At 59.0% G+C, this 55914-nt stretch carries 51 protein-coding genes, 4 tRNA genes, 3 rRNA genes and 1 pseudogene (2 of these 59 cut by a window edge); 25 read left to right on the forward strand and 34 right to left on the reverse strand.

Features of this window, described 5'->3' with window-relative positions; all coding sequences use genetic code 11:
* From LT42_RS22040 to rrf, 5 genes are all read left to right on the forward strand, one after another.
* Positions 1-137 (forward strand): 16S ribosomal RNA (locus tag LT42_RS22040) (it extends 1400 nt beyond the left edge of the window).
* Between the two features lie 121 nt (positions 138-258).
* Positions 259-335 (forward strand) — tRNA-Ile (locus LT42_RS22045).
* Between the two features lie 10 nt (positions 336-345).
* A tRNA-Ala gene (locus LT42_RS22050) sits at positions 346-421 on the forward strand.
* Positions 422-653: 232 nt separating this feature from the next.
* A 23S ribosomal RNA gene (locus LT42_RS22055) occupies positions 654-3545 on the forward strand.
* A 146-nt stretch (positions 3546-3691) separates the two neighbouring features.
* A 5S ribosomal RNA gene (rrf, locus tag LT42_RS22060) occupies positions 3692-3807 on the forward strand.
* The 16S, 23S and 5S rRNA genes sit together here with 2 tRNA genes alongside, the layout of an rRNA operon.
* A 281-nt stretch (positions 3808-4088) precedes the next feature.
* Here the strand turns inward: rrf and mksF are convergent.
* From mksF to mksB, 3 genes are read right to left on the reverse strand one after another with little or no spacing between them, the layout of a single operon-like run.
* Complete coding sequence (mksF, locus tag LT42_RS22065; RefSeq protein WP_037018193.1) at positions 4089-6923, reverse strand: Mks condensin complex protein MksF; 2835 nt, start codon at positions 6921-6923, stop codon at positions 4089-4091.
* A complete protein-coding gene (gene mksE / locus LT42_RS22070; protein ID WP_037018196.1) occupies positions 6920-7627 on the reverse strand; it encodes an Mks condensin complex protein MksE in 708 nt (235 codons plus the stop codon). Before mksE ends, mksF begins: the two co-directional genes overlap by 4 nt.
* The gene (gene mksB, locus LT42_RS22075) at positions 7617-8894 is read right to left on the reverse strand and encodes an Mks condensin complex protein MksB (RefSeq protein ID WP_037018568.1); all 1278 of its coding nucleotides are present in this window, start codon (positions 8892-8894) and stop codon (positions 7617-7619) included. The genes mksE and mksB overlap by 11 nt, the downstream gene beginning before the upstream one ends.
* 144 nt (positions 8895-9038) lie before the next feature.
* Here mksB and LT42_RS22080 point away from each other — a divergent pair, with 144 nt between their 5' ends.
* Complete coding sequence (locus LT42_RS22080) at positions 9039-9848, forward strand: hypothetical protein (RefSeq protein WP_037018198.1); 810 nt, start codon at positions 9039-9041, stop codon at positions 9846-9848.
* On the forward strand, positions 9841-10293 hold the full coding sequence (gene rimI, locus LT42_RS22085; protein WP_037018200.1) for a ribosomal protein S18-alanine N-acetyltransferase: 453 nt from the start codon (positions 9841-9843) through the stop codon (positions 10291-10293). The genes LT42_RS22080 and rimI overlap by 8 nt, the downstream gene beginning before the upstream one ends.
* A gap of 61 nt (positions 10294-10354) precedes the next feature.
* On the opposite strand, the gene LT42_RS22090 is transcribed toward rimI, so the two are convergent.
* The gene (locus LT42_RS22090; protein WP_037018203.1) at positions 10355-10768 is read right to left on the reverse strand and encodes a hypothetical protein; all 414 of its coding nucleotides are present in this window, start codon (positions 10766-10768) and stop codon (positions 10355-10357) included.
* Positions 10769-10929: 161 nt separating this feature from the next.
* Here LT42_RS22090 and can point away from each other — a divergent pair, with 161 nt between their 5' ends.
* The gene (gene can / locus LT42_RS22095; protein WP_037018205.1) at positions 10930-11571 is read left to right on the forward strand and encodes a carbonate dehydratase; all 642 of its coding nucleotides are present in this window, start codon (positions 10930-10932) and stop codon (positions 11569-11571) included.
* A 127-nt stretch (positions 11572-11698) separates the two neighbouring features.
* Here can and LT42_RS22100 read toward each other — a convergent pair whose 3' ends face one another.
* The 7 genes and pseudogenes from LT42_RS22100 to aztA form a co-directional block, all read right to left on the reverse strand.
* On the reverse strand, positions 11699-12865 hold the full coding sequence (locus LT42_RS22100; RefSeq protein ID WP_037018208.1) for a hypothetical protein: 1167 nt from the start codon (positions 12863-12865) through the stop codon (positions 11699-11701).
* 198 nt (positions 12866-13063) lie between these two features.
* Complete coding sequence (locus tag LT42_RS26610; protein WP_420806916.1) at positions 13064-13927, reverse strand: methyl-accepting chemotaxis protein; 864 nt, start codon at positions 13925-13927, stop codon at positions 13064-13066.
* Positions 13919-14752 (reverse strand): annotated as a pseudogene (locus LT42_RS26615) (MCP four helix bundle domain-containing protein); the annotation flags it as partial. The gene LT42_RS26610 and the pseudogene LT42_RS26615, both read right to left, overlap by 9 nt.
* Positions 14753-14799: 47 nt before the next feature.
* Positions 14800-15456, reverse strand: coding sequence for an HD domain-containing protein (locus LT42_RS22110; protein WP_037018210.1), 657 nt, complete (start codon positions 15454-15456; stop codon positions 14800-14802).
* 175 nt (positions 15457-15631) lie between these two features.
* A complete protein-coding gene (locus LT42_RS22115; RefSeq protein ID WP_037018212.1) occupies positions 15632-16519 on the reverse strand; it encodes a metal ABC transporter substrate-binding protein in 888 nt (295 codons plus the stop codon).
* A gap of 27 nt (positions 16520-16546) precedes the next feature.
* Positions 16547-17416: a metal ABC transporter permease gene (locus tag LT42_RS22120; protein WP_037018215.1), complete on the reverse strand. Its 870-nt coding sequence runs from the start codon at positions 17414-17416 to the stop codon at positions 16547-16549.
* Positions 17413-18165: a zinc ABC transporter ATP-binding protein AztA gene (gene aztA, locus LT42_RS22125; RefSeq protein ID WP_037018572.1), complete on the reverse strand. Its 753-nt coding sequence runs from the start codon at positions 18163-18165 to the stop codon at positions 17413-17415. Before aztA ends, LT42_RS22120 begins: the two co-directional genes overlap by 4 nt.
* A 310-nt stretch (positions 18166-18475) precedes the next feature.
* On the opposite strand from aztA, the gene LT42_RS22130 reads away from it, so the two are divergent.
* Positions 18476-19084, forward strand: coding sequence for a flavin reductase family protein (locus LT42_RS22130; protein ID WP_037018218.1), 609 nt, complete (start codon positions 18476-18478; stop codon positions 19082-19084).
* 92 nt (positions 19085-19176) lie between these two features.
* Here the strand turns inward: LT42_RS22130 and LT42_RS22135 are convergent, their stop codons facing one another.
* Both LT42_RS22135 and LT42_RS22140 read right to left on the reverse strand, forming a co-directional pair.
* Complete coding sequence (locus LT42_RS22135; protein ID WP_037018220.1) at positions 19177-20757, reverse strand: aldehyde dehydrogenase (NADP(+)); 1581 nt, start codon at positions 20755-20757, stop codon at positions 19177-19179.
* 148 nt (positions 20758-20905) lie between these two features.
* Positions 20906-21613, reverse strand: a complete 708-nt coding sequence (locus LT42_RS22140) for a hypothetical protein (RefSeq protein ID WP_037018223.1) — start codon at positions 21611-21613, stop codon at positions 20906-20908.
* Between the two features lie 190 nt (positions 21614-21803).
* Here LT42_RS22140 and LT42_RS22145 point away from each other — a divergent pair, with 190 nt between their 5' ends.
* On the forward strand, positions 21804-22148 hold the full coding sequence (locus LT42_RS22145; RefSeq protein ID WP_037018225.1) for a hypothetical protein: 345 nt from the start codon (positions 21804-21806) through the stop codon (positions 22146-22148).
* 344 nt (positions 22149-22492) lie between these two features.
* On the opposite strand, the gene LT42_RS22150 is transcribed toward LT42_RS22145, so the two are convergent.
* Positions 22493-22569 (reverse strand) — tRNA-Met (locus tag LT42_RS22150).
* Positions 22570-23012: 443 nt separating this feature from the next.
* Here LT42_RS22150 and LT42_RS26655 point away from each other — a divergent pair.
* Positions 23013-25070: a methyl-accepting chemotaxis protein gene (locus LT42_RS26655; RefSeq protein WP_037018227.1), complete on the forward strand. Its 2058-nt coding sequence runs from the start codon at positions 23013-23015 to the stop codon at positions 25068-25070.
* Between the two features lie 150 nt (positions 25071-25220).
* Positions 25221-25877: a class I SAM-dependent methyltransferase gene (locus LT42_RS22160; RefSeq protein WP_037018229.1), complete on the forward strand. Its 657-nt coding sequence runs from the start codon at positions 25221-25223 to the stop codon at positions 25875-25877.
* A gap of 113 nt (positions 25878-25990) precedes the next feature.
* On the opposite strand, the gene ychF is transcribed toward LT42_RS22160, so the two are convergent.
* From ychF to LT42_RS22200, 8 genes are all read right to left on the reverse strand, one after another.
* Positions 25991-27091 carry a redox-regulated ATPase YchF gene (gene ychF, locus LT42_RS22165; protein ID WP_037018232.1) on the reverse strand — a complete coding sequence of 367 codons (1101 nt, stop codon included), beginning with the start codon at positions 27089-27091 and terminating at the stop codon, positions 25991-25993.
* Between the two features lie 21 nt (positions 27092-27112).
* Positions 27113-27697, reverse strand: coding sequence for an aminoacyl-tRNA hydrolase (pth, locus tag LT42_RS22170; RefSeq protein WP_037018235.1), 585 nt, complete (start codon positions 27695-27697; stop codon positions 27113-27115).
* A gap of 75 nt (positions 27698-27772) precedes the next feature.
* Positions 27773-28381, reverse strand: a complete 609-nt coding sequence (locus LT42_RS22175; RefSeq protein ID WP_037018238.1) for a 50S ribosomal protein L25/general stress protein Ctc — start codon at positions 28379-28381, stop codon at positions 27773-27775.
* Positions 28382-28521: 140 nt separating this feature from the next.
* Positions 28522-29463, reverse strand: coding sequence for a ribose-phosphate pyrophosphokinase (locus tag LT42_RS22180; RefSeq protein WP_037018241.1), 942 nt, complete (start codon positions 29461-29463; stop codon positions 28522-28524).
* Between the two features lie 47 nt (positions 29464-29510).
* Positions 29511-29585: transfer RNA gene (locus tag LT42_RS22185), tRNA-Gln, on the reverse strand.
* Between the two features lie 35 nt (positions 29586-29620).
* Positions 29621-30472, reverse strand: a complete 852-nt coding sequence (gene ispE / locus LT42_RS22190) for a 4-(cytidine 5'-diphospho)-2-C-methyl-D-erythritol kinase (protein ID WP_037018242.1) — start codon at positions 30470-30472, stop codon at positions 29621-29623.
* Between the two features lie 2 nt (positions 30473-30474).
* A complete protein-coding gene (gene lolB, locus LT42_RS22195; RefSeq protein WP_037018244.1) occupies positions 30475-31092 on the reverse strand; it encodes a lipoprotein insertase outer membrane protein LolB in 618 nt (205 codons plus the stop codon).
* A gap of 4 nt (positions 31093-31096) precedes the next feature.
* Entirely contained in the window at positions 31097-32824 is a 1728-nt protein-coding gene (locus tag LT42_RS22200; RefSeq protein WP_081955442.1) for a tetratricopeptide repeat protein, read from the reverse strand.
* A gap of 257 nt (positions 32825-33081) precedes the next feature.
* Here LT42_RS22200 and hemA point away from each other — a divergent pair, with 257 nt between their 5' ends.
* The 6 genes from hemA (at position 33082) to LT42_RS22230 (ending at position 38479) form a co-directional block, all read left to right on the forward strand.
* On the forward strand, positions 33082-34359 hold the full coding sequence (hemA, locus tag LT42_RS22205; RefSeq protein ID WP_037018247.1) for a glutamyl-tRNA reductase: 1278 nt from the start codon (positions 33082-33084) through the stop codon (positions 34357-34359).
* A complete protein-coding gene (gene prfA / locus LT42_RS22210; protein ID WP_037018250.1) occupies positions 34356-35438 on the forward strand; it encodes a peptide chain release factor 1 in 1083 nt (360 codons plus the stop codon). The genes hemA and prfA overlap by 4 nt, the downstream gene beginning before the upstream one ends.
* Positions 35439-36272: a peptide chain release factor N(5)-glutamine methyltransferase gene (gene prmC / locus LT42_RS22215; RefSeq protein WP_037018252.1), complete on the forward strand. Its 834-nt coding sequence runs from the start codon at positions 35439-35441 to the stop codon at positions 36270-36272.
* Positions 36266-37051, forward strand: a complete 786-nt coding sequence (locus tag LT42_RS22220) for a molybdopterin-synthase adenylyltransferase MoeB (RefSeq protein WP_052075369.1) — start codon at positions 36266-36268, stop codon at positions 37049-37051. Before prmC ends, LT42_RS22220 begins: the two co-directional genes overlap by 7 nt.
* Positions 37048-37848 carry a glutamate racemase gene (gene murI, locus LT42_RS22225; protein WP_037018256.1) on the forward strand — a complete coding sequence of 267 codons (801 nt, stop codon included), beginning with the start codon at positions 37048-37050 and terminating at the stop codon, positions 37846-37848. Before LT42_RS22220 ends, murI begins: the two co-directional genes overlap by 4 nt.
* A 112-nt stretch (positions 37849-37960) precedes the next feature.
* Positions 37961-38479 (forward strand): acyloxyacyl hydrolase, encoded by a 519-nt coding sequence (locus tag LT42_RS22230; RefSeq protein WP_037018259.1) that lies wholly within the window; start codon positions 37961-37963, stop codon positions 38477-38479.
* Positions 38480-38655: 176 nt separating this feature from the next.
* On the opposite strand, the gene LT42_RS22235 is transcribed toward LT42_RS22230, so the two are convergent.
* From LT42_RS22235 to LT42_RS22260, 6 genes are all read right to left on the reverse strand, one after another.
* Entirely contained in the window at positions 38656-38967 is a 312-nt protein-coding gene (locus LT42_RS22235; RefSeq protein WP_037018261.1) for a YkgJ family cysteine cluster protein, read from the reverse strand.
* A 131-nt stretch (positions 38968-39098) separates the two neighbouring features.
* Entirely contained in the window at positions 39099-40544 is a 1446-nt protein-coding gene (phrB, locus tag LT42_RS22240) for a deoxyribodipyrimidine photo-lyase (protein ID WP_037018264.1), read from the reverse strand.
* Between the two features lie 9 nt (positions 40545-40553).
* Positions 40554-41492 (reverse strand): MerR family transcriptional regulator, encoded by a 939-nt coding sequence (locus LT42_RS22245; protein WP_037018267.1) that lies wholly within the window; start codon positions 41490-41492, stop codon positions 40554-40556.
* A gap of 2 nt (positions 41493-41494) precedes the next feature.
* Entirely contained in the window at positions 41495-42475 is a 981-nt protein-coding gene (locus LT42_RS22250) for a 2-thiouracil desulfurase family protein (protein WP_037018269.1), read from the reverse strand.
* 204 nt (positions 42476-42679) lie between these two features.
* Positions 42680-42895, reverse strand: coding sequence for a TIGR02450 family Trp-rich protein (locus LT42_RS22255; RefSeq protein WP_037018271.1), 216 nt, complete (start codon positions 42893-42895; stop codon positions 42680-42682).
* Positions 42892-43878: an NAD(P)/FAD-dependent oxidoreductase gene (locus tag LT42_RS22260; RefSeq protein WP_037018273.1), complete on the reverse strand. Its 987-nt coding sequence runs from the start codon at positions 43876-43878 to the stop codon at positions 42892-42894. Before LT42_RS22260 ends, LT42_RS22255 begins: the two co-directional genes overlap by 4 nt.
* 296 nt (positions 43879-44174) lie before the next feature.
* Here LT42_RS22260 and LT42_RS22265 point away from each other — a divergent pair, with 296 nt between their 5' ends.
* Both LT42_RS22265 and hemH read left to right on the forward strand, forming a co-directional pair.
* Positions 44175-45077: a TIGR01777 family oxidoreductase gene (locus LT42_RS22265; RefSeq protein WP_037018276.1), complete on the forward strand. Its 903-nt coding sequence runs from the start codon at positions 44175-44177 to the stop codon at positions 45075-45077.
* A gap of 14 nt (positions 45078-45091) precedes the next feature.
* Positions 45092-46120 (forward strand): ferrochelatase, encoded by a 1029-nt coding sequence (gene hemH / locus LT42_RS22270; protein ID WP_037018279.1) that lies wholly within the window; start codon positions 45092-45094, stop codon positions 46118-46120.
* 996 nt (positions 46121-47116) lie between these two features.
* Here the strand turns inward: hemH and LT42_RS22275 are convergent.
* A complete protein-coding gene (locus LT42_RS22275; RefSeq protein WP_037018282.1) occupies positions 47117-48397 on the reverse strand; it encodes a uracil-xanthine permease family protein in 1281 nt (426 codons plus the stop codon).
* Positions 48397-49035 (reverse strand): uracil phosphoribosyltransferase, encoded by a 639-nt coding sequence (gene upp / locus LT42_RS22280; protein ID WP_037018285.1) that lies wholly within the window; start codon positions 49033-49035, stop codon positions 48397-48399. The genes LT42_RS22275 and upp overlap by 1 nt, the downstream gene beginning before the upstream one ends.
* 198 nt (positions 49036-49233) lie before the next feature.
* On the opposite strand from upp, the gene LT42_RS22285 reads away from it, so the two are divergent.
* The 3 genes from LT42_RS22285 to LT42_RS22295 all read left to right on the forward strand — a co-directional run bounded on the left by LT42_RS22285 (position 49234) and on the right by LT42_RS22295 (position 50899).
* On the forward strand, positions 49234-49791 hold the full coding sequence (locus LT42_RS22285) for a hypoxanthine-guanine phosphoribosyltransferase (RefSeq protein ID WP_037018287.1): 558 nt from the start codon (positions 49234-49236) through the stop codon (positions 49789-49791).
* 268 nt (positions 49792-50059) lie between these two features.
* Positions 50060-50545: a hypothetical protein gene (locus tag LT42_RS22290; protein WP_037018288.1), complete on the forward strand. Its 486-nt coding sequence runs from the start codon at positions 50060-50062 to the stop codon at positions 50543-50545.
* A 66-nt stretch (positions 50546-50611) separates the two neighbouring features.
* Positions 50612-50899, forward strand: a complete 288-nt coding sequence (locus tag LT42_RS22295) for a PA4642 family protein (protein ID WP_037018291.1) — start codon at positions 50612-50614, stop codon at positions 50897-50899.
* Between the two features lie 113 nt (positions 50900-51012).
* On the opposite strand, the gene mqo is transcribed toward LT42_RS22295, so the two are convergent.
* Together mqo and LT42_RS22310 are read right to left on the reverse strand one after the other, a co-directional pair.
* A complete protein-coding gene (mqo, locus tag LT42_RS22300; protein WP_037018294.1) occupies positions 51013-52518 on the reverse strand; it encodes a malate dehydrogenase (quinone) in 1506 nt (501 codons plus the stop codon).
* A gap of 727 nt (positions 52519-53245) precedes the next feature.
* On the reverse strand, positions 53246-53479 hold the full coding sequence (locus LT42_RS22310; protein WP_037018298.1) for a hypothetical protein: 234 nt from the start codon (positions 53477-53479) through the stop codon (positions 53246-53248).
* Between the two features lie 213 nt (positions 53480-53692).
* Here LT42_RS22310 and LT42_RS22315 point away from each other — a divergent pair, with 213 nt between their 5' ends.
* Positions 53693-54274 (forward strand): YajG family lipoprotein, encoded by a 582-nt coding sequence (locus LT42_RS22315; protein ID WP_037018301.1) that lies wholly within the window; start codon positions 53693-53695, stop codon positions 54272-54274.
* A 101-nt stretch (positions 54275-54375) separates the two neighbouring features.
* Here the strand turns inward: LT42_RS22315 and LT42_RS22320 are convergent, their stop codons facing one another.
* Positions 54376-54579 (reverse strand): hypothetical protein, encoded by a 204-nt coding sequence (locus LT42_RS22320; RefSeq protein ID WP_037018303.1) that lies wholly within the window; start codon positions 54577-54579, stop codon positions 54376-54378.
* Positions 54580-54719: 140 nt separating this feature from the next.
* Here LT42_RS22320 and LT42_RS22325 point away from each other — a divergent pair, with 140 nt between their 5' ends.
* Positions 54720-54989, forward strand: a complete 270-nt coding sequence (locus tag LT42_RS22325) for a hypothetical protein (RefSeq protein WP_037018305.1) — start codon at positions 54720-54722, stop codon at positions 54987-54989.
* Positions 54990-55092: 103 nt separating this feature from the next.
* Here LT42_RS22325 and LT42_RS22330 read toward each other — a convergent pair whose 3' ends face one another.
* Positions 55093-55914, reverse strand: partial view of a 1-acyl-sn-glycerol-3-phosphate acyltransferase gene (locus LT42_RS22330; RefSeq protein ID WP_037018307.1) — the 3' portion only. Its footprint extends 342 nt past the window's final position; only the last 822 of its 1164 coding nucleotides appear in the window; the start codon falls outside the window, past its right edge — the gene reads right to left on this strand; the stop codon is at positions 55093-55095.

Here is a 55914-nt window from a genome sequence, read left to right on the forward strand (position 1 = left end):
TCACACCATGGGAGTGGGTTGCACCAGAAGTAGCTAGTCTAACCTTCGGGAGGACGGTTACCACGGTGTGATTCATGACTGGGGTGAAGTCGTAACAAGGTAGCCGTAGGGGAACCTGCGGCTGGATCACCTCCTTAATCGAAGACTCAGCTTCTTCGCAAGTTCCCACACGAATTGCTTGATTCATTGAAGAAGACGATAGAAGCAGCTTTAAGCTCCAAGCTGATAGCTCACGCTAACAGTTACAAGCTCGAAATTGGGTCTGTAGCTCAGTTGGTTAGAGCGCACCCCTGATAAGGGTGAGGTCGGCAGTTCGAATCTGCCCAGACCCACCAATTTTGTTATGGGGCCATAGCTCAGCTGGGAGAGCGCCTGCCTTGCACGCAGGAGGTCAACGGTTCGATCCCGTTTGGCTCCACCATAACTGCTTCTGACTGCTGAAAGCTTAGAAATGAGCGCTCCATCCGATGGATGATGAGTGTTGATTTCTAGTCTTTTGATTAGATCGTTCTTTAAAAATTTGGGTATGTGATTGAAATATAGACTGGGCACCTCTTTCACTGGTGCGTGTCCAGGCTAAGGTAAAGTTTGTGAAATGCAAACTTTCGGCGAATGTCGTCTTCACAGTATAACCAGATTGCTTGGGGTTATATGGTCAAGTGAAGAAGCGCATACGGTGGATGCCTTGGCAGTCAGAGGCGATGAAAGACGTGGTAGCCTGCGAAAAGCTTCGGGGAGTCGGCAAACAGACTGTGATCCGGAGATGTCTGAATGGGGGAACCCAGCTGTCATAAGACAGTTACCTTACACTGAATACATAGGTGTATGGAGCGAACCAGGGGAACTGAAACATCTAAGTACCCTGAGGAAAAGAAATCAACCGAGATTCCCTTAGTAGTGGCGAGCGAACGGGGACCAGCCCTTAAGTTGATTTGAGATTAGCGGAACGCTCTGGAAAGTGCGGCCATAGTGGGTGATAGCCCTGTACGCGAAAATCTCTTGTCAATGAAATCGAGTAGGACGGGGCACGAGAAACCTTGTCTGAACATGGGGGGACCATCCTCCAAGGCTAAATACTACTGACTGACCGATAGTGAACCAGTACCGTGAGGGAAAGGCGAAAAGAACCGCGGAGAGCGGAGTGAAATAGATCCTGAAACCGTATGCGTACAAGCAGTGGGAGCCCACTTTGTTGGGTGACTGCGTACCTTTTGTATAATGGGTCAGCGACTTATTTTCAGTGGCGAGCTTAACCGAATAGGGGAGGCGTAGCGAAAGCGAGTCTTAATAGGGCGTCTAGTCGCTGGGAATAGACCCGAAACCGGGCGATCTATCCATGGGCAGGTTGAAGGTTAGGTAACACTGACTGGAGGACCGAACCGACTACCGTTGAAAAGTTAGCGGATGACCTGTGGATCGGAGTGAAAGGCTAATCAAGCTCGGAGATAGCTGGTTCTCCTCGAAAGCTATTTAGGTAGCGCCTCATGTATCACTGTAGGGGGTAGAGCACTGTTTCGGCTAGGGGGTCATCCCGACTTACCAAACCGATGCAAACTCCGAATACCTACAAGTGCCGAGCATGGGAGACACACGGCGGGTGCTAACGTCCGTCGTGAAAAGGGAAACAACCCAGACCGTCAGCTAAGGTCCCAAAGTCATGGTTAAGTGGGAAACGATGTGGGAAGGCTTAGACAGCTAGGAGGTTGGCTTAGAAGCAGCCACCCTTTAAAGAAAGCGTAATAGCTCACTAGTCGAGTCGGCCTGCGCGGAAGATGTAACGGGGCTCAAACCATGCACCGAAGCTACGGGTATCACGCAAGTGATGCGGTAGAGGAGCGTTCTGTAAGCCTGTGAAGGTGAGTTGAGAAGCTTGCTGGAGGTATCAGAAGTGCGAATGCTGACATGAGTAACGACAATGGGTGTGAAAAACACCCACGCCGAAAGACCAAGGTTTCCTGCGCAACGTTAATCGACGCAGGGTTAGTCGGTCCCTAAGGCGAGGCTGAAAAGCGTAGTCGATGGAAAACAGGTTAATATTCCTGTACTTCTGGTTATTGCGATGGAGGGACGGAGAAGGCTAGGCCAGCCTGGCGTTGGTTGTCCAGGTTTAAGGTGGTAGGCTGAAATCTTAGGTAAATCCGGGGTTTCAAGGCCGAGAGCTGATGACGAGTGTTCTTTTAGAACACGAAGTGGTTGATGCCATGCTTCCAAGAAAAGCTTCTAAGCTTCAGGTAACCAGGAACCGTACCCCAAACCGACACAGGTGGTTGGGTAGAGAATACCAAGGCGCTTGAGAGAACTCGGGTGAAGGAACTAGGCAAAATGGCACCGTAACTTCGGGAGAAGGTGCGCCGGTGAGGGTGAAGGACTTGCTCCGTAAGCTCATGCCGGTCGAAGATACCAGGCCGCTGCGACTGTTTATTAAAAACACAGCACTCTGCAAACACGAAAGTGGACGTATAGGGTGTGACGCCTGCCCGGTGCCGGAAGGTTAATTGATGGGGTTAGCTAACGCGAAGCTCTTGATCGAAGCCCCGGTAAACGGCGGCCGTAACTATAACGGTCCTAAGGTAGCGAAATTCCTTGTCGGGTAAGTTCCGACCTGCACGAATGGCGTAACGATGGCGGCGCTGTCTCCACCCGAGACTCAGTGAAATTGAAATCGCTGTGAAGATGCAGTGTATCCGCGGCTAGACGGAAAGACCCCGTGAACCTTTACTATAGCTTTGCACTGGACTTTGAATTTGCTTGTGTAGGATAGGTGGGAGGCTTTGAAGCGTGGACGCCAGTCTGCGTGGAGCCAACCTTGAAATACCACCCTGGCAACTTTGAGGTTCTAACTCAGGTCCGTTATCCGGATCGAGGACAGTGTATGGTGGGTAGTTTGACTGGGGCGGTCTCCTCCTAAAGAGTAACGGAGGAGTACGAAGGTGCGCTCAGACCGGTCGGAAATCGGTCGTAGAGTATAAAGGCAAAAGCGCGCTTGACTGCGAGACAGACACGTCGAGCAGGTACGAAAGTAGGTCTTAGTGATCCGGTGGTTCTGTATGGAAGGGCCATCGCTCAACGGATAAAAGGTACTCCGGGGATAACAGGCTGATACCGCCCAAGAGTTCATATCGACGGCGGTGTTTGGCACCTCGATGTCGGCTCATCACATCCTGGGGCTGAAGCCGGTCCCAAGGGTATGGCTGTTCGCCATTTAAAGTGGTACGCGAGCTGGGTTTAGAACGTCGTGAGACAGTTCGGTCCCTATCTGCCGTGGACGTTTGAGATTTGAGAGGGGCTGCTCCTAGTACGAGAGGACCGGAGTGGACGAACCTCTGGTGTTCCGGTTGTCACGCCAGTGGCATTGCCGGGTAGCTATGTTCGGAAAAGATAACCGCTGAAAGCATCTAAGCGGGAAACTTGCCTCAAGATGAGATCTCACTGGAACCTTGAGTTCCCTGAAGGGCCGTCGAAGACTACGACGTTGATAGGTTGGGTGTGTAAGCGCTGTGAGGCGTTGAGCTAACCAATACTAATTGCCCGTGAGGCTTGACCATATAACACCCAAGCAATCTGCAGACAGACAGCAGATTGCGGTGTGTGAAGACGCATGAAGACGAAAGTTTGCGACCACACAGACAGACACCTGATCACATACCCGATTTGCCGAAGCGTTCGAGAGGACGAGTCGGTACCCGAATTTCTTGACGACCATAGAGCGTTGGAACCACCTGATCCCATCCCGAACTCAGCAGTGAAACGATGCATCGCCGATGGTAGTGTGGGGTTTCCCCATGTGAGAGTAGGTCATCGTCAAGATTAAATTCCAGAACCCCATCTGCTTACGCAGATGGGGTTCTGTTTTTGCGCGCGATTAAAGCTTGATACGTTCAGCGCATGCACCGTCCTTGCCTGCGGGGTCTTGCTGGCAGGCCATGCCAACTCATGAAACTCCAGAAGGCTGGCTTCGCGGTCTAAGGCTGTTCAGAGGCCGGCATCAAGCGCACACTGCTGATGTCGCGGCCATGCAGAAAGGACGGCACAGCGCCCATAAAAAAGCCCCGCATCGCTGCAGGGCTTTCTTCGCTCAACATATGAGCTTAGTCGCTAACGGTTTCTACTGACTCAGTCGGCCGAGCTACGGCAGCCTCATCACGACGTTGGATGTACTTCCAGTCAGCTTCGTCGATGTAGATGCCGGCAGGACCACTGCCTCCCTCAAGATCAATCGCCACATGGGCAGAGACCTGAGGTTTCACGCTGGCCAGGATGGGAACGAAACCCAGCTGCAAGCTGGTTTCCAAGAGAGCTGCCTGATTTTTCTCATCGATGTCGGCAGCTTCGTCGAGGTAGTAGGGCAGGCGAATGCGCCCCGCCTGCTCGCGGTCCATCAAATGCAGCAACAGGTACATGTTGGTCAGGGCTTTGATGGTCATGGTGGTGCCGTTCGAGGCGGCACCGTCGATATCGGTGTGAATGACCGGCTGGCTATTTACCTTGGTGATTTCGAAGGCCAGTTCAAACAAGTCTTTAAGCCCGAGCTGGTTGTGATTCGCCGCTACCAGCCGCGCAAGGTATTCCTTGGCTTCCTCATTTTTGTTGTCTTGTTCGGCGCTCTGGCTCAGGTCAAAGACCGACAGGGTCTCGCCTTCCTCATACTGACCTGCGCTGTGGATAATTTGATCGATGTGCTTCAAGGCTTCCTTGTTGGGCGCCAGCACGATGCGGAAGCTCTCAAGGTTAGAGACCTGCCGGCGGTTGATCTCTCGGTTGAACAAGGCCAACTGGTGCTCAAGGCTGTCGTAGTCACTGCGGATGTTACGCAATGTCCGGGCGATATCGGTGACCGCAGCGCGGCGCGCCTTGCCCAAGGTGAGTGCCTCATCGGTACGATGGGCATACGCGTTGATCAGCAGCTGCAGACGACGCTCCATGTCGTCTTCGCTGTCGAATTTCGCCACGCCTTTAAGGCGGACCTGCGCGTAAAGTGCCTCGATCTGACCATCGCAGCGCAGCAAGCCCTGCCAGCTGTCTTGATAATCGTTGAGCAGCGGCAGCAAGTTTTCCAAGGAGTCATCAACCGGCTCCATGAACGGCGTGCCGAAGGGGAGATCAGCGGGGAGCAGCTGTCGACGACGCAAAGCGTCATCCAAGGTGCGCTGCTTGGATTCGAGATCGCCAATCTGCCGTCCCACCAACTGCAACTTGGCGGACAGCTGTTGTACGCGCTCGGTAAAGGCATCGCTGGAGCGTTTGAGCTCATCCTGAGCCGCCTCCATCTGCGCCAGCTGTTCTAGCTTCTCGCCTTCTTCGGCGCTCAATGTTTGAGCGCGACGGAAGTCTTCAAGGGCCTTCTGTGCATCCAGTACCTGCTGGTACAGCGCTTCAGTCTGGGTTTTGCTTGCTGCCCGATCCGCTGCCACGGCTTGCTGGATTTTCAGCTGCTTGAGTTCTTTCTCCAGCCGCTCTTTCTGATCGCGCAACGCTGCGCGATCCGCCAGGGCCTGGAGAGCAGGAGGCTCGATGTTCGACAGGTTGACACTCAGCCCCGGCACCTCAAAGCGCTCGCCCTTGAATCCATCGAGAATCGCTTCCAGGGATTTCACCCATGCATCGCCATCATCCAGCGCGATACCTTGTTCACCCAATGGAAGACTGAACAGCGCGCTGTTAAACAGGCGCATCAAGCGCTCGACATCAGGTTGTGAGAACTCCTCGCGCAGGCGTGCGTAGCTGTTGTTGTCGGCGTGATCGAGCTGTTGCTTGACTGACTTCAAGCGCTTTTCCAGATCGCGGAGGCGCTCATCCAGATCTTCGGCGCTGAACTGACGAGACTGCGCAAGTGCACCCGCCAACTCGTCATGGGCGTCCTTGGCAGCCAATAACTGCTGCTCAAGAACTTTGGCATCATTAACGAGCGCAAAACGGTTTTTCAAAACCGCGAGCTCGCCAATCCAGCGCTGGATGTTGCTGATCTCGCGCTCCAGGCGCATCAATTCCTGGGTGCCGCCGCGCTGATCGTTCTGCAGAGAATCCTGCTCGTTACGGTAATGCTCGCTCTGGATAACCAGTTCTTCCTTGCGGGCATTGGAGTAGTCCTGCCAGGTACCAAGCAGTGAGTCGAGCAGCGGCGACAGGCGATGCAACTTCCCGCGCAAGATGTCGCGCTGTCTCACGCCGTTAGCAAGAGCTTCGACGAGCGGCCCGGCGAGCACCAGAGCGTTGTAGTCCTGCTCCATGCGTCGCACATCGCGGAAGGCTTCTTCACACGCGGCGATGTAGTCCACGCTACCAGAACGCAAGCTGTGCTCGAACGCGTCGAGGAACAGCTGTTTGAGCTTGGCAGCGGTGATTTCACGCATGTGCAGCAGGTTGATGAACAGCGCGCGGAAGGTCTTCAGACTTTGCTCGCTGGTTGATCGCAGAGGGATCAGCGTCAGGTCCAGCGGAATTGACGTGTGACCCCCGACCAAGAGTCGGCGCAATTCGTCCGGCTTGAGCTCATAGGCTTTCAGGCCTTGGCTTTCAAGATTGGCAAACAACTCTTTCTGCCGTAGGCAGGTGTCGTTCTTCTGGTAGTGCTCAAGATCCAGCTTGCCTGCATAGGCGAAGAACTGGTGTCCAAAGCCGCCGCCGGGGCCGCGACCGACCACGCCAATGACGTGCGGGCCGTGCGGAAGCGAGACCTCTACCAGGATGTAGCTGGTATCGGACGCGAAATAAAAGCGGCGCGATTGATCCAGACTGTATTTGCCGAAGCTCATGTCCGACATGCGCGCCAGAATTGGAAACTGCAGGGCATTGATCGAGGCACTTTTGCCCAGGTTATTTGCGCCGTAGACCGACAGCGGATGTTCAAGCGGGAACAGTCCAAGGCTGTAACCGGCAGTGTTCAGCAGCGCAAAGCGGCGTATGCCATAGCGTTCCTGGCTCATGCTTCATGCTCCTTTTCTTCGGCGATTGCTCGGGCGAGCGCTTGCTCTTCCGTTTCGAGAGGTTCATCGAATTCGGCCAGGTCCAGCGGATCGTCGGTCTCCAGCAGGCGTTCATCGCTGTCTTCATCGATGAGCACAGGCGCCGGTAACGGCAGAGCGCTGTGCAGGCTGGCCGCCAGATCACGGTCCTGTTGTACCGAGAGGCAGACATCAAGGAAGCGGTGCATCGGCGGCAGGAACCGGTAGATACCGACTTCCTCGGCAGCAAAGCCCAACTGCGTCATACGGCGCATGATCTTTTCTTCGAGCTCTTCCTGAGTCTGCACTTCTGCTTGCAGGAACAGGTCGCGGTACTTTTCCAGCAGCGAGGGCAGTTCGTCACGGCCCAGGCTGCCGCCATCGAGCACGGCAACGGGGTCGCGGCCCTGGTCGGCAAGGTGTTCAACCAGGATGAAGGTAAACAGCGCCAGGCGTTGAGCCGTCTTGTTGACCTGCGCAGCGGCCAGATCAGGGACGAAGTAGTAGAAACCACGGGTGTCGCAGACCAATTCGAAGCCAAGCGCTTTGAACAGGCCGCGATACTGGTCCTGAAGGTTGGACAGTTGAGCGTACAGCTCGGGGTCGCGGCGGCTGACGTGATAGCCCTTGAAGAGCTCGCGGAAAATCGGCGCGAGCTGGGTCATTTCGGAAAGATCAAGATGCATGGGCGGTGCCCTCGGAATTCTCTGGGATGGCGTCTTTGCTCGAGAGCAGGGCGAAGGAGCGCAAGCTGACGCTGTGTTCCTGGGTCAGGTACTCGCGGCGCTCCAGGCGCTCACGCTTGAAGCGTTTATCGCGCGACAAGCGCGAAAACCAGTACAGCAACTCATCGGTCGCGCCGGTGGGCTCCTGCTCCAGAAGCCAGATCATCAGATCGGGCATCGGCAGGGCGTCTTCACAGCGCTCGACCATTTCCCTGACCGTACGCGGCGCACGCGCAGGCTCACCCTTGCGAGTGATATTGGCCTTGGGGAAGCGCGCTGGTTTGGGTTCAAATCGAGCCAAGGCGTACACGTAGGCTTCAACCTGATTGGCGCTGCCCAGGAAGGTGCTTTGCGGACGTGTGAACATGGGCATGGCCGCTTGCGGTACGGCATCGAGCCCCCGGCGGCGGATCGCGGAGAGTGCCAGCGCCGCTCCACGCGTCACGGCGTTATGACGACGTGCTTCCTCACGCAGCGGCAGCAGCAACTCGCGCGCATGGCGCAAGGTCAGCTGCGCGCTGGTCTGCATTTCCAGAATGCGCGCATGGGTGCGCAGGAGCATATCGTCGTCAACCAGATGGCCCAGACGCTGCTGGTCGGTGAGCATGCGCAGCAGAACGTTCTCGACCTTGCGCACGCCCTGTTCAAACGCACCATCGGCATTTACCAGCTGGATCATCGGTTCGACGTATTCATCCCACGTCGCCAGCACTTCAGCGTAGCGCTGACGCAACGGGATCTGCCGATCGCTGGTCTTGGCGCGCTCGGCCACAGCGACCAGTGCCTGTTCGTCGTTGGCGAGCTTTTTCAGGACATCGCGCACGCGCATGTCGAGCAGACGAAGCTGGCGGGCCAGGTCACTGGCATCCCTGGCGTCGAAGGCTTCCTGTATATACCCGGCCAGCCGTTCGAGGTGACGCAGATAGGCTTCGATTTCAAGACACAGACCCAGGCGATGCTCGCGGCGCAGATAAGACAGAAAGTCGTGGATCTGCGCGTTCAGCTCGAACCGGTTCGGACTCTTTGCGACGGGCACGAGGATGTCGAGGCGAATCCAGACGTCCAGCAGGCTGGTGATGTCCTGCGGGGTGCTTTCCAGTTGCTGGGCCGCCAGTTGCAGGCGCAGCTCGCTCAGGCTCAAAGTGCCTTGGTCGAAGTGCTCGCACAAGGGCTCGAGAAGCGCCCAGTGTTCGGCAAGGGCGCGCAGGACGCGCTTAGGTTCGATCATTGGATGGTCGCTGACTGGCAAATAAAAGCGGCGATTGTACTGCATCGCCGGTTCGGTTTTTCACCCTCAGTCGATCAACAGCGGCGGGAAACGTCGAAGGCCTGTAGAATCTTGCGCCTGACTTTATCCACAGGTAGCTGACCTTTGCTCAACGAGCCTCGTCGTCGCGCTTATCTGACCGCCATGCAGGTGGTCAGCTGGCTGCCGCGCACCGAACTGCCCTTCGCGGCACCGTCGCGTCCGGAGCTGCTTGCACCCATTGCTCCGATGATGGACGAGCCTGCTCCAGCGGTGCAGGCACAGGCGCCTCGTGCGCCGGAACGCGAGTCGCCGGCCGCTATGGCCACACCCGTTGCACGTACGGTCGAGCGGCCGAAGATCGACATTCCCCGCCCGTCCAGCACTCCCAAGGCAGCGCCAAAGCCAGTGCAGGAAGAAGACGCTGCGCCTGTCGTCAAGGCGCCGGTAACGCCGCCGCCGCGTTTTGCGCTGCAGTTGCTGCGCGCAGGAAATTGCCTTCTGTTGGTGGAATTGGTCACCGGCGAGCCCTTCCAAAGTCGTGACCCTTCCTATCTGTTGCTCAAAGACATGTTGCGCGCCGCCGGGCTGCCGGACAGCCCTCAAATCATCGGCGAGCCTGTGCGTTGGCCACTGTTGGTACGCGGGCAGATGGATCAGGGGCCTGACGCCGCGCGGGATTTTGTACAGGGCTTTCTGTACGCCCGTGTCGAGGAGCAGCCTTGCGTCTGTCTGTGGCTGATCGGACTTCCCGCTTTGCGCTTTGCGGCTGAAGCGGATGCCGAGGCTTACAATCGTGAACTCCAGGTGGACGGCCTGGGCCTGGCCTGGGCGCTACCGGGTCTGGAACTGTTGATGGACGAGCCGCAGCGCAAAGCCGAAGCGTGGCGCGCCATGCGTCAATTGATGGGCCGTTGGAAAACCGAAAATGAATGATGCCGTAACGTTTCGCCGCATGACCGAAGCTGATCTGGATGCCGTGTTGAAGATCGAGTATGCGGCTTTCAGCCACCCGTGGACCCGCGGCATCTATCTCGATGCGCTCAAGTCGTACGAAGTCTGGCTGATGTTCGAAGGCAGTCAGCAGGTCGGGCATGGGGTGATCAATGTGATCATTGATGAAGCCCACCTGCTCAACATCACCGTTAAACCAGAGAGTCAGGGCAGGGGGCTGGGGTTGCTGCTGCTGGAGAAGTTGATGAAACGCGCTTATGAACTTAATGGGCGAGAGTGTTTTCTCGAACTGCGGGACAGCAATCGCTCGGCCTACCGTCTGTATGAGCGGTATGGATTCAATGAAATTGGTCGGCGGCGGGATTACTACCCCGCCGTAGGTGGGCGCGAAGACGCGCTGGTCATGGCCTGCACGTTGTTCGAATAACACAAGGCCACTGTGGAAGCTTGGCATAAGCTTCCACAGGCTTGCCTTACTTGCGCAGTGATCAGATACCAGGCTTGCCGTCGAGCGGGTCGATGATCGCCATTTCTTCCTCGTCCAGGCCGTCACCACCACCCACGTCATCTTCATCGACGATGCTCAGGTCCTGATCGGCCGGACCACCCTCACCGCGCTCGTGAGGGGAGCGCGCGCCGTCATCGGGGATTAATGTCTCAGGACTCATGTCATCGTCGGTTTGATGGTGGTCGTCGGTTGATGCGCCGGTCAGACCCGCTTCACGTACGCGCTCATCAGGCAGATAGGTGTCCAGTTCCTCTGCCGGTATCTCATCGCCTATTCGGCCGCTTGGCTCATCGTTGTCTCTAAAATCGAGCTCTTCCATCGAGCCCATGCGGTCTTCGTTGTCATCAATGGGCTCAGGCTGAGTGGCATCGAATGGACGGCGTGAATCGTTCATGGCAAATCCTCAATAGGGTCGGTCTTAATGGGTGGACCGACCGGCGTGGTGAAGATTCCATCCGCTTGCAGATCACCGTGGTCAAACCATCGTGCAATCGGGCGTGACCTGAAGCGCCGAGCTCCAGTCATAGCTGAGCATCATCTCTGAGGCATCACCGCATGAACGAACTACAAGACTTGATCGACAACAACGAACGTTGGGCAGCTGCCATCAAGGAAGAAGACCCCGAGTTTTTCGCCAAGCTGGCACGCCAGCAGACACCGGAATTCTTATGGATCGGTTGTTCGGACGCCCGTGTTCCCGCCAATGAGATCGTCGGCATGCTGCCAGGCGACCTGTTTGTGCATCGCAACGTGGCGAACGTCGTGCTGCACACTGACCTGAACTGCCTGTCGGTGATTCAGTACGCCGTCGACGTTCTGAAGGTCAAACACATCCTGGTCACCGGCCACTACGGGTGCGGTGGCGTGCGAGCGTCAATGCAGGATCGCCAGTTCGGCCTGATCGACGGCTGGCTGCGGACGATCCGCGATCTGTACTACGAAAACCGTGAGCTGCTGGCCAAGCTGCCGACCGAGGAAGAGCAGGTCGACCGCTTGTGTGAGCTGAACGTGATTCAGCAGGTGGCCAACGTGGGTCATACCAGCATCGTTCAGAACGCCTGGCATCGGGGTCAGAAGCTGTCGGTTCACGGCTGCATTTACGGGATCAAGGATGGACGCTGGAAAAGTCTGAATACGACGATCAGCGGCCCGGAGCAACTGCCGCCGCAGTATCGGTTGCGTCCGCAGGGGGAGTGATCGAGTAGGGCAAGCTCCCATCAGATTGTGGAGGCGAGCGTGCCCGCGAATTCATTCTTCCAGATATCACCACGGTGCCTGGTAAATCGCGTTCGCGGGCAGGCGCGCTTCTACAGAGGTGAAGGCGTTAGAGCGCGGCCTGCTTCATCTCGGGCAGCGGCTTCTGCAGCTGCTTGATCTGGCGGGACACTTCACCTGTGCGGCATTTCGCTGCCGCTTGGTCAGGCGTCATGTTGCGCACCGTCGTGAAGAATAACGTGCAGGTCTCAACCTTGTGGGTCACCTGCCAGTTCGTGGTGCATTGTTTCAGCAGCGCTGCGGGATCATTCGTCGGCTTCTGCCCCATGCCGGCCTGCCAGCACGCTGCGCTCAGGTCCTGGCCCATGACTTTCAAACCCGCCTCATCAGCCTTGGTTTGATCACCGCCGTAATTGTTTTTGTCTGCCGCATTCCAGATGTAGCTGGGATGATTCGAGCCCAGCACGGCGACGCTTTGCCCGCTGACCGGGCTGATATTGGCCAGGCCCAACACTGGAACGCTGACGTTGTATTGCTGCTTGAGCCATGCCCGCACCGGAGCGCCGAACGCTACCATCGGCAGAGACGTGCCCGCTCCGGTTTGCGTCAGCTGCTTGACCATCGTGGTCTGGTAATCGGTGAAGTAGCTGTAGACGCCTTCAAGGTCCTTGCCAGCGTTTGCGGGCGCAGCGATGGGCGCAATGTCGATGATCGTCTGGTAAGCGGGGGTTTGCTCCTTGGGGATACCGTTATCGGTGAGCAGCGCGGCCCAGCGATCCGTGGTTGCCGAAAACAGGTAGTCCTGAGCCTGTGTCAGTGAATAGTCTGGCGGGAAGTGCAGCAGCTCGACGCTCTTGCGGTTTTCCAGCGCCATGCCCAGCGGCAAAAACAGCGACCAATTGTAGGCAAATTTCCCATCAGCATTGAGCTTGCTCGCCCCGGCATAGGCCAGATCCCCCGCGGCCAGCAAAGCGTCGAGCGGCTTGTTGTAACCGTCCGGCACACCGCTGATTGCGGCATGCATAACGTCATTGTCGTTAAGCACAGCAACCTTGGCGGCGGTGTAACCATCACGCTGCACACTTTGCGTCAGGTAATGCTCGACGGTTTGCTCCAGCGTCCAGTTGCGAAAGCAGATGACGTTGCAATTGTTGGGGTAGGCAAACAGGCGTGTGACGCGTTCCTTGCTCCCCAGGTTGACGTCGACGTCGGCTTGAGCGACGAAGCTCAACGTCAAGGCGGAGAGGGCGATGCTCAATGCAGCGGTGTGTTTCATGCTCATGTCCTTGTTGGCGTGGTCACCCAGCCGTGTGGGTGGTGTTTCGATGATGAAACACTTGCTCAGGACTGGGAATGGGCTGAATGGCTCGTTATGAAATATTTCCAGAGGAGGGTTTCTCGTACTCGGCGCGCCGGAGCCACCCCCGGCAATCGACAGACTCGGCGGGCAATGGCGCTCGCGCTTGAATCCACATCACAGCACGAACCGTTGAACCATGGTGTTCAGGTCCGTCGCCAGCATCGATAGCGCGTTACTCGCCACGGTCGTTTGTTGAGCGCCCGATGCCGATTGCGTGGACAGGTCGCGAATGCTGCTCAGGTTGCGATCCACTTCATGGGCAACTTGGGCCTGTTGCTCGGCGGCACTGGCGATCAATACATTGCGGTCGCTGATGGTCGAGGTTGAACTGATGATCACGGTCAGCGCCTGGCTGGTCGCTGCGGCCTGCTCGAGTGTGAGGTTGGCGTGTGCTGCGGTGATACGCAGGGTCTGCGCGGTGTCTTGGGTGCTCTTTTGCACACCGTTGATCAAAGTCTCGATTTCGCTCGTCGAGGCGCTGGTGCGTTGTGCGAGGGAGCGCACTTCATCAGCCACCACCGCGAAACCACGACCTGCTTCGCCCGCGCGTGCCGCTTCAATGGCGGCGTTCAGTGCAAGCAGGTTGGTCTGGTTGGCGATGGCGCGGATGACTTCGAGGATCTTGCTGATGCTCAACGTTCGTTCGGCCAGGCCGTCGGCCTGTTGAGAGGAGCTCAACACGTTATCGGTCAGCTCCCGGATCGAATCGATTGTTCCGGTGAGGCGCAAACGCCCGTGAGCAGCGGCTTCGTTGGAAGCCTTTGATTCGCTCGATGTGCTGCTGGCGTTATCAGCGACCTCGCCAGCCGCTTGACTCATCTGGTTCACCGCAACCGCCGCCTGCTCGATTTCGTCATTCTGCAGTTGCAGGTTCCTGGCACTGGCATCGGCGATTGCGCCCATTTCCTGCACCGACTGGCTCAATTGGCCAGCGGCGGCATATATCTGATTGATCGTGTCGTGCAGGTTGCTGCGCATTTGGCCCAGGGTTTTCAGCAGCTGCGCGGTTTCGTCCCGGCCTTCGGGGATCGGCTGCGGGCTCAAGTCGCCCTGCGCGATCGTGCTGGCGATATGAAGCGACTGACGCAGCGGGCGGATGATGCTCAGGCTCAGTCGCCATGCGAGCAACAACGTCAACATCAGCGCCACCGCGATGGCGCTGACGGCAATGATGCGGGTCTGCTGGAAGCGCGCGCCGGCTGCACTCACCGCCGCCGCAGCGCTTTGCTTGTTCAGCTCGCGCAGCAACTGGACCTGCATGTCCATCAAATCGCCCTGCAGGCTCAGCGTGGTGTTGAGCAGCATGCGAGCGTCGTCGACTTTGCGTTGTTCGATCATCGCGATTTCATCGTGCAACCCTGGCATGAAGGCGGCGTAGGCGTCTTGAAGCGCTTTGATCGAATCCCGCTCGGTGCTGTCGGTGGCATGGGCGAGATAGTCGGCGAAGCCTTTGTCGACTTCATTCTTGAACTGCTCGACATTGATCTTGCTGGTCACCACTGCGCCGGGATCATCGGCATTGGCGACCAGCCTGGCGCTCTCACCGCGCAGCTTGACCAGATCAATAGCGATCGCGTCCGCCATGGCGATACTGGGCAACGAGCCACTCTCAACCGCTTCGCCCTGATCGCGGATGCTCTGCATCTGCACCAGGCAGAACACCCCCAGCGCCACCAACAACAATGCCGTGATGCCGAAGCACAACACCAGGCGCTGGGTAATCTTGAACCGGCGCAGAAAAGCAGGCTTTGAAGACGGACGGACTAAACCACGCAATAACCTTTTCACTGCCATCCATCCCATCGACGAAATTACCGGAGAGATGGTTATAGAGGTGTTCCGTGATGTCTTTATGACATTGCGCCAATTTCCTCCATGAACTCCGCCAGGAATCGCTGCGCCCGCGCGTGCCTGATTTGCGCCAAGTGCCGCCCGGTGGGGGTTTTAAATCCGTCGGCGAGAGTGAAAATCTTGGTCTTGAAGTGATCAACGGCGAAGCGCTTGTCTTGCAGGTCACGTTGCTGTGCTTGCGGGTCGGCGGGGTCATAAAGGTTGCTGCCCATGCGCCCGGCCACGTAGAACAGCCGGGCCACGCCTACCATGCCGAGGGCGTCGAGACGGTCGGCGTCCTGAAGGATTTTTGCCTCCAGCGACGTTGGCGTGATATCGGCGGAATAACTATGAGCTTCGATGGCATGGGCGACAGCCTGAGTGCGCTCTTCGTCCCAGCCCATTTCTGCAAGCAACTCAGTGGCTTTTGCGGCCGCCAGACGCGAGGCGCTTGAGCGAAAGGGCGAGTTTTTTTCCACGGACACGCAATCATGAAGCAGGGTCGCGGCGAGCAGAATCTGGTGATCGCCGCCTTCAGTGTCGCGAATGGCGCAGACGTTGGTCCAGACCCGGTGCAAATGCGAAACGTCGTGGGACCCGTCCGGCCGCTCCGCAACGGTGTGGGGTAACAACCGTTCAGCGAGTGACTGAAAAGGCGCGAAGGAGAGGGCGGTCATGGGTCATCCTGTCGAGGTGGGCGGGATGTTTAGCTTACAGATTGACCGACGCCCCGGCATTCGGTTCGCTGACCCTGACCCTGACCCTGACCCTGACCCTGACCCTGACCCTGACCCTGACCTGCACCGCGCGCGTTGCGTGGCAGAGGTCAGTTCAGCCCTCGCACGCGCTTGTTCACTGGCCTTTCATCGCCGCCGTCAGCTTGTCTACGTTGTAACGAAACATCGCCACGTAGCTTGCCGCCGGCCCGTCCGCAGGTGACAGCGATTCGACGTACAGTTCGCCGCCCGGGTGCGCGCCGCTGGCTTTGGCGATTTGCTGCACCAGGCGTGGGTCGCCGGAGTTCTCGAAGAAGTAGGCGCTGACATGTTCCTTTTTGATTTGGTTGATCAGCTTGCCAACGTCGGCGGCCGAAGCTTCGGTTTCGGTTGAAAACCCGAGCGGCGAAAGGAATGTCACCCCATAAGCGTCGCCGAAATAGCCGAAGGCATCGTGGGACGTCAGCACTTTACGTTGTGCGACGGGGATGGCGCTGATCTGCGCCCGTGCGTACGCGTCCATATCCTGCAGCTGGGCAATGTATTTCTCGCCGTTCGCTTTGTAGTCGGCAGCGTTGTCAGGGTCGGCTTTCTGCAGCGCCTTGATGATGTTTCTGACGTAGACGACGCCATTCACTGCGCTGTTCCAAGCATGGGGATCGGTAATTTTCTTGCCATCCTCTTCCATGCTGCGGGTCATGATGCCGTCGGAAAGTACGACCGGCGTACCCTTGTAACCGGATGCTGTGATCAACCTATCCAGCCAGCCTTCCAGGTGCAGGCCGCTGACGAACACGACATCCGCTTTCTTCAGCGCCTGGGCATCGTTGGGGGTTGGCTCATAGACGTGAGGATCACCGTTAGGCCCGATCAACGAGGTCACGTGCACGTGATCGCCGCCAACGTTGTGCACCATGTCGGCGATCACGGTGAACGATGCGTCGGTCTCCAGAGTTTTTGCCTGGGCGAAGTTGGCCAGGCCCGACAACGCCAGTGCGGCGGTCAGAAGCGTGAAACGTTTCATGGCGAATTCCTTGCGGTAAGAGAGCGATCAGCCGGACAGATGAACCCTCGGGAACAGGCGGCGTACAAAGCCACTGCGCCCAAAGAACAGTGAGAACCCGTAAAAGGCACTCGCAGTGAGGACGATGGCCGGACCCGAAGCCACACTGGCGTGGTAAGAGACGATCAGGCCGATGAACCCGGACAGCGTGGCCACGATGGTGGAGATGACGATCATGCCGGTCAGCGAGCGGGCCCAGAATCGCGCAACGGTGGCGGGCAGCATCATCATGCCGACGGCCATCAACGTGCCTAAGGCTTGAAAACCGGCCACCAGGTTAAGCACCACCAGCAGCAGAAACAGCACGTGGTACAGCGAGCCTCGGCCGCCCACAGCGCGGAGGAAGCCCGGATCGAAGCATTCCAGAATCAGCGGGCGGTAGATCAGCGCAAGCAGAATGAGGGTGAATGACGCGATGCCTCCCACCATGAAAATGGCCTGATCGTCGATGGCCAGAATGGTGCCGAAGAGCACGTGCAGCAGATCAACGTTGGAGCCGTGCAGCGAGACGATCAGCACGCCGGCGGCCAGCGACGTCAGATAGAAACTGGCGAAGCTGGCGTCTTCGCGCAGTGTTGTGTAGCGGCTGACCAAGCCTGACAAGAGCGCCACGGCCAACCCGGCAATCAAGCCACCAAAGCCCATTGCCGGGAGCGACAAGCCGGCAAACAGAAAACCCACGGCGGCCCCCGGCAAGACCGCATGGCTCATCGCGTCTCCCACCAGACTCATGCGCCTGAGCATCAGCAGCACGCCAACGGGACCGGAGCCGATGCCCAGTGCAAGGCAAGCCACCAGCGCGCGGCGCATGAAGCCGAACTCGACAAAGGGCTGGATCAGCAAGGTATAGAGGGTCACAGGATCTGCTCCGCATTGGCGTCGCATGGCTGTGCATCAGGGTTCCAGTGCTCGGCCATGTTCTTGGCGCGGCGCAGGTTATCGTCGTTGAGGATGTCGACGGTGTGGCCCCAGGCGATGACCTCTCTGGCCAGCAGCAGCGTGCTGGGGAAATGCTGGCGCACCTGTTCGATGTCGTGCAGCACCGCAATCACGGTACGGCCTTGGCCATGCCACCTGCTGATCAATTGCAGCAAGTCTCGCGTGGTGCGTGCATCAATGGCCGTGAACGGCTCGTCGAGCAGAATCACCGAAGCGTCCTGTAACAGCAGTCTTGCAAACAGCACGCGCTGGAACTGACCCGAAGACAGCGAACTGATGCTGCGCTGATCGAATCCCGACAGGCCCACCGCCTCCAGCGCGTCTCTGGCCTGTTGCGCATGCTGTCGCGAGGCGCCGCGAAAGGCCCCGATGCTGCGCCATGCGCCCATCATTACCGTGTCGGCAACACTGAGCGGGAAGCTTCGGTCTATCTCGGCCGCCTGTGGCAGGTACCCAATGTGCCGAGTCGCCAGCTGATTGCGCTCAACGCGCCCTGCGGCCGGTTTGAGTGTGCCGGCGATGGCTTTGATCAGCGTGGATTTGCCGGCACCGTTCGGGCCGACGATCGCCGTGAGACTGCCTGCGGCGAATCGACCGTTGGCATGATGCACCGCTGGCCGTCGCTCGTAAGTGAGCGTCAGGTTGTGCAGGTCGATGGCGGCACTCATGGAATCGCCACCGCCCATGCAACGCCGATCCACAGCAGTACCAGCATGGCCAATGAAATAAGTACGCGCTTGCCGGCGGACTGGGCGAGCGCGGAAGTTGCCAGGGAAGGGGGGAGCGGAGTAGCGCGTTTCACAGAAGGACCGCCTGAAATACTTTGTTATAGTATTACATCACCTTTACGGGCGCCTGCAAAGGGTGAATTGGACAGGCTTCAGGATGGCGACAGTTTTCCATGGCAGAGGCACGTGCGTTCCCTCGCCCCGATAAACCCTGTATTTTTCGCTGATTTCAGCCAGCCAGGATGATTTCATGACCGCTTCCCATCGGCGTCCGGTACCGCTCGCCAAATGCTATCGCCTGCTCAACCATGGCCCGACGGTATTGATCAGCGCCGCCCACGACGGCCAGCGCAACATCATGGCGGCGGCCTGGGCGATGCCGCTGGATTTCCAGCCGCCAAAAGTCACCGTCGTTCTGGACAAGTCGGTATGGACGCGGCAATTGCTTGAAGGCTCCGGTACGTTCGTAATCAACGTGCCTACCCTCAGTCAGATCGATATCGTCGAAACGGTCGGCTCGACGTCCGGGCTGAATATTTCGCAGGAGCAGGGCCTGGACAAGTTCAAGGCCTACGGTCTGGAAACCTTCGCGGGATCCCACGTCGATGCGCCGCTGCTGGAAGGCTGCGCGGGCTGGCTGGAGTGCCGACTGATACCGGAGCCGCACAATCAGAATCAGCACGACCTTTTCATCGGTGAAGTGGTGGCGGCGTGGGCCGATGAGCGTGTTTTTTCGGAAGGGCACTGGCATTTTGAAGGGCACGACGACCTGCGCACCATTCACCATGTGGCGGGCGGGCATTTTCTGGTCATCGGCGATGGGGTTGATGGCAAGGTGTTGCCGCGATCGGCTGACTGACCCTTCGCTCGTCTATCAGGCCGTGCCCTCTATCAAGAGGGCACGGTGCTGCGTTTCATGTGGCGGATCGCCGGCGGAGGGTGCTGAGCGGGTCAGTCCCTGGACAGCTCACCGTTGACCAGTCGCCAGGTGCCCAGCGGATTGCTGGCTTTCAAAGCAGCTGGCAGCAGCGCATCCGGCACGTTCTGGTAGCAGACGGGGCGCAGGAAGCGATCAATGGCCGTCGCGCCCACTGAGGTACTACGGCTGTCTGACGTCGCTGGGAAAGGCCCGCCGTGCACCATCGAGTAGCTCACCTCGACACCGGTCGGGAAATCGTTGAACAGAATGCGTCCGGCCTTGCGCTCAAGAATCGGCATTAGCGCTTGAGCCGTGGCTTCGTCGCCGTCGTCATATTGCAGGGTGACGGTCAGCTGGCCGTCGAAGCTGGCGGCGACTTTCTGCAGATCGGCCACATCGGTGCAGACGATGAGCAACGCACTCGGTCCGAAATTTTCGTCTTCCAGCGCAGGGTTGGCCAGGAACGTGGCCGAGTCGGTGCGGAAGAACGCCGGGCGCGCCTGGAACGAACCTTCGGCCTCTTGACCTTCCGCCACCAGCGTAACGCCCGGAGCGCTGTGCAGGTTATTCAGGCCGTTGCAGTACGCGCCGTGGATGTTGGGCGTCAGCATGGTCGTCGGCAGCTTTTCAGACAGCGCCTTGGCCGAAGCCGACACAAACGTTTCCAGCGCATCGCTCTCCAGCGCCAGCAGAATGCCGGGGTTGGTGCAGAACTGCCCGGCGCCCAGTACCAGCGACTCGACGAAGCCCCTGGCAATGGTGTCGGCGCGGGCCAGCAGAGCGGCGGGCAGCAGGAACACAGGGTTGATGCTGCTCATTTCGGCATACACCGGAATCGGAACCGGACGTGCCTGAGCCGCTGCGACCAGCGCCAGCCCGCCGCGACGAGAACCGGTGAAGCCCACCGCCTGAATCAGCGGGTGGCTGACGAGCGCCTGACCGACGGCAATGTCCCTGTCGATCAGCAATGAGAACACGCCTTCCGGCATGCCGGTGTCGCGCGCCGCTTTTTGAATCACACGGCCCACCAACTCGCTGGTGCCGAGGTGAGCCGGGTGCGCCTTGACGATGACCGGGCAACCGGCCGCCAGTGCTGAAGCCGTATCGCCGCCAGCGACCGAAAAGGCGAGCGGGAAGTTGCTGGCGCCGAAGACGGCGACCGGGCCAAGGCCGATTCGCCGCAGACGCAGGTCGGCGCGCGGCAGCGGCTGGCGCTCCGGCAGCGCCGTATCAACCACGGCGCCGTGCCAGCGGCCGTCACGCAGCAGGCTGGCAAACAGTTTGAGCTGATTGACCGTGCGCATCCGCTCGCCTTCAAGGCGTGGTTTGGGCAGGCCGCTCTCGACATGGACGCGCTCGGTGAGCACGTCGCCCAGATCCAGCAGGCCTTGGGCGATGGCTTCAAGGAAGCTGGCGCGCTGGTCGTCACTGAGCTGCCGATAACTGTCGAAGGAAGCCTCGGCCAGTTCGCACGCAGCGTTGACGTCATCCAATGTGCTGGCACCAAAGGCGGGGGTCAGGGGGTCGCCAGAGGCGGCTGCAAGCGCAAACACCTCTCCCGCCTCGCCACGCACACAACGTTGTCCGATGATGGTTTCACCAAGAATCTGCATTGCTCAACACCTCTTGAAGGCGGTGACAGTCGGATGGCACCGCGGTGGCCAGCCCCTGAGGTTACATCATGGCGTTGCGATCGCCACCCGATCCTGTCGTTGAGCGTGTTGCTGACCTGATCCGGTTGCCAGGTGTGCTGTAAGATTCTTACTGCTGCACCGCGCTAAATCCTTCAAATGCCGTCTGCTGTTGAATGGCGCTGACGATGTTCTTGCGCGTGGCAGGCTGCTGGTTGCCGTTATTGTCGACAAACACTTCGCTCTGCAGCTCGGCCTCATCGCCCTCGCCGACAAAAGCAAAGCCGAGGAACTCGAACGCTTCACGATCGGCGCTGGCCTTTGAGCGCGGCGTGCGCAGGGGCAGGGTGACGCTGGCGCCGTCCTTGCTGATGACAAACACCTCGGCTTCCTTCTTGGGCCGCGCTGCTTTGCTTTTGCCACCGCTCGGGTTGCTGACCGCTTGATGCGTCTGGTTGAGCACCTTCAGCGCAAGGCTGTAGACCAGTTCCTGGAAGCTCGGGTCATCTTTGTAGCTGGAGAGAATCCGACTGATCGGGAATCGTGCGCTCAGGTCTTCCAGCGCAGCCATGTCGGCGGCTTCTGCGTCCTTGAGCTGTTTAAGCTGACCCATCAGCTCGTAAGCCTGATCGTCATCGAACCGGTCGTGGGCCTGGCGAATGGCGAGGCGCAAATCGCGAATCTGATCACTTTCTTTCGCGCTCTGGAAGGCATCCAGCACCATCTCACTGATGGTCTTGGCCTGAGGCACATGCTGCGAAAGGTTGATGGCTTCTTCGTAAGCTTGCTTGGAGGACACGGCGAGGATTGCAGCCGGATCGGTATGGGAATCAGACATTGAACATCCACTACTTCGTTAACTGGGGTTGAGGCGCGAAAGGCCCGGGGCGTTTCGAGGGGCGTAATCTATTGGACAAGGGCACGGTTGTCACGGATTGACGTTGCCCTCCTGATCGCTGGGGCGACATTCAGCGGGCGCTCCGGCTGCGCGCTACGCTGTAGGTTCACCGACCAACAGGCACCGGGTCATGCGGAAAATCTGGGCGCGCTATGTAGCACTGCTGGAACAGGATTTCAGCACGCAGATATTCGATAACATCAAGAATCTTCTGGTCTGTGCCTTGCTATTCGCGGCGGGCACCAGCGCATTGAGGGCGGATTATCAACAGTTCATTGGTGTACTGGTGGCCGGCGCAACTGGATGGGGGCTGATTGGGGTGTCTGCGGTCCTGATGTTCCTGAACGTCAGCGACGGCATTCGCAGGCTTGGCAAGCTGCGGTATCACGTAGCCATTCAGGTTCTCGTTTCGCTGGTGTACTTGCTGATTGCCGCCAGACTGGTGGAAGTGGTCTGGGCGTTTCGGGCTGCTTGAGAGCAAGCTCATGCAGAGCGACGCGAGGCAAGGTTGCACGTCGTCCGGAGGGGAGGCGCCGCGCTCAAAGAGGCCCGGCGCCTGACCTGCCAGTGTTAAACGCAGGTGCCGCCTTTGTGGTGAGAGCCCGTTCCGCCGGACGGGTGCGTTCCTTTAGGACAAGCCGATGCCATAAGTGAAACGATTGAGAGCAGAGCGACCAGTCCAGCGATAGCGATCTTCTTCATATTGCCTCCGTGCACTGCGAGATGCAGTACATGGCTATCGGCGATATGGGATTCGGCTTTAGTGACGAACAGCCAGAAACAACAAAGCCCGCACGAGGCGGGCTTTGTTGAGGTACTTGGTGGCTACACAGGGACTTGAACCCCGGACCCCAGCATTATGAATGCTATGCTCTAACCAACTGAGCTATGTAGCCAAGTGGCGCGCATTATTCGCTCAGATCGAAGATGTGTCAAGCGTCTCTCTAAAAAAATTTACCCGGGCTATCAACCGGTTAGCCTCGGCGTCCTCATTGACCTCGGCCTTCAGCCCCTCCAATTGCACTCCGGTGACATTTGTCGCCGGACTTGTGTGTGTTTTCGCCCCACATTCGAGCACATGAGCTGCACTGTCTTCGCCCGCGCGCCCGGTTTGGTGGCTTAGTGCTATCGGTCCGGTTCTTGCTTATGCCTGTCGGATTGCGGCCGCTATAGATACAAGCGGTTTGGGACTGAACAGGGTCCAGCTCAGCCGCCATTCGCGTCAAACCGGCGGTTATCGTTTAGAAACAGAGACATGGCATTTCGCCTGTGAGCATGTAAGGCAGCGCTGCAGTGACGACGCGTCGAGCAGCAGTTTGTCGGTGAGGAGTAGTCGGCTATGCAAAGTCTTTTGTCCCCAGGAATCCGACTGCTCGGGCGCCTCGGGTTTGCGCGCAAGTTTCAGGTGCTTTTCTTCCTGTTTATTTTGCCGCTCGCAGGCAGCATGTGGATGATCAGTCAGGACTACCGCAGCAAGTTGTCGGTAATCGCTCAAGAGCAGATCGGGGTGAGGCAACTCACGGCACTCGATGACCTCGATGTGCAACTGACAGCGCAACGCAACCGCGCGGCGCGCTGGAAAGCGGCCGATATTCTTCATGATCCAACGCCTGCGGCGAAGGCGGCCATGAATGCGCTGGATGCAGCGAACCCTGAACTGACTCGATCACTGGCGTCTTTGGGGGAGGAGCTCAAAGCGCAAAACGCCACGGCAGATATCATGACGCGGTACCAGGCATTGCAGGCCTCGGTCAACGGAATGGATTCCCAAGCGCTGCGCGCTGTGGGCTGGTGGCCGGACGGTTACGACCGGTTCACCTCCGCCCTGACCGCGCTGCAGAGCCTGCGTGAGCAGATCGCCATGGACAGCGGCTTGATTCTGGACCCGTGGCTCGAAACCTACCTGTTGATGCAAATCGCCACCCAACAAGCGCCGGACCTTGTCGAAAGGGTAGGGCGGATGGCGAGCATCGGGCAATCTTCGATCGCTTCAGGGCAATTCTCGCTGCAAAGCCGTCTGCAGATGCGGGATCTGCGCAGCCGCATTGGCGACGCCCGCGACCAGTTGGTTAAAGCGGTGGGTTCGCTGAAAGCCAAGGCCTACCCCGGAATGGAGTTCTGGACGCGGCAGTACGATGACAGTCTGCAGCGCCTTGATACCGAGTTGAAGGTACTCGACGACGGCGTGTTTGGCGGAAGCATCAAGCTTGACCCCGCCGCCTTTGAGCGCAGCGTCGACAGCGTCAGCGAAGGGCTGGCGGCCCTGCGCAAACAGTCGCTTTCTTCGCTTAACAGCCGGCTCGACTATTACCACGACCAGGCCATCCAGCAGTTCGTGCCGATTGCTGCGATTTTCAGCATCCTTGCACTGGCGGCTCTGTACCTCTTCATGTGTTTGCAAACTTCGATTCAACGCAGCGCCAAGGGCATTACCACTCTGGCTGAGTCCCTGCGGGACGGTAATCTATGCGTCGAGGTCGCCGTTGAGGGGCGCGATGAGCTCGCGGCCATTAGCAACGCGCTCAATGTTGCCGTTGTGCAGTTGCGCGCCAGTTTGTTGGGTGTGAATCATGAAACCCAGCAGCTGGGCTCCGCTGTGCTGACGCTCAACGCTCAGTCCGGCAGCACGTTGAACGAGGTTGAAGACCAGCAACAGCAGATCAGTCAGATCGCCGCAGCCGCCACCGAACTGGCCGCGACGTCCATGGGTGTCGCTCGCAGCTGTGAAGCCGCGTCGGGCAGCGCGCAGGCCACACGCAGGATCGCCGAAGACAGCAGCCGCGACAGCCAGCGCACTACCGCGAGCATCCAGCAGTTGAATCAAAAGCTCACCGATACCGCTAACGCGTTGGGCAAGGTCAGCGAGCAGGGGCAGCAAATCCAGTCAGTGGTCGATACCATTCGCGGCATTGCCGAGCAGACCAACCTGCTGGCGCTTAATGCGGCCATCGAGGCCGCGCGAGCAGGCGAGCAGGGCCGCGGATTTGCTGTAGTGGCAGACGAAGTGCGCAGCCTGTCGCAACGAACCCAGGCATCGACGGCGCAAATTGCGGGGACCGTGGACAGTTTGCGAACCACCGTTAGCCAGGCGGTCACGCTGATGGAAGCGGCATGCGGACAGGCCATCAGTGACGCGCAGTCGGTAACCGGTCTGGGCGAGCGGCTTGAGGAGATCGCCAGCGCGGTGCAGATCGTTACCGACACGCTGGCTCAGATCGCCACCGCTGTGGAAGAACAGGCAGCAACGGCCGACGAGGTGAGTGGCAATATCCAGCAGGTGGATCAGGCAGCAGGCCGGTTGCTGGATGGCGCCCGAGCGGTCAATCAAGCCGCTGACACCTTGAGCAAGGGAAGCCGGGCGTTGAGCGACAATACGGCGAGGTTCCAGCTCGGCTAAGCCGGCCAGGCGCATTCCAGGAGCCGCTACGGCGTGCAATTCTTCATGCGCCGGAATGCAATGTGTGTTGAAAGACGAAAGGTTGGCGACGTATAAGAGTCGTCGTTTTTTCATCGTCTTTTGATAACCCGTCGCCGTAGGGGATTCTCCATGACTGACAGCAGTGCCGCAGGTGCGGCGGTTTATTCGCCCCTGACATTAGCGTTGTACGACGCCTGGGTACTGGGTATCTCCAATCGGTATGCCTGGCGTTGCCCGACGGATGAAGTGCTGCTGCCGTTCTTTCGCGCCAATATGCGGGCGAATCATCTGGATATCGGTGTGGGGACCGGCTATTACCTGGCCAAGGCAAATCTGAGCCCGGGCACGCAGATCACCCTCATGGACCTTAACCCGAGCAGCCTTGCCGCGGCCAAACGCAGGATTGGGCGTCCAGACACACGAACCCTTCAGCATGACGTGATGGCGCCAATCCCGAATGGTGAGCGCTTCGACTCAATATCGCTGTTCTACCTGCTGCATTGCTTGCCTGGCCCGCTAGACGCCAAAGCTGCCATTTTCGCTCACCTCAAGCACAACCTTGCCGCGGGCGGTGTGGTGTTCGGCGCGACGATTTTAGGCGATGAAGCGGGTCACAACGGCTTCGGACGCAAGCTGATGGCGGTTTATAACAAGAAGGGGATTTTCGGCAACAGTCATGACACGCAGGCTGGGTTCGAGGCGCATCTGCGCACGCACTTTAGCGATGTAACACTTAAGCGCGAAGGTGTCGTTTTGCTGTTTCGCGCAGCACAGCCGATCCTCTAAGCCGCACAGGTAGATCGGCGCCCAGGCAGAGGCAAACCGCTGAAAGCACAAAGCCCGCGAATCATCGACTGACGCGCGGGCTTTGTTGTTTAACGTGGAGGTCCACGAGCGCGTTAGACGTTGAAGCGGAAGTGCAGAACGTCACCGTCCTTGACGATGTAATCCTTGCCTTCAAGGCGCCATTTGCCCGCTTCCTTGGCCCCGGTTTCGCCCTTGTACTGGATGAAGTCGTTGTAGGCGACGCACTCGGCGCGAATAAAGCCTTTTTCGAAATCGGTATGGATAACGCCAGCGGCCTGTGGCGCGGTGGCGCCGACACGGACGGTCCATGCCCGCACTTCTTCGACGCCGGCCGTGAAGTAGGTCTGCAGATGGAGCATTTCGTAGCCGGCACGAATGACGCGGTTCAGGCCAGGTTCTTCCAGACCCAAAGCTTCCAGGAACATGTCCTTTTCTTCGCCGTCTTCAAGCTCGGCGATCTCTGCTTCGATCTTGTTGCAGACCGGCACCAGCATTGCGCCTTCTTCTTCGGCGATGGCACGTACCACGTCCAGGTGCGGATTGTTCTCGAAACCGTCCTCGGCGACGTTGGCAATGTACATGACGGGCTTGGTGGTCAGCAGGTGGAAGCCCTTGATCACGGCCTTCTCGTCGGCACTCATGCTCTTCATCAGGCTGCGTGCAGGCTTGCCCAGCGTGAAGTGAGCGATGAGTTGCTCAAGCAGGCCTTTCTGGACCACTGCGTCCTTGTCGCCGCCCTTGGCGTTGCGCGTGACCTTCTGCAATTGCTTTTCGCAGCTGTCGAGGTCCGCAAAAATCAATTCCAGGTCGATGATCTCGATGTCGCGTTTCGGGTCGACGCTGTTGGAAACGTGGATCACGTTCTCGTCTTCGAAGCAGCGCACAACGTGAGCGATGGCGTCGGTCTCGCGAATGTTGGCGAGGAACTTGTTGCCCAGCCCTTCACCTTTGGATGCGCCGGCAACCAGCCCGGCGATGTCGACGAACTCCATGGTGGTCGGCAGGATGCGCTTGGGATTGACGATGTCGGCCAGGGCCTGCAGGCGCGGGTCGGGCATCGGCACGATGCCGGTGTTCGGTTCGATGGTGCAGAAGGGAAAGTTCTCCGCCGCGATACCGGATTTGGTCAGGGCGTTGAACAGGGTGGACTTGCCGACGTTGGGCAGGCCGACGATGCCGCAGTTGAATCCCATGGTGTTTCCCCTCGAGTGATGTCAGGCCTTCTGGCTGTGCAGGACGCGCATCGCCTTGGCGAAGTCGCCAGCGAGTACATCCGGCAGCACGCCGAGGGCAAAGTCGATGCTGGCGTCCAGTTTCTCCTGCTCGGCGCGTGGCGCACGACCCAGTACGAAGTTGGACACCAGACTGGCGTCGCCCGGGTGGCCGATGCCAAGCCGCAGACGATGGAAGCCGTTCTGGTTGCCGAGCTGCGCGATGATGTCGCGTAGCCCGTTGTGCCCGCCGTGCCCGCCACCCAGTTTGAGTTTGGCGACGCCCGGAGGCAGGTCGAGTTCGTCGTGGGCCACCAGAATGGCCTGCGGAGGAATCCGGAAGAAACCCGCCAGAGCCGCGACGGACTGGCCGCTGCGGTTCATGTATGTGGTGGGAATCAGCAGACGAACGTCATGGCCCTGATGACTGAATTTAGCCGTCAGGCCGAAATATTTGCGGTCAGCGGTCAGGTTGACGCGCTGGGCGCTGGCAATACGCTCAACGAAAAGAGCCCCTGCGTTATGCCGGGTCTGTTCGTATTCGGGGCCTGGATTTCCCAGGCCGACGATCAGTTGGATGGCGGTCACGTCAGGGGCTCTTCCTTGGGTCGAGTGTGATGATGGCAGGCATCATCACGGGTTCAACCGGCTAGCGAGTAATAATTACTCTGCTTCGCCTTCTGCGGTGCCTTCTTCTTCGTCCTGGACGATGCGAGGCGCGTGGACGTTAGCGATGTCCAGGTCTTTGCCGTGCGCCAGTGCAACGAATTCAACACCGTTGGGTGCCTTGACGTCGGACAGGTGAACGTTGTCGCCGATTTCCAGAGCGCCCAGGTCAACTTCGATGAACTCAGGCAGGTCTTTTGGCAGGCAGGTCACTTCCAGTTCAGTGGTAGTGTGCGAGATCTCGCCGCCTTTCTTGACCGGTGCTTCTTCGTTGATGAAGTGCACTGGAACGGTTGCAGTCAGCTTCTGGCCAGCGATAACGCGGATGAAGTCGGCGTGCATGATGAACTGCTTGGCAGGGTGACGTTGCATCGCTTTAACGATGACGTTCTGCTTGGCGCCGGCAACGTTCAGCTCGATAACGTGGCTGTAAGCAGCTTCGTTTTCGAACAGCTTGGCGATTTCCTTGGCTTCGATGGTGATCGAAACGGCTTCTTCGTTACCACCGTAGATTACGGCAGGTACTTTTTGCGCGTGACGCAGGCGGCGGCTCGCACCTTTCCCCAGGTCAGTACGCGCTTGGGCGTTCAGAATAAAATCAGTCATTTTGTATCTCCAAAATAGCCATGACCGAGCGGCGTTTGCGACCAGCGCCAGACACGGTATGGGCAAAAAAGCCCCGCCCCGGCATTGTGTGTCGGGGCGGGGCGCTTTTCGTCAACGGATGGTTCGGCAGGGCAGGGCCCTTAACGGAACATCGCGCTGATCGATTCTTCATTGCTGATGCGACGCATCGCTTCAGCGACTACCGGTGCAATATCCAGTTGACGGATACGATCACAGGCCTGTGCTGCAGCGGACAGCGGGATGGTATTTGTTACCACCAGTTCGTCCAGCACGGAATTTTCAATGTTCTCAATCGCGCGGCCCGAGAGGACAGGATGCGTGCAATAGGCAAATACCTTCGCAGCGCCGTGTTCTTTCAAGGCTTTGGCCGCATGGCACAAGGTGCCGGCGGTATCGACCATGTCGTCAACGAGAATACAGGTACGGCCTTCAACGTCACCGATGATGTGCATCACCTCGGAGTGGTTGGCCTTCTCGCGGCGTTTGTCGATGATGCCCAGATCAACGCCCAGGGATTTGGCAACAGCACGTGCACGCACGACGCCGCCGATATCCGGGGAAACGATCATCAGGTTTTCAAAGCGTTGGTCTTCGATGTCATCCACCAGAACGGGGGAGCCGTAGATGTTATCTACCGGGATATCGAAGAAACCCTGAATCTGGTCAGCGTGCAGGTCGACAGTCAGCACCCGGTCGATACCGACAACGGTGAGCATGTCCGCAACCACTTTAGCGCTGATAGCCACACGTGCGGAGCGCGGACGGCGATCCTGACGGGCATAACCAAAGTAGGGAATTACAGCTGTGATACGAGTGGCCGAGGAGCGACGGAAGGCATCAGCCATCACTACCAGTTCCATCAGGTTATCGTTGGTCGGAGCGCAGGTCGGCTGGATAATGAAGACGTCTTTACCGCGAACGTTTTCATTGATTTCAGCGGTAATCTCACCGTCGGAAAACTTTCCAACAGAGATGTCACCGAGAGGGATATGCAGCTGACGTACGACACGCCGAGCCAGATCGGGGTTGGCGTTCCCCGTAAAGACCATCATCTTGGACACGCGCAGTACCTGGAGGCTTAGGGTATGCCTGGATGACTATAGGAAAATGGCAGGGGCGGCTGGATTCGAACCAACGCATGGCAGGATCAAAACCTGCTGCCTTACCGCTTGGCGACGCCCCTGTATCTGGTGCACGAGTGCCTGGCACTCGGTTCTCTTAGAGCAGTGTCTGTAACTTTCGGTGCAACATCGAGATGTTTGCGCCTTTTGCTACAAACCCTGTAAGGGTCTCTGTAAGAAGGGCCGAGACTTTATCAGCTTCAGCTTTGCTTGGGAAGGCCCCAAACACACAACTTCCAGTTCCGGTTAATTTTGCCTCGGTAAATTTACCTAGCAAATTCAAAGCGTTACCAACATCTGGATATCGCCTCGTTACAACCGGTAAGCAGTCGTTTCGACTGTTTCCCTTGGGAACGGGGCGCACTTTAATGGGAGGAGTGTCACGTGTCAACAGTGGATCTGAAAAAATTTCTGCTGTACTTACAGATACTTGCGGCACAAGCACCAGATACCACGGTTCTTCGGGATCTACAGGGATCAGAAGCTCGCCGATGCCCTCGGCAAAAGCGGCGTGCCCGCGTACGAAAACCGGCACGTCGGCCCCCAGCGTGAGCCCGAGCGCTGCCAGGCGATCTTCATCCCAGCCGAGTTCCCAGAGGTGGTTCAACCCGAGAAGCGTGGTCGCAGCATCCGAGCTTCCGCCGCCAATGCCACCACCCATGGGCAGGATTTTTTTCAGCCAGATATCTACGCCGAGCGGGCAGCCGGACTGCGCTTTCAATGCCCGGGCAGCTTTCACGATCAGATTGCTGTCGTGCGCAACGTTGGCAACTTCTGTCTGGAGGCGGATTTCGCCGTCTTCACGTGGCGCGAAGCTGAGCTCGTCACCGTAATCCAGGAACTGAAAAAGCGTCTGCAGCTCGTGGTAGCCGTCCGCGCGCCGCCCGGTGATATGCAGCATCAGGTTCAGTTTGGCAGGCGCGGGCAGCGTCAATCGTGCTTGCGACATGCTTATTGCCCCAGTTTACGAGGCTGCCAGTCCTTGATCACCAGCGTCACGTCGAGATCCTGCCCGTGCAGCTTCATGCGTTCGGGCAGCCAGAAACCGTTTTGCTGGGTGTAACTCATGTACTCGATTTGCCAGCCGTCCTGTTCCAGGGCCGACAAACGGCTGTCGCCATCCAGCGTCAGGCTGCTCTTGCTGTCCGGCGCGGGCAGGCCTCGGACCCACCAGACCAGGTGCGACACGGGCAGCTTCCAGCCCAGCTGATCCTTGAGCAGGGTTTCGGGGTCTGGTGCGTCGTAACGACCTTGATTCGCGACTTCCAGGGATACGGCGCCAGGCCGGCCTGTGAGCCGTGCCGCGCCACGACCCAGCGGGCCGGACAGGCGGATATCGTAATAATCCTGGCGTTGCAGCCAGAACAGCGTACCGCTGCCGGAGTCCTTGGGGGCGCGGATCCCGACCTTGCCGTTTATCTGCCAGCCATCAAGGCTGCTCAGCTGTTCTTTGTTGGCCCGCCACTGGTTGGCGTCGCCCTGGCCTTTTACGGCTTCACGGGAGGACATGCCGGCACAACCGGCGAGCAGGGCGATCAGACTAAAAACGATGACGTGGCGCAATTGCATAAATTCAGAGGGTCTCGGCGCCGGTCAGGCGTTTGATGGTGCTGCGCAGGACCGGGCTGTCAGGTTGTTGTTCAAGGGCCTTGCCCCATATTTTGCGCGCTTCCCGCTGTTCGCCCTTGGCCCAGAGAACTTCGCCCAGATGCGCGGCGACTTCGTGGTCGGGGAAGCGCTCGAGCGCCTGTCGAAGCAGCCGTTCGGCTTCATCGAGGTTGCCCAGTCGGTAATTGACCCAGCCGAGGCTGTCGAGTACCGCAGGGTCTTCCGGGTTGAGCTGATGGGCATGTTCAATCAAAGCCTTGGCTTCAGCGTAGCGCGTGGTGCGGTCCGAAAGGGTATAACCCAGAGCGTTCAGCGCCATGGCGTTGTCCGGCTCGCGCTTGAGAATGGCGCGCAGGTCGCTTTCCATCTGCTTCAGATCGTTGCGCTTCTCGGCCAGCATCGCCCGGGTGTACAGCAGATTCAGGTCGTCGGGATACTGCTTCAGCGCCTGACTGAGCACTTGCCAGCCGCGCTCGCCCTGATTGTTGTTGGTGAGCGTTTCGGCTTCGATGAGGTACAGCTGAATCGCGTAGTCGGGCTGATCGACACGTGCCTGAGCCAGTCGCCTGGAGGCCTCGGCGGTGTTGCCATTGCCCATCAGGATATCGGCCTGACGCAATTGTGCAGGCAGGAAATCGTTGCCTGGGCCGACTTGAGCGTATTCGCCCAGCGCGGCCTGCGGATCATCGCGTTCCTCGTATATGCGGCCAAGGTTTACGTGGGCCGCATCGACATGGCTGCCGCGCGTGATCAAGTCTTCGAGATAACCCGCTGCTTCGTCCCAGGCTTTGTTTTCCAGGCAGACAAGGGCCAGCGAATAGCGCAGCTCGTCATCGTCGGGATACTGCTGAACGAGGCTGGAAAACTGCACTTTGGCGTCTTCCATGCGGTTCTGTTCGACCAGCATGCGCGCATAGGTCAGGCGCAGACGCTTGTCGTCCGGGTACTTCTTGATGCTTTTTTCAAGCAGCGGGATCGCTTCCTTGCCACGGTTCATGCTTTGCAACAGGCGAGCGCGCAGCAGAATCGGCGCCACTTCGCCTTCACCTGGCGGGTTGTCCTCAAGCAATTTGAGTGACGCGGCGCTGTCGCCTTCCTGCTGCAGCAGGAGCGCCTTGCCGAATATCAACTGGCCATTCTTCGGGTACTTCATCAACAGCCGATCAAAGCTGGTGATCAGGCCTTTGCGCGTATTGGAGTCGGTTTCCGACGCCGAGAGTGCGAGGAAATCAAAGTGCGTGTCGCCTTGTCCCTGCAGCACCTTCTCCATATAGCGCATGGAGTCGTCGTAGCGCCCGGCTCGCGCCAACTGGATAGCGGCCGCGCGCTGCGCCTCAAGATTGCCAGCGTCGTTCTTCGCCCAGATCAGGGAGGTGTCGAGCGCTGCCTGATCGGCGCCCAGGTATTCGGCGATGCGAAACGCGCGCTCCGAGATGCCCGGGTCCTGAGTCTGGATGGCCTGGGTCACGTAATTGTCCAGCGCGATGTCGAAACGGTTGCGCTGTCCGGCAAGCTCGGCGGTCAGCAGGCTGACGACCGTCTCCTGGGAAAACGAGCCGTACACCTGAGGTTTTGGCTCAGGTGCGGGCGGCGCTTCTTTAGCCGGTGCGGAGGGCTCCGTGGAAACAGAGGCCGTAGACTGGCAGCCACTCAGAGCGACAAGGGCAAGGAACAGCGCGGAGGATTTATTCATAGAGAAGAGGGGCGGCTTACCTGCGGTTTGGAAGCATCATGACACAAGGCCGGGAGCAAACCCACAGCCCGCGCGAAATCTGGACACGCTCAATCTACAGCCTGCGCATGGACATTTTGTCGCAGGCCAGACGCTGTAATACGCACCTGTATAGGGACAATCGCCTGTTGCGGACGTTCTGAATGTATTGCGGTGGTTGTCCTGAATCTATTGAAGTAGGACAATTGCCGGCTTCACGTCACCATCAGCGACCTTGAATGGCCTTTCTTGCTCTGGGTATCAACCATAAGACTGCATCAGTGGATGTCCGCGAGCGCGTGGCATTTACCCCTGAGCAGCTGGTCGACGCGCTGCAGCAGCTTTGCCGACTGACCCGCAGCCGCGAAGCCGCCATTCTCTCCACCTGCAACCGCAGCGAACTCTATATAGAACAGGACCAACTCACTGCGGACGTCGTTCTGCGATGGCTGGCGGACTATCATCACCTGAATGTCGACGAGCTGCGTGCCAGCGCTTATGTGCATGAAGACGATGCCGCCGTGCGTCATATGATGCGCGTGGCATCCGGGCTGGACTCGCTGGTGCTTGGTGAACCCCAGATTCTCGGCCAGATGAAATCCGCCTACGCCGTTGCACGCGAGGCCGGCACTGTCGGTCCGCTGCTGGGTCGGCTGTTTCAGGCTACCTTCAGCGCTGCCAAGCAGGTCAGGACCGACACTGCCATTGGCGAAAACCCGGTCTCCGTTGCTTTCGCGGCCGTCAGCCTGGCCAAGCAAATCTTCAGTGACCTGCAGCGCAGCCAGGCACTGCTGATCGGGGCGGGCGAAACCATCACGCTGGTCGCCCGGCATTTGCATGACTTGGGGGTCAAGCGCATCGTCGTCGCCAACCGCACCCTTGAGCGCGCCAATACGCTGGCCGAACAGTTTGGCGCCCATGCAGTGCTGCTCGCCGACATCCCGGCAGAGCTGGTGAACAGCGACATCGTTATCAGCTCGACGGCCAGTCAACTGCCGATTCTGGGCAAGGGCGCCGTTGAAAGTGCGCTGAAGCTGCGCAAGCACAAGCCTATATTCATGGTCGACATCGCCGTCCCGCGCGACATCGAGCCTGAAGTGGGTGAGCTTGAAGACGTTTACCTCTACACCGTGGACGACCTCCACGAAGTCGTAGCTGAAAATCTCAAGAGTCGTCAGGGCGCTGCCCAGGCGGCGGAAGAACTGGTCAGTGTGGGCGTCGACGATTTCATGTCCCGCCTGCGTGAACTGGCAGCAGTTGATGTGCTCAAGGCCTATCGTCAGCAAAGTGAGCGCCTGCGCGATGAAGAGTTGCAAAAAGCCCAGCGCATGCTCGCCAACGGTAGCAACGCCGAAGATGTATTGATGGCCCTTGCACGTGGCCTGACCAACAAGTTGATGCACGCTCCCAGCGTGCAACTCAAAAAGCTGTCCGCCGAAGGCCGCGTCGATGCGCTGGCCATGGCCCAGGAACTCTTTGCCCTCAATGAGGGCTCCACGGATAAATCCCCGCAATGAAAGCTTCACTGCTTAACAAGCTGGACGTGCTCAGCGACCGTTTCGAGGAATTGACCGCGCTGCTCGGTGATGGCGAAGTCATCGCGGATCAGACCAGATTTCGCGCGTACTCCCGTGAGTACGCCGAAGTCGAGCCGGTGTTCCAGGCCTACCGCAAACTGCAGAAAGTGCAAAGCGATCTGGAGGGCGCGCAGGCGCTCCTCAAGGACAGCGACCCCGACATGCGTGAAATGGCAGTCGAGGAAGTGCGCGAAGCCAAAGAGCAGTTAGTGGTGCTCGAAGCCGATCTGCAAAAAATGTTGCTGCCTAAAGACCCGAACGATGGCCGTAACGTCTTTCTGGAAATTCGCGCCGGCACCGGTGGCGATGAGGCGGCCATATTTTCCGGCGACCTCTTCCGCATGTACTCGCGCTATGCCGAGCGACGCGGCTGGCGGGTCGAGATCCTTTCGGAGAACGAAGGCGAGCATGGCGGCTACAAGGAAGTCATTGCGCGGGTCGAGGGCGAAAACGTCTACGGCAAGCTCAAGTTCGAGTCGGGTGCGCACCGTGTGCAGCGGGTGCCCGAGACCGAATCCCAAGGGCGCATCCACACGTCAGCGTGCACGGTGGCCGTCCTGCCCGAGCCTGATGAGCAGCAGACCATCGAGATCAACCCGGCCGACCTGCGTGTCGATACGTATCGGTCATCGGGCGCCGGTGGCCAGCACGTCAACAAGACCGACTCCGCCATCCGCATCACCCACTTGCCGTCCGGTATCGTGGTGGAGTGCCAGGAAGAACGTTCCCAGCACAAGAACCGTGCCCGGGCCATGTCCTGGCTGTCAGCCAAGCTCAACGACCAGCAGACCGCTGCAGCGGCCAATGCCATCGCCAGCGAGCGTAAATTGCTGGTAGGTTCCGGGGACCGCTCCGAGCGTATTCGCACCTACAATTTTCCACAGGGGCGGGTCACCGACCACCGCGTCAACCTGACCCTCTACTCCCTTGATGAAGTTATGGCCGGTGGGGTCGATGCAGTGATAGAACCGTTACTTGCCGAGTATCAGGCAGATCAACTTGCGGCACTGGGTGATTAAATGACCATCATCGCCAGCTTGTTACGAAGCGCCGAGTTGCCGGACTCTCCGACAGCGCGTCTGGATGCCGAACTGTTGCTCGCCGCTGCCCTGGGCAAGCCTCGCAGCTTTCTGCACACCTGGCCCGAGCGTATTGTCAGCACCGAAGCGGCTCAAGCCTTCGACGGCTTTCTGAAACGCCGCCGTACGGGCGAGCCGGTCGCTTACATCCTGGGCCTGCAAGGGTTCTGGAATATCGACCTCGAAGTTGCACCCCATACGCTTATTCCGCGGCCGGAAACCGAGATGCTGGTTGAGACCGCGCTGGAGCTTTTGCCGGGGGCAATCCCTCATCGGTTGCTTGATCTGGGCACCGGAACCGGCGCGATCGCACTGTCACTGGCCAAGGATCGTCCGCAATGGGACGTTACCGCTGTTGACCGTGTCGAAGAGGCTGTAGAACTTGCCGAACGCAATCGTCAACGCTTGCATCTGGATAACGCGCGGGTTGTGCACAGCCACTGGTTCAGTGCGGTGGAGGGGCAACGTTTTGACCTGATCCTCAGCAACCCGCCTTACATTGCCGCCAGCGACCCGCATCTGGTCGAGGGTGATGTGCGTTTTGAGCCTTCCAGCGCTCTGGTTTCCGGGGACGATGGCCTGGATGACCTGCGCCTGATTGTGTCCCAGGCGCCCGCGCACCTTGAAGCGGGTGGCTGGCTGTTGCTGGAGCATGGCTATGATCAGGGCGCCGCAGTGCGCGAACTGTTGCTCGTACATGGCTTCGAGCAGATCCAGACCCGCCGTGATCTGGGTGACCATGAACGCATTACTTTCGGGCGCGTGCCGTGCTGACTGACGAGGAACTGCTGCGCTATAGCCGGCAGATCCTGCTGCAGCAGGTGGATATCGAAGGCCAGCTGCGGATCAAACAAGCGAGCGTCTTGATCGTGGGCCTGGGCGGGCTGGGCTCGCCCGTCGCCATGTACCTCGCGGCGGCGGGTGTGGGCGAGATGCATCTGGCGGATTTCGACACCGTCGACCTGACAAACCTGCAGCGTCAGATCATTCATGACACTTCAAGCGTCGGCATGAGCAAGGTTGATTCGGCGATGACCCGACTGACCGCCATCAATCCGCAGGTCACGCTGGTGCCCCATCGCACGGCGCTTGATGCCGACACCCTGGCGGCGGTCGTTGCACGGGTCGATCTTGTGCTGGACTGTTCGGATAACTTTTCGACCCGTGAAGCGGTTAATGCGGCCTGCGTCAATGCCGGCAAACCACTGGTGAGCGGCGCTGCCATTCGACTGGAAGCTCAGTTGTCGGTGTTCGATCCGCGTCGGGCCGACAGTCCTTGCTATCACTGTCTGTACGGACATGGCAGCGAAACCGAGCTGACGTGCAGCGAAGCTGGGGTTATCGGGCCGCTGGTCGGACTGGTTGGCAGCCTGCAGGCCCTTGAAGCGCTAAAACTGTTGGCCGGGTTTGGCGATCCGCTGGTCGGGCGCCTTTTGCTGATCGACGCGCTGGGCACTCGCTTCCGTGAATTGAAGGTCAAGCGTGACCCGGGCTGCAGCGTATGCGGTGCCCGGCATCTGACCCGCGACGCGTCTGATTCCAACGAAGCATGAGGCGAGACAGCGACGCGCCTGTGGCGGTGTTTGATTCCGGCGTCGGCGGGCTGTCGGTACTGGCAGAGATACAGCAACTGCTGCCGCGTGAATCACTGCTCTACGTGGCTGACTGCGGCCACATACCTTATGGCGAAAAAAGTCCCGAGTTCATCCGTGAGCGCTGCGCGACGATTGCCGAATTCTTCCATCGTCAACACGCCAAAGCGCTGGTCGTGGCCTGCAATACCGCGACAGTGGCGGGCATTGCCGACCTGCGCGCCCGTTATCCCGATTGGCCGCTGGTAGGCATGGAGCCTGCAGTCAAACCTGCCGCAGCAGCCACGCGAACCGGTATCGTCGGTGTATTGGCAACCACGGGCACTCTGCAAAGCGCGAAATTTGCCGCGTTGCTCGATCGCTTTGCCGCTGACGTGAAGGTCATTACTCAGCCCTGCCCGGGGCTGGTTGAATTGATTGAAACCGGTGACCTCGTCAGCCCGGCCATTCGCCAACTGCTGCAGGGCTACGTTCAGCCGCTGCTTGACGCCGGATGCGACACCATCATTCTTGGTTGTACGCATTACCCCTTTCTGAAGCCATTGCTGCGCGACATGATTGCGCCTTCGATCACGCTCATCGACACCGGCGCTGCTGTAGCCCGGCAATTGCAGCGGCTTTTGGGAGAGCGGGACATGCTGGCGGGCGGTCATCCTCGGACCGCTCAGTTCTGGACGACCGGCGATCCAGAAGATTTCAGAAACGTCCTACGCTTGCTTTGTAACAACTCCGACAATGTGCGAAGCTTCGTTTCGTGAAAAAAACGTGAATTGCTTCGTTTTTGGCTGAACTAAATATCAGCCTCCGGCTTCTACAGCACTTCTGTCGATACAAAATTATTTTTAATCCTTTTGAAATAGGATGTTTCAGATGAAGCGACTGTTTTGTTTGGCTGCGATTGCGGCTGCGTTGTTGGGGCAAAGCGCAATTGCCCAAGCTGATGGGGTGGAGTTTTCGGTAGGGCAAACGGGCGAGTCGACAATGACGTACCGCCTGGGTGCGCAGTTCGACTGGGACAAGAGCTGGTGGCAGACCGGTGTCGGCCGTTTGACCGGTTACTGGAGCGGCGCCTACACCTATTGGGAAGGCGACAAGAACTCCAGCAACAACAGCCTGTCGTTTTCACCAGTATTTGTTTATGAGTTCTCGGGTGAGAGCGTCAAGCCTTACATCGAAGCCGGCATCGGCGCCGCTGTATTCCAGCGCACCGAAGTTGAAGGCAACAAGCTGGGCAGCGCGTTCCAGTTTGAAGACCGCATCGGTTTCGGTCTGCGCTTCGCGGGTGGTCATGAAGTGGGCCTGCGTGCCACTCACTACTCCAATGGCGGCATGACCACCAACAACGACGGTATCGAGAGTTACGCTATCCACTACACGATGCCGTTCTGATAACACCCTGCTTTATTGCAGCGGCGGTTTAGCCGCAACTGCAACGCGTCACGCGGTTCCTCCCGGCTGAAGCCGGTCCTGCTGCAGCAATCGTTGAGCAGGACCGGCCTTAGCCTGGAATGTGTCTAAACTCCAGCCATCGCAGCGCTGATCTCCCTCCGCAACTGCTGCAAAGATCACAGATACGCCGTCGCAATTCCCTCCCGCTCGGCAATGCACTCCGGCGCACCCATTTCGAATTCCCTGCAAATCAACGGCCTGCGGTCGTAGATCGTGCACATCATCGTGTCGCGATCCAGCGCCGCGCACCAGCCATCGTCCAGGCGCAACATGACCTCGCCGCCCCAGTCATCGGTGTCGATAAAGCGCTCGGGCACACCTGTGTCCGTGATCAACATGACCTCTAGCTGACAGCAACACGCTGCACAGGTAGAACACGTGATCTCCGGTTCGGTGGGGAGTTGGAGCGAAGGGATAACAGTCGTCATGGTCGGCAGTCTAAATCACCGCGCGGCGCACGGCGAACCCGATTGACCGACGCCACGACAGGCACTTCATGATGGGCTTTTTCAACAGCCTGACGGAAAGCACGGGGCATCACGAAGAGGCTCATTGAACCTCAGCCGGCCTCCTGTGTCTCAGGCTGACGCTGGGGCAGCGATTTGAACGCTTGCAACGCGCGCTCGCGGCTGGCTTTAAGGTCAACGATGGGCGCTGGATACTCCTTGACCCCGAAGAGCCCTTTCAGCGCAGCGGGATTGTGGATATCGCGCTTGTTCAGTTCAGCCAGTTCCGGAACCCACTTCTTGATGAACACACCTTCGGGATCAAATCGTTCCGATTGGCTCTGCGGGTTGAATATCCGGAAGTAGGGCGAGGCGTCGGTCCCGGTCGATGAGCTCCATTGCCAGCCCCCGTTATTGGAAGCCAGATCACCGTCGATCAAATGCTGCATGAAAAACCGCTCACCCTCACGCCAGTCGATCAGCAGATTCTTGGTCAGGAACATCGCTGTGATCATCCGCAGCCGGTTATGCATCCAGCCGGTTTCCAGCATCTGGCGAATGGCCGCATCGACAATCGGGAGCCCGGTTCGGCCTTCCTGCCAAGCTTGCAGATCTGTTGGGGAGTGGCGCCACTGGAGCGCTTCCGTTTCGGGGCGGAAGGCGCGGTGACGGGACACCCTCGGAAAGCCGACCAGCACGTGCTTGTAGAACTCCCGCCAGAGCAGCTCGTTTAGCCAGGTCACCGACCCCGAGTTGCCGGTTTCGAACTCGCCGTTGTTGCTGCGCAGCGCTGCATGCAGGCACTGGCGTGGCGAAATAACCCCGGCAGCCAGGTAGGCGGACAGCTGGCTGGTGCCGGGCTTGGCCGGGAAATCGCGTTCTTGATCGTAGTAATGAACCTGCTCATCGGTGAACGTATTCAACCGCTCGCGTGCCTCATCTTCGCCCGCCGGCCAGAGTGAGCGCAGCGTCTCGCTAGGCTCGGGGAAACCCTTGACCGTGTCGGGGATGACGTCGCTTTTGATTGCAAGCTTCCCCTGAGCCTTGGGCAACGCAACCAACGCGGGCATCGAGTAGTGCAAGCGGGCGTAACAAACCCTGCAAAACTGGGTGAAGACCTTGAAATAGCCACCGCTTTTGGTCAGCACGCTGCCGGGCTGGAAGAACAACTGGTCGAGGTGGCGGCTAAACAGGATGCCGACGGCATCAAGCGCGTCCTCTGCTTCACGGTCACGCTTGGCTTCATTGAAGCCGTATTCGTCGTTTACGTGGACGTTTTCAACGGCGTGCTGCTGACAGATATCAAGCAATGCCTTGGGCGCCTGAGCCCATGTTTCCGCGTGGACGATGAGCAACGGCACGTTGAGCGCCTCCAGTGCCTTGCTCAGGTGGCTAAGGTTGCGCAGCCAGAAATCAACTTTGCATGCGGCATCGTCATGGCTTAACCACTGGCCGGGGCTGATCATGTACACGGCGATGGTTGGGCCCTGCTCCATGGCAGCGCTCAGCGCAGTGTTGTCGTGCACGCGCAGGTCGCTGCGCAGCCATATCAATTGCATGGTCATTCCTTAGATGAGCCCCAGCCGCTGCAACGCCAACTGCGCGGTCAAAGGGTCTTCGGCGAGCGTCAGACCAGTGACCTCACGCTCTGCTGCGGACAGGTCCGTCGAATGGATGCGTACCGCCGGCCCGACGATCAGCTTCGGGCACTCAATGTTGTGCAGCAGGCGAGGCAGCTGCCCGACGTTGAGTGATTTGCTGGAATACAGCAGCACGGCGCGGGGCTTGAGGTATTCGCAGGCCAGAGCCAGTTCGCCTGTTGGCAGCGGCCAGTCGAAGACTTCGACCGGGCAATCGGCGCTGCTGATCAACCAGGCGGTCAGCCACAAATGGGGCTCAAGCGGCAGGTCAGACTGATTGATCAGCAGCAACGGTGCGCCGCTGACCTGACGGTTGTTGTGGTACAGCCGCGCCCCGAACTTGCTGCGCAGCCAGGAGTAGAAGAACACTCGTTCCAGCTGGGCGCCAAACTGGCCTTGCCAGCGTTGTTCAAGAGAGGCCAACAAAGGGATCAATAGCTGTTCGCAGAGCGTGCGCGGTGGGTACAACGACATCGCTCGGTTCAGCGTGTCGTCCAGGCGGCGCTCAGCCAGTGCGGCGATGGCTTCATGCAGCGTCTGGCGCAGAATGTCCCAATCGTTTTCAACACTCGGTGCAGGCGCCTGGTGATCGTCGATCAGCTGCCTGACCTGGCTGACGGACACGCCACGGTTCAGCCAGGTCAGGATGATCAGTACGCGCTCTACGTGCTCATTGCTGTAAAGACGATGCCCCTTGGGCGTTCGGTGCGGGACGATAAGGCCGTAACGACGTTCCCAGGCACGAAGCGTCACAGCGTTTACACCGGTCAGGCGGGCGATTTCGCGAATGGGCAGCCATCCATTTTCAAACGGGCTCGCGGAGTCTTGCGGGTCGCCTTCCGGCGGTTCTTGCTCGGTAGTGGTCATGGTTAAATCGCGTTGCGCAAACTGAGATTTTCCGGATGCGGCTGCAGGTACACCTGCAGCGCAATGTACGGATCGGGGTGTAGGCGAAAATGATGTTTGAGCAGCGTCAGTGGCACGACCAAGGGCACGATGCCTTGGTGGTACTGATTGATGAGGCCCTGAATTTCTTTCTTGTCGGAAGCACTGAGCGTCTGACGCAGGTAGCCGCACAGGTGCTGAAGCACATTGGTGTGCGTGCGACGTGTGGCCGGTTTCTTCAGCGCGCTCATCAGCTGGCTGAAATAGCGCGGTGCGACTTCGGCTGGGTCATTACGCCCCATGGTTCCCAACAGATTTCCGAGCGACTTGTACTGGATGGGGTCGTTGGCCATCAACTGGTATTTGTAGCGTGCGTGAAAATCAGTCAGTGCACGGCGAGTGATGCCGCTTTTCATCAGGGTCTGCCAGGCTGCGTAGGCAAACACCCGAGTGATAAAGTTTTCGCGCAAAACCGGGTCGTTGAGGCGGCCGTCTTCCTCGACCGGCAGATCTGGGTGACGTGCGCAGAATGCTTGAGCATAGATACCGCGTCCGCCGGTTTCGAAGGGTAAGCCGTTGTCGCGATACACCTTGACGCGCTCCAGCCCGCACGATGGTGACTTCTGCATGAAGATATAGCCGCAGATGTCATCCATTTCGCCGGCCATGTGCTCGCCATAGTCGGCCAATTGCTGCGTCACGTTCATCGCGGGGTGAACGCTGCCAACCGCCTGCGGATGCTCCGGATCACCGACTAAACGGATGGCTTCGCGAGGAATGCCCATGCCGATGGCAACCTCCGGGCAAGCCGGAACGAAATCGAAATACTCGTTGAGGGCACGGGTGAGCAGGTGCGATTCCTTGTGGCCGCCATTAAACCTGACTTCCACGCCCATCAGGCAGGCACTGACGCCCAGCTTGGGTTTGGCGACTTGCGCGGCTGATTGCTCGAGTACAGCAGACATGACAACCCCTCGATGGATTTCTTGTACAGGATTATTGTTCTGTACAACATTGGCTCATCATAGGTTCGTAGCTCTACAAGTCAAACAGTTTGTACAAGATTTCCGGTTGACACGACAGGTTGCTCCGGTTGGGCGCGGGAACATCACAAGCCGACTGTTCCAGGCACTACCCGTTCTGCTTGGCCGTTCCCTCTCTCGGCCGTGTTATCTCCAGCCCATCTGCCAGCTCTGATCGTTTTGCAAAACCTGCCACGCGAGCTTTTGGCTGCGCTTGGTCATGACGGCTTGCAGTTCGATTTCCAGCACCGTGCCTTCTTCGTCACAGAACAGCTCGGTCACAAGGAAGTGCTTTTCACGGTTTTGAGGGGCTGCTGCTGTCCACTTGGACAGCAGCAATTTACGCGGGTTAAGACGGTTCATTCGAGGTGCTCCAGCAACCGCCGCGCCGCCTCCTGCCCGCTCAGCCACGCGCCTTCGACACGGCCCGACAAGCACCAGTCGCCGCACACGTAGAGCCCGAGGTCCGGGTCGGACAGCGCGCCCACTTCGCGGCCACCCGCCGGCCTCGCATAAAGCCAGCGGTGGGCGAGGGTAAATGCGGGGGCCGGGATGGCGCAGTTGATCAGTTCGGCGAATGCGCCGTGCAGTTGATCGATCACCTCTTCCTTGGGCATGTCCAGGTGCTGGCGGCTCCAGGCGCTGGTGGCATGCAGGACCCAAGTGTCCATTGTGCTGTCGCGTCCGGGTTTGCTGCGATTGCGCGCCAGCCAGTCGATGGGGCTGTCTTGCACGAAGCAGCCTTCAAGGGCCGTATCCAGCGGTGCGTCGAACGCGAGGGCAACCGCCCAGGTCGGTTCCATTTTGACGCCGGCGACGACGCTTGCCAGCTTCGGGGCGTCAGCCAGCAGTGTGGTGGCCTGGGGGGCGGGAATGGCGATGACGACCTGGCTGAAGGGGCCATGGCTGCAGCCGTCGGCGTCCAGCAAATTCCAGTGCTGTTCGCCACGGAAAACTTCGGTAATACGGCAGGAAAAAGTCACCGGCAAATCGCCGAGCATCGCCCTGGTGATTGCGCTCATGCGCGGCGTGCCCACCCAGCGCACCTGCTCATCGGGCGAGAGGCTGAGTTTACCGCCGTGGAAGTTGTAGAGCTGGGGGTTCCATTCTGCAACGTGGCCGTCGGCCTGCCACTGCTGCACGGCAGAGGCGAAGCGGCGATCTCGTGCGGTGAAGTATTGTGCGCCCATGTCCAGCGCGCCGGCATCGCTGCGTTTGCTGGACATCCGGCCACCGCTTCCGCGGCTCTTGTCGAACAGGTGAACGCTGTGCCCGGCAGCCTGGAGCGCCTGGGCGGCGGAGAGTCCGGCGATGCCGGTTCCGATGATTGCGATAGGGACAGTCATAGGGGCCTCGTTACCTTGTCTGCACAGACTACGCCTCAGGCAAAAGCTGTACAATGCCGTTTTTCGGTATAAGTTGTTGCCCAGCGCACGCTGGGCTGAAGCGGCCATTGGCTCGCTGACAATCTAATACTTCGCTCTCATCGCTCAACCGCACGCTCATGCTGTCCTAGTGGACAGCGGCAAAGTGAATCACCAAAACGTGACCTAAAGTTGAGTGATGATTCCGACCACGAGCTCATGGCTTGTGAAGAAATAGACTCCGCAATTGCGATGAACGCCACGTAAGGAACTCAGTCATGCACATCTTGCTGACCGGCGGTACAGGCTTGATAGGACGTCGTTTGTGTAAGCACTGGCTCGCTCAAGGCCATCAGCTGACGGTCCTCAGTCGCACGCCCGGCGACGTGCCGCGTTTGTGTGGCGCCGAGGTTCGTGGCATCGCCCACCCGGACGACGTCGGCAGCCAGCACGTCGATGCCGTGGTAAACCTGGCCGGCGCGCCGATTGCCGACCGCCCGTGGACGCGCAAGCGCAAAGTACTGTTGTGGGACAGCCGCATAACGCTGACCGAGCAACTGGTGACGTGGCTTGAGCGTCGCGAACAGAAGCCCGACGTTTTTGTTTCCGGGTCCGCAGTGGGCTGGTACGGCGACGGCGGTGAGCGGGAGCTCGACGAAAGCTCCCCACCGGTCAGCGAAGATTTCGCCAGCCGGCTGTGCATTGCCTGGGAAGAAACCGCTCAACGGGCCGAAGCGTTGGGCATCCGCGTGGTGCTCGTGCGCACCGGGCTGGTGCTGGCCAACGAAGGCGGGATGCTGCAACGTTTGTTACCGCCTTTCAAGATGGGCATGGGCGGACCGATTGGCAACGGACGTCAATGGATGCCCTGGATTCATATTGAAGATCAAATCGCCCTGATTGATTTTCTGATGAAACGGGATGACGCCAGAGGTCCCTATAATGCCTGCGCGCCAGCACCGACCCGGAATCGCGATCTCGCCAAAACCCTCGCGTCAGTGCTGCACCGCCCGGCGTTCATGCCGATGCCGGCCGTGGCGCTCCGCTTGTTGCTTGGCGAGTTATCGATCCTGCTGCTGGGTGGTCAGCGCGCCCGGCCAGACCGCTTGCAGGAAGCGGGTTTCACTTTCCGATTCACTGATCTGCGCGCGGCACTGGAAAACCTTCTGGGCCGCCACTGACATCAAGGTGTTGCATGACCGATCACGCATTACTGCTGGTTAACCTGGGTTCACCGGCGTCTACGTCGGTGGCCGACGTACGCCGTTACCTCAATCAGTTTCTGATGGACCCTTATGTTATTGACGTGCCGTGGCCAGTGCGTCGCCTGATCGTCTCGCTGATTCTAATCAAGCGCCCGGAGCAGTCGGCACATGCCTATGCATCGATCTGGTGGGACGAGGGTTCGCCGCTGGTGGTGCTGAGCAAGCGGCTTCAGCAGGCGATGGTCAAGGAGTGGAAACACGGCCCGGTCGAATTGGCGATGCGCTACGGCGAGCCTTCAATTGAAACGGTGCTTACCCGTCTGGCCGCTCAAGGCATCAATAAGGTGACGTTGGCACCGCTTTACCCGCAGTTCGCTGACAGCACGGTGACCACTGTTATCGAGGAAGCCAAACGCGTAGTCCGTGAGAAGAAGCTGAGTTTCGACTTCTCGCTGCTGAAGCCGTTTTTCAATCAGCAGGAATACCTGGACGCCCTTGTGGAGAGCGTGCGTCCTCATTTGCAGCAGGATTACGACCACTTGCTGTTGAGCTTTCACGGCCTCCCCGAGCGTCATATCACCAAGCTCGATCCCACCGGCAACCACTGCTTTAAGAGCGGCAACTGCTGCCAGACTGTGTCGCCCGAAGTCTTGGCCGTCTGCTACCGCGCGCAGTGCATGCGCTCATCCGCTGAGTTCGCCAAGCTGATGGGGATCCCCGATGGCAAGTGGTCGGTGTCGTTTCAGTCGCGTCTTGGACGGGCCAAGTGGATCGAACCCTACACCGAGCCGCACTTGGCCGAGCTAGCCGCGCAAGGCGTGAAGAAGCTGCTGGTCATGTGCCCTGCCTTTGTCGCGGACTGCATCGAGACGCTGGAGGAAATTGGCGATCGCGGCGCAGAGCAATTCAAGGAAGCAGGGGGCGAGGAACTCGTATTGATCCCGTGCCTGAACGATGACCCGAACTGGGCCAGGGCGCTCAATACCTTGTGCGAAAAGGCACCGGCGGTGGTGCTTTAGTCACACCGAGCAAGAGCGTGTCGGTGAGCGTTGCTCAGCCGCCAGAGTGAAACTGATCTGGCGCATTCGTGAGCAAGCTCACTCCCACAGGTGGCTGTGTACGCTGAAGAATCATGGGTGCAGTACCGGAATACTGTGGGAGTGAGCTCACTCCAGCGGTAGCGCGTGTGCTAAAGGAACATGGGTGATGTTGTGGAGGACTGTGGGAGTGAGCTTGCTCGCGAAGGGGGGTCGTCCAGTCTTCATCAATGTGAAGTCAAGACAGCATTCGCCAGCAAGCCGGCTCCTACGGATTTGGCAGCGGCGGGCAAATCAAGGTGTTGCCCAAGCCCATTGGGCGATCCTTGGTGTGAACAGGCATGTCCTACAACCCGTCGCATTTCCCGGGCGTGTTGGACGCCCCGTGGCGTCTTCCGGACGTGTCGGAAGACCCATGGCATTTCCCGGACGTGTTGGACACCCATAGCGTTTCCGCAGGTGTCGGAATACCCGTTGCGTTCCCGGATTGTTGGACGATTCGTTGCGTTTCCCGGACGTGTTGGACACCCCGTAGCGTTTCCGCAGGTGTCGGCATACCCGTGGCGTTTCCCGGATTTTTCGGACGATTCGTTGCGGTTCCCGTACGTGTTGGACGCCCCGTAGCGTTTCCGCAGGTGTCAGAATACCCGTGGCGTTTCCCGGATTTTTCGGACGATTCGTTGCGTTTCCCGTACGTGCCGGACGCCCCGTAGCGTTTCCGCAGGTGTCGGCATACCCGTGGCGTTTCCCGGATTTTTTTGACGATTCGTGACATTTCCCGGAGTTGTTGGACGACCCGTGGCGTCTCCCGGATCTGTAGGAGCCGGCTTGCTGGCGAACCGGGCTGAGCATTCGCCGTAGGTCCACGCGGAATACACGTCGCTCGCAACAATGTTCATAACGCTCAGCCGCTATAACCCGCAGGCGAAAAAAGGGGCGTCACGTGAGTGAAGCCCCTTTTTTTATAACGCTATGACGCTAAGGCAACTGGTCATCCAGGTGCTTGTTCTTCCATGCATCGTTACCCGGCAGGATGAGATTCAGCACGATGGCGGTCACGGCGCACAGCGCAATGCCCTTCATGCCGAAATCATCAGGGCCGTTGCCGGTGCCGATGAGTACACCGCCAATACCAAATACCAGCGTAACCGACACGATCACCAGGTTGCGCGCCTCTGCCAGATCAACCTTGTGGCGAATCAGCGTGTTCATGCCTACCGCCGCGATCGAACCGAACAACAGGCACAGAATCCCGCCCATGACCGGCACCGGAATGCTCTGCAGCAATGCCCCAAACTTGCCGATAAACGCCAGGGTGATGGCGAAAATCGCAGCCCAGGTCATGATTTTCGGGTTGTAGTTTTTGGTCAGCATGACCGCGCCAGTGACCTCGGCGTAGGTCGTGTTGGGCGGCCCCCCGAAAGCGCCGGCCACGGTTGTCGCGATGCCGTCGCCCAGCAGCGTGCGATGCAGGCCGGGTTTCTTCAGATAATCACGGCCTGTCACGCTGCCCACCGCAATCACGCCGCCGATGTGTTCAATGGCCGGCGCCAGCGCCACTGGCACAATGAACAGGATGGCCTGCCAGTTGAACTCCGGTGCCGTGAAGTGCGGCAAGGCGAGCCACGGCGCCGCAGCAATCTTCGCCACGTCGACCACGCCGAAGTAGAAGGACAGCGCGAAACCCACCAGCACGCCCGAGATAATAGGCACCAGACGGAAGATGCCTTTGCCGAACACCGCAACGATCAACGTGGTCAGCAGCGCGGCCATGGAAATGATGATGGCGGTGTTGTACGGAATCAGCTCGGCGGCGCCATCGCCGGTGCGACCCATGGCCATGTTTGCAGCAATGGGAGCCATCGCCAAACCGATGGAAATGATCACCGGGCCGATCACCACGGGCGGCAGCAGGCGGTCGATGAAACCGGTGCCTTTGATCTTCACTGCCAGGCCGAGGAAGGTGTAGACGAACCCGGCCGCCATGACGCCGCCCATGGTCGCAGCCAGGCCGAACTGCCCTTTGGCGAGGATGATCGGGGTAATGAAGGCAAAGCTGGAGGCGAGGAATACCGGCACCTGACGCCCCGTCACCACCTGGAAGCACAGTGTGCCGAGCCCTGCGGTGAACAGCGCAACGTTGGGGTCAAGGCCGGTAATCAGCGGCATCAGTACCAGCGCGCCAAATGCCACGAAGAGCATCTGCGCCCCCGACAATATGGTCCGCCAGAGTGGATCGTTGAACTCATCCGGCTTCATCAGGCGTCCTTCTGCTTGGTGCCGAAGATCTTGTCACCGGCATCGCCCAGGCCCGGAATGATGTAGCCATGTTCGTTCAGGCACTGGTCGATGGACGCCGTGTAGATGTTGACGTCGGGATGAGCCTTTTCAACCGCAGCGATGCCTTCCGGTGCGGCCACCAGGACCATTGCGCGGATGTCGCGGCAGCCTGCCTTTTTCAACAGGTCAATGGTCGCGACCATGGACGAGCCTGTGGCAAGCATCGGGTCGATGATCAGCGCCAGACGCTGGTCGATCTCCAGGGCAAGTTTTTCCAGGTAGGTATGCGCTTCGAGGGTCTCTTCGTTGCGCGCAACGCCCACGGCGCTGACCTTGGCGCCCGGGATCAGGCTGAGCACACCTTCGAGCATGCCGATGCCCGCGCGCAGGATTGGCACCACGGTGATTTTCTTGCCGGCGATCTTCTCGACCTGAACCGTACCGGCCCACCCTTCGATGTTGTAGGTTTCCAGCGGCAGGTCTTTCGTCGCTTCGTAAGTCAGTAGCGCGCCGACTTCCTGGGCCAGTTCACGAAAATTCTTGGTGCTGATGTCGGCACGGCGCATCAGGCCGAGCTTGTGGCGGATCAGCGGATGGCGGATCTCACGAATGGGCATAGGGGAAAGGCTCCAGCGGGCGGGCAAAAAAAACGGCTTAGATTAATCTATTCAGCTGTAACTTGTCCTGAAGGTTGGCGGCGGGCTTCCACATTTGTGGTACGGCAGTGCAACGTTAGTCCAGAAACACTTGCCCTGATGTCGGCGGATGCGTACCTTTGCCCGCTTTTCCTCAAACAGCACCCCCTGGAGAGCGTCATGTCCGCTGATCTCGAGCATATCCGTCAAGTCATGCGCGAGGCCGACTGCCTTTACAACGAGGCCGAAGTCGAGGCCTCCATCGCCCGCGTTGGCGAGCAAATCAATGGCGTGCTGGCCGACCGTAACCCGGTGGTATTTTGCGTAATGAATGGCGGGCTGATCTTCGCCGGCAAACTGCTCACCCATCTGAATTTTCCGCTGGAAGCGTCCTACCTGCACGCTACCCGCTATCGCAATGAAACCAGCGGCGGCGACCTGTTCTGGAAAGCCAAACCTGAAGTGTCTTTCATCGACCGTGACGTGCTGATCATTGACGACATCCTTGATGAGGGTCATACCCTCGGCGCGATCATCGACTTCTGCAAACACGCGGGTGCTCGCGCAGTCCACACTGCCGTACTGATCGACAAGGATCACGACCGCAAAGCGCGGCCGGACCTGAAGGCCGATTTTGTCGGCCTTCCTTGCATCGATCGCTACATCTTCGGTTACGGCATGGATTACAAAGGCTACTGGCGCAACGCCGCCGGCATTTATGCCGTGAAAGGCATGTAAAGAAACTCCAGGCTGTCTCATGTCGTGAGGTCTACCTGAAATTTTGGGCACTTACCGAGATTGACTGTGGGATCGCGCTTGCCCGCGAAAGCATTCGTCCGGTTATCGTCGATGCTGCCTGATCTACCGCCTTCGCGGGCAAGCGCGCTCCTACAGAATGGGGCGTCCATTCGAGTTTCAGAGGTTGCCGATATCGCTCGGCACAACCTGCAGATGAGCGGCGTACGGCACATGCTAGAGTGCCTCCCACTTTTTTCGGGAGGCGCCCATGCCCTTATCGTTTCGAAGCACCGCTGCGTTGATATTGCTGATGACGTTGCCACTTCCCGCGCTTGCCGAACCCATGCACGCGCAATACCTCCCGCCGGATGAGCTGTCGGTGCGCGAAGGCGAGCCAGAGCAGCAGCAATTGCTGCAGATCATCGAGTATTCGGTGGTAGTGGGCAGCCAGCGACAGTCGAACCAGCAACCCATCCCCGTCACTTCTCCACTGATTGTGCGCCTGAAAGGCAAGCCCATGAACAAGGGTGCGACCATTGCCGAAGTGTTGATCCATTTCGACGGTGAAAGCAAAAGCCTGAAGAAACCCACCTACGATGAGTCTTCTCGCACGCTGACGTTGTACTACCCCGCGACCCAGTACCGTGCGGTCATGGATTTGCTGCGCAACGAGAAGGTTTACTGCCAGTTTCTCAGCTACGCCAACGGCCATGTCTGGGCCGACCTGCACACCGGTAGCGTACGCGCGCGTTGAGCCCGCGCACGAGCGGGGGGTAAACTGCCCGCCACGAAATGTCCCGCAAGTCAGTTGGAGTCAGCAATGCGTAAAGATAAGAAGCAGGTGATTGGCGATGAAATCGGCGACGCCCAGATCAAGCAGTTTCTGGACTTCGAGCCGGTCGACGCTACCTCTCCATCGCTGCACAAGCTGATCAAAGCCTATCGCGGCCTGCGCGTTGACGACTTCGCGCGATTCCTTACGTTCTTCAAGGAAGCCGGCTACGACCTCGACGGCAAGGACGAGCACGGCAATGACTTCGTGACCCTGATCAAGGATCAGCGTAACGCCGAGGATTACATCGAACTGATTGAAAAGGCGAAAGGCTGAGCAATGACGCTGGGCCAGATTGCCTGACGCCGTGCCGGCACCGGGCGCAAACTAAAAACCCCACCTTTTCAGGTGGGGTTTTTTGTTGCGCGGGACCTAAGGGCGGTGAGGTATCAAGCGAAACTTGCCGTTTCGCTGTTCTGCACCAGGTCAAGGCTTTGGTCGCTCTGGGCACTGACACGCTGGTAAAGCTGCGCGTCGGTTTCCAGCGCTTTTTCGCGGGCCGGGAAGATCTCGTTCAGCTTGGCGGCCCACTCGGTACGCGCTTTATCCGGGAAGCAGCGTTCAAGCAGATCCAGCATGATCGAAACCGTCACCGAAGCGCCTGGCGAGGCGCCGAGCAGCGCCGCGAGCGAGCCGTCTTTGGCCGACACCAGTTCGGTACCGAATTGCAGGACGCCACCTTTTTTAGGGTCCTTCTTGATGATCTGCACCCGTTGCCCTGCGATTTCCAGCCGCCAGTCTTCAGCTTTGGCCTCTGGGTAAAAACGCCGCAGTGCATCCAGTCGCTGCTCCATGGACTGCCGCACTTCGCTGATCAGGTATTTGGTCAGGTCCATGTTGTCACGGGCTACTGCGAGCATCGGAGCGATATTCGCCGCGCGGATCGACAGCGGCAAGTCCATGAGCGAGCCGTGCTTGAGGAACTTGGTCGTGAACCCGGCATAGGGCCCGAACAGCAGGGATGTCTTGCCGTCGACAACTCGGGTGTCCAGGTGCGGTACTGACATGGGCGGGGAACCCACGGCGGCCTGGCTGTAAACCTTGGCCTGGTGATGCTTGACCACTTCAGGGTTGTCGCAACGCAGCCACTGGCCGCTCACCGGGAAGCCGCCGAAACCCTTGCCTTCTTCGATGCCGGACATCTGCAGCAATGGCAGCGCTGCGCCGCCGGCGCCGAGGAACACGAATTTGGCGTCGATATCGCGGGTGCTACCGCTGTTCACGTCTTTGATGGTGACGGTCCAGCCATCGCCCTTGCGAGTGAGGTCAGTGACGCGTTTGCAGTACTTGACCTGTGCATCGGGCGCGCTGGCCAGGTGCTTGAGCAGCAGGTTGGTCAGATTGCCGAAGTTGACGTCCGTGCCATGCATGACCCGGGTCGCGGCGATGGGCTCGTCGGCCGGACGGCCGGGCATCATCAGTGGCATCCATTCGGCCAGCCTGGCTTTGTCTTCGGTGTACTCCATGGAAGAGAAGGCGTGATGGGTACGCAGCGCTTCGTAACGCTTTTTCAGATACGCCATGCCTTTTTCACCCTGAACGAAGCTCAGGTGCGGAACCGGGGTGATGAAGGAGCGCGAAGAACCGAACGTGCCTTTACGAGCGAGGTAGGCCCAGAACTGTTTGGACACCTCGAACTGGGTGTTGATGTGAATCGCTTTTTTGGTGTCGATCGAGCCATCGGCCGTTTCCGGCGTGTAGTTCAGCTCGCACAGCCCGGCGTGGCCGGTGCCTGCGTTGTTCCAGGGGTTGGAGCTTTCTGCAGCACCGGAATCCATGAGCTCCACCACCTCAAGCTTGAGGCTGGGGTCGAGCTCTTTGAGCAGTACGGCGAGGGTGGCACTCATGATGCCTGCCCCGACCAACACTACGTCGACTGCTTCGTTATGCGCCATTAACGCGTCTCCAAAATCTGCAGCACCAAATTGACGGCATGCATTCCCGTGGTCAGTCGCCAGTTGCGGGCGGCGCGGCTTGGCGCGGTGCCTCGTACAACCTGGCCGGGATCGCCATGTCCGATTCTTCGCAATTTTGCATCTTCAGCGGACGCCACCGAACGAGCCTGGTTGATGCTTACACGATCAGCATGAACGCATTTTTCGGCCCGAACAGCCATTCGACTATCGTCAAGGCATCCGGTTGTGCAACCCGTCCGGCTGGACAGGCTTCAGGCTCCTGTGACGGAGACTGCGTTGCGGTCGGTCCTTTGCAAGGGGGCTGGGTCAGACGCTAACGGTGCATTTACAAACGCGTAACTATTCATTTGCTTGCCACACTCTTGTGAAGTTGTGAAAACCCGTTTTTTTCACGCTCTTTTGGAGACGCGAACCTCAAAAAGGGCTGCGCGGTGGCAGCTCTGGCAGATCAGGTTCATACGCGATGTGAGGCAAGGACTGGCGCGGGACGTTCAAACCGATTGACTGTCCGGCATCAGTGCTGCGCCCGCATCGGGCTGCACATGTCTGTGTGGAAGGCTCTCTGTGGGCAATGCGGAGGAGTCGACAGGTGCTGTCAACGATGCTGCGAGGCCCGATCAGGAGACGTCCTTATAATCGGGGGAAGATTATAGCGATGAAACGGGCAGAAATGATCCAGCAAAAATGACTTTTATTTGCCTTCCGGTCAGATACTGAGCAATTGCCGGGCGGTAATCGCACGTGACCGGGAAGTCACTCGGGCGCTGGAGGGAAGGGGACGGTTCAGCCAGCACAAGTTGGCATCGTGGACCTCGACCCAACCCTGGCCGCAGGGCTGCTGAGCGCAGTGCTTGAACGACACGCAAATTCCATGCTGGTCCACGAGGGCATAGTGACGATAGCGGCGGCGCACTGAAAACAACGACCAAAGAAAGTCCATGGCAGGACTCCTTGCTGGAGAGTTGAAAAAAGTATCGCGCGCGGGCATGACATCGCTGTGACGTTGCGATTGCGCAATTGTGTTGATTGCCGCTGCGGGGTCGTACCGGAACCGTTGCGATGGCACTTTGTCGTATCTTTACCCTAGTGAGCGGCCTCGGGAGGTCGCTATACTGCGGCACATTTTTGTGCCTTGGCCCATGGAGAAATGAGCATGTTGCGTCGCGTTCTGTTCGGTTTGCTTGCCGCTGGCAGTCTGACCCTGGCGGGCTGTGCCCACAGCCCGCAATCCCTCACGCCGGAGCCCAAGCTGAACGCTCAACTGGCGCCGGTCGGTCACGGTCAGCAAGTGGTGGTGCGGGTGGTTGACGGCCGTCAGTCGCAGACGCTCGGCACGCGCGGCGGCCTTTACCCGGAAACCAGTTCGATCACGGTGAACGGCCAGCAGTTGCTGCCACAGTTGCAGGCCCAGGCTGAAGCGGGCGTGCGGTTGCTGGGGTTCACGCCGGTGCAGAACGGCAGCGGTCCGCAATTGACCGTCACGTTGGCAGACCTGAAGTACCAATCACCCAAGGAAGGCCTGTACGTCACCGAGGCCAACATCAGCTCGACGTTCCGCGCTGATGTCCAGAACGCCGGGCGTAACTACAGCGGCCGCTACGCAGCCTCGTTGGATCAGCGCTTCGGCATGGCGCCGAACGAAGAGACCAACACCAAGCTGATCAGCGATGTGCTGAGCGACGCACTGACTCGCCTGTTCCAGGATCAGACGATCGGCCGTACCCTCGGCCAATAAGCGCTACGCCCAAGGTGATAAAAAGCCCCGGCTTCGTGAGAAGTCGGGGCTTTTTTTTGCAGGCAATTTGCAGGATCAGGCGGAGCCGTTGCTCGACGCTTTCAGGCAGCCTGGTAAAAATCCAGAAAACTGTACCCGGTCTGAAGATCCACATCCGGCAGATCATTGTGCGCATGGCCGCCAAGGGCGCAGTACACCAGCCAGTGCCTGTCCTGGACGTTGAAGGCGAGCGCGTCGATCAATGCTTCCTGTTCGTCACTGGGGGCAATGAGGTAAAGGCGGTCCTGGTTGTGGGCGTGAAGCATGACGCTCTCCGTGGCAGTGGGTCGGTTTGAGGTCCCGTACAGTGCCCGGTTCAGGTGACGTTAAGGTGACAGCGCTTAGTGTGATCGGCAGATCCACACAGAGTCTGCGGCGCGCATTGAGCCGGCGCCATCGAGGCATCATGTCGCTCATCCATCACTCCCCCGGCATCGCCATCAACCTCTGCGCCTTGCTCGCGGCAGGCCCCGGCATCTGGCTATTGCACACCACCCGCTCGCGCGAGCAGCGGGAGTTGGCTCATCTGCACCACCTCACCGAGCAGGCCCCCATCGATGAGCCCATGCACCTGATGGACGTGCCGACGCTGCGCATGATCCGCATGAGTTACCGGTTCGGGACGGCATGCCTGGCCTTCGCGCTGCTGTTGTCATGGATGAGCACAAAGCTCTAAACAGGCGCAGGGGAGCAGATCCGTTTGCACGCTCGTCCTGGCTCATTGCAGCCGCCAATGAAAAACGGCGCCCCGTGGGCGCCGTTGATGCTTGAGCCGATGCCTAAAGTGGCAACCCGGCCTTGACCCGATACTGATTGCGCACCGGCATCGCGTACTGCTGAATCAGAAACGGGCGATGCTCGGCAGGGCAACCATTGAGGCGGCGCTGCCATTCGTCTTCCGCACGCTCCAGCTCATCGGCCGGGAATACGTCGGCAGCCTTCGGCACCTTCAGCGCCGGTTCGGCATCGGCCCACTGCGCGTAGGCCAGGTAATGCACCGGGAACAACCGGTAACCGCCCAGGATCTGCCGATCCATTTCAATCGCCAGCTGCTTGGTGTCTTCGAACAGCTCGGTGATCGGTGGCGCGAAGTTGACGTGCACGCGGCCCTTGTAACCGGTGATGCCCAGGGCAATGCTGACATCGTCCTCGCCGGGCACCTTGGTGTAGCCGCCCGTCGTCGCGCGGATGTAAAGCTCCCGGGCCTTGGCGTGATCGCAAGGGTCGTATTCGTAGCTGATCGAAACAGGCGTCAGGTTCAGGGAGCGGATGACTTCGCCGAACGGCTCGTCTTTACGGCTCATGTGAAACATCTTGAGGATGGCCGATTCGGTGCGGTCGTCGCCGTCTTTGGCGCGGCCTTCAGCCTGGGCGATCCAGATCGACTGACAGTCTGTACGGATCGAGTGGTTGATGTAGGCCGACAGCAACTGATAAGCGGCCATTTTCTCGCGGCGCCCGGTAATGGAGCGATGCACGATGAAGCTTTTGTTCAGGCGCATCAGGTCGCTGACGAAGGGCTTTTGCAAAAGGTTGTCGCCAATGGCGATGCGCGGCGTCGGCAAGCCCGCGTGGTAGACCGCATAGTTGACGAAAGCCGG

The organism is Pseudomonas lutea (assembly GCF_000759445.1).
GTDB classification, from domain to species: Bacteria; Pseudomonadota; Gammaproteobacteria; order Pseudomonadales; family Pseudomonadaceae; genus Aquipseudomonas; species Aquipseudomonas lutea.

Excerpts from the sequence above, each read along its gene's own strand:
- rimI (WP_037018200.1), top strand. The coding sequence starts at position 9,841 with ATGAATGATGCCGTAACGTTTCGCCGCATGACCGAAGCTGATCTGGAT.
- phrB (WP_037018264.1), bottom strand. The coding sequence starts at position 40,544 with ATGCAATTGATATGGCTGCGCAGCGACCTGCGCGTGCACGACAACACT.
- LT42_RS22200 (WP_081955442.1), bottom strand. The coding sequence starts at position 32,824 with ATGAATAAATCCTCCGCGCTGTTCCTTGCCCTTGTCGCTCTGAGTGGC.
- LT42_RS22135 (WP_037018220.1), bottom strand. The coding sequence starts at position 20,757 with ATGCAGATTCTTGGTGAAACCATCATCGGACAACGTTGTGTGCGTGGC.
- LT42_RS22115 (WP_037018212.1), bottom strand. The coding sequence starts at position 16,519 with ATGAAACGTTTCACGCTTCTGACCGCCGCACTGGCGTTGTCGGGCCTG.
- LT42_RS22325 (WP_037018305.1), top strand. The coding sequence starts at position 54,720 with ATGTCGCTCATCCATCACTCCCCCGGCATCGCCATCAACCTCTGCGCC.
- LT42_RS22315 (WP_037018301.1), top strand. The coding sequence starts at position 53,693 with ATGTTGCGTCGCGTTCTGTTCGGTTTGCTTGCCGCTGGCAGTCTGACC.
- LT42_RS22175 (WP_037018238.1), bottom strand. The coding sequence starts at position 28,381 with ATGACTGATTTTATTCTGAACGCCCAAGCGCGTACTGACCTGGGGAAA.
- ispE (WP_037018242.1), bottom strand. The coding sequence starts at position 30,472 with ATGTCGCAAGCACGATTGACGCTGCCCGCGCCTGCCAAACTGAACCTG.
- prfA (WP_037018250.1), top strand. The coding sequence starts at position 34,356 with ATGAAAGCTTCACTGCTTAACAAGCTGGACGTGCTCAGCGACCGTTTC.
- LT42_RS22255 (WP_037018271.1), bottom strand. The coding sequence starts at position 42,895 with ATGAACCGTCTTAACCCGCGTAAATTGCTGCTGTCCAAGTGGACAGCA.
- murI (WP_037018256.1), top strand. The coding sequence starts at position 37,048 with ATGAGGCGAGACAGCGACGCGCCTGTGGCGGTGTTTGATTCCGGCGTC.
- LT42_RS22145 (WP_037018225.1), top strand. The coding sequence starts at position 21,804 with ATGCGGAAAATCTGGGCGCGCTATGTAGCACTGCTGGAACAGGATTTC.
- LT42_RS22100 (WP_037018208.1), bottom strand. The coding sequence starts at position 12,865 with ATGAAACACACCGCTGCATTGAGCATCGCCCTCTCCGCCTTGACGTTG.
- LT42_RS26610 (WP_420806916.1), bottom strand. The coding sequence starts at position 13,927 with ATGCGCAGCAACCTGCACGACACGATCAATCAGATATATGCCGCCGCT.
- LT42_RS22160 (WP_037018229.1), top strand. The coding sequence starts at position 25,221 with ATGACTGACAGCAGTGCCGCAGGTGCGGCGGTTTATTCGCCCCTGACA.
- mksF (WP_037018193.1), bottom strand. The coding sequence starts at position 6,923 with ATGAGCCAGGAACGCTATGGCATACGCCGCTTTGCGCTGCTGAACACT.
- LT42_RS22090 (WP_037018203.1), bottom strand. The coding sequence starts at position 10,768 with ATGAACGATTCACGCCGTCCATTCGATGCCACTCAGCCTGAGCCCATT.
- LT42_RS22265 (WP_037018276.1), top strand. The coding sequence starts at position 44,175 with ATGCACATCTTGCTGACCGGCGGTACAGGCTTGATAGGACGTCGTTTG.
- hemA (WP_037018247.1), top strand. The coding sequence starts at position 33,082 with ATGGCCTTTCTTGCTCTGGGTATCAACCATAAGACTGCATCAGTGGAT.
- LT42_RS22295 (WP_037018291.1), top strand. The coding sequence starts at position 50,612 with ATGCGTAAAGATAAGAAGCAGGTGATTGGCGATGAAATCGGCGACGCC.
- LT42_RS22275 (WP_037018282.1), bottom strand. The coding sequence starts at position 48,397 with ATGAAGCCGGATGAGTTCAACGATCCACTCTGGCGGACCATATTGTCG.
- ychF (WP_037018232.1), bottom strand. The coding sequence starts at position 27,091 with ATGGGATTCAACTGCGGCATCGTCGGCCTGCCCAACGTCGGCAAGTCC.
- LT42_RS22245 (WP_037018267.1), bottom strand. The coding sequence starts at position 41,492 with ATGACCACTACCGAGCAAGAACCGCCGGAAGGCGACCCGCAAGACTCC.
- LT42_RS22140 (WP_037018223.1), bottom strand. The coding sequence starts at position 21,613 with ATGTCTGATTCCCATACCGATCCGGCTGCAATCCTCGCCGTGTCCTCC.
- LT42_RS22230 (WP_037018259.1), top strand. The coding sequence starts at position 37,961 with ATGAAGCGACTGTTTTGTTTGGCTGCGATTGCGGCTGCGTTGTTGGGG.
- lolB (WP_037018244.1), bottom strand. The coding sequence starts at position 31,092 with ATGCAATTGCGCCACGTCATCGTTTTTAGTCTGATCGCCCTGCTCGCC.
- LT42_RS22290 (WP_037018288.1), top strand. The coding sequence starts at position 50,060 with ATGCCCTTATCGTTTCGAAGCACCGCTGCGTTGATATTGCTGATGACG.
- LT42_RS22285 (WP_037018287.1), top strand. The coding sequence starts at position 49,234 with ATGTCCGCTGATCTCGAGCATATCCGTCAAGTCATGCGCGAGGCCGAC.
- mqo (WP_037018294.1), bottom strand. The coding sequence starts at position 52,518 with ATGGCGCATAACGAAGCAGTCGACGTAGTGTTGGTCGGGGCAGGCATC.
- prmC (WP_037018252.1), top strand. The coding sequence starts at position 35,439 with ATGACCATCATCGCCAGCTTGTTACGAAGCGCCGAGTTGCCGGACTCT.
- LT42_RS22320 (WP_037018303.1), bottom strand. The coding sequence starts at position 54,579 with ATGCTTCACGCCCACAACCAGGACCGCCTTTACCTCATTGCCCCCAGT.
- LT42_RS26655 (WP_037018227.1), top strand. The coding sequence starts at position 23,013 with ATGCAAAGTCTTTTGTCCCCAGGAATCCGACTGCTCGGGCGCCTCGGG.
- mksB (WP_037018568.1), bottom strand. The coding sequence starts at position 8,894 with ATGATCGAACCTAAGCGCGTCCTGCGCGCCCTTGCCGAACACTGGGCG.
- LT42_RS22310 (WP_037018298.1), bottom strand. The coding sequence starts at position 53,479 with ATGGACTTTCTTTGGTCGTTGTTTTCAGTGCGCCGCCGCTATCGTCAC.
- LT42_RS22110 (WP_037018210.1), bottom strand. The coding sequence starts at position 15,456 with ATGACCGCCCTCTCCTTCGCGCCTTTTCAGTCACTCGCTGAACGGTTG.
- LT42_RS22260 (WP_037018273.1), bottom strand. The coding sequence starts at position 43,878 with ATGACTGTCCCTATCGCAATCATCGGAACCGGCATCGCCGGACTCTCC.
- LT42_RS22130 (WP_037018218.1), top strand. The coding sequence starts at position 18,476 with ATGACCGCTTCCCATCGGCGTCCGGTACCGCTCGCCAAATGCTATCGC.
- LT42_RS22250 (WP_037018269.1), bottom strand. The coding sequence starts at position 42,475 with ATGTCTGCTGTACTCGAGCAATCAGCCGCGCAAGTCGCCAAACCCAAG.
- aztA (WP_037018572.1), bottom strand. The coding sequence starts at position 18,165 with ATGAGTGCCGCCATCGACCTGCACAACCTGACGCTCACTTACGAGCGA.
- hemH (WP_037018279.1), top strand. The coding sequence starts at position 45,092 with ATGACCGATCACGCATTACTGCTGGTTAACCTGGGTTCACCGGCGTCT.
- can (WP_037018205.1), top strand. The coding sequence starts at position 10,930 with ATGAACGAACTACAAGACTTGATCGACAACAACGAACGTTGGGCAGCT.
- LT42_RS22235 (WP_037018261.1), bottom strand. The coding sequence starts at position 38,967 with ATGACGACTGTTATCCCTTCGCTCCAACTCCCCACCGAACCGGAGATC.
- mksE (WP_037018196.1), bottom strand. The coding sequence starts at position 7,627 with ATGCATCTTGATCTTTCCGAAATGACCCAGCTCGCGCCGATTTTCCGC.
- upp (WP_037018285.1), bottom strand. The coding sequence starts at position 49,035 with ATGCCCATTCGTGAGATCCGCCATCCGCTGATCCGCCACAAGCTCGGC.